The sequence below is a fragment of the Rheinheimera sediminis genome (assembly GCF_004005375.1).
GTDB lineage: Bacteria > Pseudomonadota > Gammaproteobacteria > Enterobacterales > Alteromonadaceae > Pararheinheimera.
In genome coordinates, this window is sequence record NZ_RZUF01000011.1 from 57,672 (window position 1) to 115,342 (window position 57,671).

Genomic DNA, 57,671 nt, shown 5'->3' on the forward strand with positions numbered 1-57,671 from the left:
AACAGCCCGCTGGAAAACGGCATTATGCGGCTGAAGTTTCCAGCTGATGCGCCAAGTCGCAGTACCTTAAAGCTGGAAGAGGCTTTTATTCAGTTTATTCCGAAGGACGAATGGGATACCCGTTTAACTTCAGGCATGAGAGCAGTGGATTTAGGCGCTTGTCCTGGCGGCTGGACTTATCAGCTGGTGAAACGCAGCATGATGGTCACAGCTATAGACAACGGCATGATGGCGCAGTCTTTAATGGATACAGGCCAGGTGAAACACTTTCAGGTCGACGGTTTTAAATTCAGCCCGGACAAACGTAATGTGTATTGGCTGGTCTGTGACATGATTGAAAAACCACAACGTGTTGGCAAGCTGGTCTGTGACTGGCTGATCAACGACTGGTGTCAGGAAAGTATTTTTAACCTGAAACTACCTATGAAAAAACGCTACGAAACTGTGGTTGAAGTGCTGGATATGATGCAGCATCACTTCAACGAAGCAGGGCTGGATGTAGAGTTTCAGGCGAAGCACTTGTACCACGACCGTGAGGAAGTGACAGTGCATGTGAGGAAGTTTTAAAGCTGCTTAAACAAACAGGGCAGGGATAAACTCTGCCCCTTAAATATCACTGATGCCATCAAACATAAGGCTTCACTAAGCCATCGTAATCCATCACTTTTTGTACTGCAGGGCGAGCTAACACCTTTTGTACCCAGAGCGCTATAAAAGTGAAATCTCGGGCTTTTTTCTGGTCGAAATGGCGAGTCCAGCGGCATAACATCATGGCGTAAATATCGATTAGTGAGAACTCTTCGCCTAAAAACCATGGGCTGCAGTGGCTGGCTAAATGTTTATCCAGTTGCTCCAGCAAGCTTTGGGCTTTTAGTTCTGCATGACGTTTTACATCAGCTGCGTTTTGCTCTGAACTTACCCAACGCTCAGGATAAAAATACACCACTAAAGTGCTTTGTAGGGTGGCAGATAACCAAATCAGCCATTTGTAAGCTTCGGCGCGTTGAAGAGTGCCGGGGGCTGGGAATAAGTTTTTTTCCGGGTGGCTGTCCACTAAGTGCAGACAAATGGCGGCAGTTTCAAAAATAACATGGCCCTGGTCGACTAAGGTTGGAATAGTGCCATTAGGGTTTAACGCCAGATAGTCAGCTTTTTTATGTGAGCCGATGGCTGTGTCTGTTAAAACCAGCTCGTAAGGTACAGAGAGCTCTTCCAGCAGAATATGCGGCGCCATACTGGCGGTGCTTGGTGAATAATACAGTTGGTACATAGATACTCTCCCTGAAGTTAAAACTTATCAGAGCATAGTAGTGTGAAGCGCAGATGATGGCAAAACTATATTGGGAGTGGGCTGGCGTATAAGGTGGGGAAAAATAAATGGGTCAGAGCCGAGGCTCTGACCCAAAGTATCAGAGACGTTCCAGCATAGCTGCTGTGAAATCTGTAGTGCCGTGGCTGCCACCTAAGTCGCGGGTGGTGCGGTCGCCTGATGCAATCACATCAGTTAAAGCAGCCAGAATTTTTTCTGCTTTGTCTTTCATGCCCAAATATTCCAGCATCTGAATAGAAGCTAAAATCACTGAGCTTGGGTTGGCCAGGTTTTTGCCTGCAATATCCGGCGCGCTGCCGTGTACTGCTTCAAAAATGGCGCAGTCTTTGCCGATATTGGCGCCTGGAGCCATACCTAAACCACCGACTAAACCGGCACATAAGTCAGATAAAATATCGCCAAACAGGTTGGTAGTGACTATCACATCAAACTGCTGTGGATTCATCACCAACTGCATACAAGCGTTATCAACGATCATCTCGCTGGCTTGAATATCAGGGTAACGTAAAGCCACTTCACGGGCAGTTTTTAAGAACAGGCCAGAAGTAGATTTCAGGATGTTGGCTTTGTGAACAATAGTGACTTTTTTACGGTTTTCGCGACGAGCCAGTTCAAAGGCGAACTCAACAATACGTTCAGAGCCTTCGCGGGTGACGATGCTCATGGCTTCCGCCAGCTCGCCTTCGTTTTTCACGACCTGGCCAGCACCAGAGTACATACCTTCAGTGTTTTCACGTACTGTAATGATGTCGATATTTTCGTAACGGGCTTTAGTGCCTTTAAACGATATTACCGGGCGTACGTTAGAGTACAGGTTGAATTTTTTACGTAAGGTCACGTTAATAGAGGTGAAACCTTCTCCCACTGGGGTGGTTAATGGGCCTTTTAAAGTGATCTTATTGCGAGCAATAGCATCAAGCGTGGTTTGTGGTAATAATTCACCAGTAGCTTCTAACGCAGTCAAGCCAGCTTCAACATATTCGTAGTTAAAGTTACAGCCTACTTTATCCAGCACCTGGATAGCTGCTTCTACTATGCTTGGACCTATGCCATCACCTTTGATGACTGTAATAGTTTGTGAACTCATAACTTTCCTTTAATAACTTAATCTGATGTGGACTGTTGTATTCGACACAAAGCTGGATTTATACATTGTTTTTATATCAGCTATTGTATTAATGGTTGTAAAAAACGCCGAAAATATACCAGTTTTGGTGTTTATTTTCCAGTTTATGCCGACATCTGCGACAAATCTGTGACTTCTTGCGGCATAACTTTGAAAAATGGAGAAATAAAACTACAGCTGGCTAAAAGTTGGGTAACAGGTTGAGTGCTCTCTACCACTAAGTCCTGCCACTCTGAAGCTGTCTGTGCTGTCAGTGAATGGATTGAGAAGTAGGGCTCTACAAATCTATAACTCTGCTCAAGCCTGCGCTTATCGTCGTCTGCCGAAAAGACGGAATCCGTCAATTCAAAAGCAAAGGCTAAAACAAAAGCCATAGGATAAGTCTTGCTTGCATTTGGTAAAGTTCTATATTGCATACAGGCGTCTTGCCAGCTTTGATTAAACTGAAAGTGCTTCAGCGTTTTTAACGTGAGTTGCTGGTACTGCTCACTTTGCCATAGCTGCTGCTTCAACCATGGGCTGATCAGGCAGAGGGCTTGCCCGGGATGTGACAACGCTAAAAAACGCAAGTCAGATTGTTGCCACAAAGGCCAGCATAAACACCAGGCCAAGAGTTCTGCCTGCTGCAAAGTTAACGAATAAAACTTGACCTGCTGTGTCAATAAATACAAAGCTCTGGCCAAGACTCGCCTAAACTCCAGCAACCACTGATGATGAGGTTGATGTTGCTGCTGACAATGTTGTTCCAACCAGGCCTGTTTTAATAAAGGTAGCAATTGTTCTTGGCCCAGCATGGCAATAGCATGTTGAGTTGAATGAATTTTTTGCTGTTGTCTGCTCAGAGCTGAGGCTTTTTCCTGAAGTTGATGCATTAGCCAAGGGTGCTGTTCAATTAAAGCAGCTTGCTGGCTAACTTTGGCCGCCTGTCCAAGTTGTTGCAACCAACTTAATGCAGGAAGCGCTGCGGTTTCCGGCCATTGTGGAAGCAAGTCGTGTTCTTGTTGCCAGCCACACATCCATTCATCCTGACTGTATTGTCTTGGGTTTAACAGTTGCCAATCAGAAGCATTGACTATCAGTGGTTGCAACAAGTCTTTGCTTCTTTTTTCATAAGGTTGCACCAACAGCACTATTTGCTCTGCGGTTTGAGCTTCACAAAGCAGCAGAGCCAGATTGGCATCAGAGTCCCGCACAAAACGTCCTGTGCTGTAGCTGCTGCTATTTAGACAAGATAGTGCCTGCCAAAACTGCTGCTCTGTTGAATTAGCTTGTGGCAGCAGCATAGCGGAAATTTTTTCCAGTGTTACTAGCCTGCCAGCGCCGGGTAACATCAGTCGTGTTAGTTGCCAGCAAAAACTAATCAATTGACTGAAATAGGGGCTTTGCCAAGTGGCTAAACCTTTATTTTTTCCATAGCACTGGCGCAACAGGTTGAATACGCCAGTTTTTTCTGCCAACTCTTTATGTTGCTTAATAGTCACAACAGCTGGAAACTTCAGCTGTTGTTGTTCTAAAGCGCTTAGATCTTCAGCTTTGGCCGACTTTTCCAATACAGCAGTGACAGACAAGTGCTGCAGCAGGCAGCCTTTTAACAGCTGTACAAATAATTCTTCGGGCCAGCGACCGGCCATAGCTATAGCTGTTAACAAAGCTGCTTCTTTGATAAAGATTTTGCTTGAAATACAAGCATTAGCTGGAGTCAGTGAGAGTTGTGACAACAACAGAAAAGGTGATTGATAGGCCAGTTGTGTTAAAAGCTTGCAGATCCGTTGCAGCAATTCAAGTTGCTGCTGTGCAGTCAGCTCGTGCTTTCCCGCATAAAATTTAGTGCAGTTTTGATAAAGCTCTGTTAAAGGTCCCAAAGTTGCCATTTTAATCCAACTGGTTAAATTGCTCGACTGCGGTTTCGCCTATCGCAATCAATTGCTGATTTTTAAATAAAATAGCAGTGCATTCATCTTTGGTGGTGATGCCATCAGTTTTTGTTCTGTGAGTGCGGTAATACAGTACCTGAAAAACCTGCTGCTGGTGCTTTTTGGCTTCAGTAATATCAGGGCCGCCGAGAAAATTTATCACCTGATTTCTGCTGATGGCTTTGGTTAAATCCAGTTTATAAATATATTTAGTGTTAAATGCTTCTCTGTCCTGCCAGTTCATCTGATCAGGATCATCTTTATAAAACATCAGGGTAATACTGGTTAAACCGGCATACAGCACTAATCCTGCAAGTAACAAGGCTATGGTTTTTAGTTTCATTTTTTGCCTCAGCATGCTGTAAAACGTACTTGCTGTAAGTTAAGCCCCAACTGTAAATCAGTTCTGAGACTTAAAATCTGCATAAATAACTGCAGTTCAGCACGGGACGCCATAATCTTCTCTTTTAGTTTGGCCGGACAATCCGGATGAGCCAGAGCCGTTCTAATATCTGGCCCCAGTTTTAACAGTTCTGTAGCCGTTTTGGGCCCTATTCCTGTCAGACCACTAATGTTATTCGTTTTATCGCCAACCAGACTCCAATATCGGACTAACTGCTCTGGTAACACGCCAAACTTCTGCTGCACTGTCTCAGCGTTATGTTGCTGGCGATTAAAATGGTCGTACACAGCCACACCTTCAGCTAATAAAGGTAAATAGCCCTTGTCTGTTGATACTATAGTAACTTGCTGCTGATGTTTACGCATCGTCATAGCAAGGCTGGCTATCACATCATCAGCTTCCTGATCTGGCATTTGCAGGCTTTCGATGCCTATATCTGCCAGTTTTTGCTTCAGTGCAGGCAAAGCCGTTTGTAAATGCTCCGGCATCGGCAAACGATCCGCTTTGTAAGCAGGGTACAGCTGAGTGCGCCAGTTCAGATGTGTCACTTCGAACACTGCCAGTGCATGGCTGGGCTTAAATTGCCGCGTTAGCTTGACTACGATTTGTTGCAGCTGCTCTGCGGTATTGTGCAGCAGTTGCTGGCCAGTAGCTTCACTGTACGGAGCAGGGGAGTTATGAAAAGGACGTTCCTGTGCGGCGTATAAACGACGGACTAAATTTAGCCCGTCGAGCAATAACAAATGCGCCATATCAGTTCAGAATTTGATAACAAGGCTCATAGGTCGAGCCTGGTAGCTTCATCCTGCCCTGAACGACAAAAGCCTGCAGCAGCTTATCCATCAGGTTCATCAATGCAGGTTCACCTGATAGCTGAAAAGGCCCGTTTTGTTTGATGGCTCTTATACCTTCATCTTTGACATTACCAGCTACTATGCCAGAGAAAGCCCGGCGCAAGTGGGCGGCTAATTTAGCTTTGTCCTGCTCCAGATGCAGGTCTAAAGACGCCATATTCTGGTGAGTGGGAGCAAAAGGATGCTGGAAGTCAGGCGCTATATGTAAGGTCCAGTTGAAGTGATAGGCGTCACCACAACTTTTACGGTATTGCCTTACTTCAGCGCAGCCTTGTTTCAGGCGTTGCGCGACCAAAGCTGGGTCATCTATGATGATTTCAATCAGGTTCAGAGCCTCTTTTCCCAAAGTTTGCTCTATGAAACTAGCCAGTTCAGTAAAATAAGCAGCGCTTTGCTGTGGTCCTGTCAGGATCACCGGAAGTTTTTGCTCTTTGTTTTTTTCGTGCAACATAATACCCAGTAAATACAGCAATTCTTCCGCTGTTCCTGCTCCACCCGGAAAAATGATAATGCCGTGAGCCACCCGGATAAATGCTTCCAGACGTTTTTCAATATCAGGCAGTATTACCAGCTCGTTAACTATAGGGTTTGGTGGTTCTGCTGCAATAATACTTGGTTCTGTTAAACCTAAATAACGGCCTTTGGTATTGCGCTGCTTGGCATGACCAATAGTAGCGCCTTTCATTGGGCCTTTCATAGCGCCAGGGCCACAACCAGTACAGATATCCAGGCCACGTAAACCTAACTGATAGCCCACTTCTTTAGTGTATTTGTATTCAGCTTCGTTAATAGAGTGGCCCCCCCAACAAACAATCATATTGGGTTCTACAGCAGTATCTATCACACGGGCATTACGCAAAATATCGTACACCGTATGCGTAATATGATCGCTGTTTTGTAAATCCAGTCGATTAGCATGAGTCAGTTGGGTGTGAAAAAACAGAATATCGCGCAATACAGCAAATAAATGCTCATGGATACCACGGATGATCTGTCCATCCACAAAAGCGCTTTTCGGTGGATTAAATAATTCAATTTTGATGCCGCGCTCACGGGCCAATAAATTTACTTCAAAGTCTTTATATTGATCGTAAATTTCGCTGGAGCTGTCGGTGTGGCTACCTACGTTCAGTACGGCAAGGCAGCAATTTCGAAACAAATTAAAGGCGTCAGAGCTGGTGTTGTTTTTCAGGCGGTCAACTTCAAGTTGAGATAAAAGCGCCATAGCGCCCAAAGGATTCAGTTGTACATGCATAGATTACTTCCTTATGACACGGCTTTATTTAACTTGATAAATCAGATAGATAAACCAACTTATTGACTCAGCCTAAGTCTTTGCTTGTCCCATTTTCAGGTGATTCAACTTTTCAGTACGACCAGATCTCTGCCTGCGCGTTTAGCTTCGTATAAAGCCTCATCTGCACGGTCAAATGCTGCTCTGTTGCTATCAGTGCTTTTGAATTCAGTCGCACCAAAAGAAATAGAAATGGGCACGTTTTTGTCTTTGAATTTAAAAGGGATTTTTTTGATCCTGTCTTTCAGATTATTCAGAGGCAGTTTAAGTTCAGACAAATGTGTTTCCGGGAACAAAATAATAAACTCTTCACCACCATAACGAGCTATAAAGTCTGTTTCACGCAAGCTTTGTTTTAACGCCTGAGCTATGACTTTTAAGGTTTTGTCACCAGCGCTGTGGCCATAGTTGTCATTGATTTGTTTGAAGTGATCGACGTCAGCCAAGGCTATAGCTAAAGGTTTGCCATAGCGCTGAGCCCTGCGGATTTCCAGCTCAAAACGCTCATCAAAAGCAGCTCTGTTTGGCAGCTCTGTTAATGCATCCTGCAAGCTTCTGAATTTTTGTTCAGAGAGGCGTTTTTTAAATTGGCTAGCTTCTTTTTCTAATTCAGTCAGACGGGATTCCATATGGCGTAATGTAGTTAACATCAGCTCCCGGTCGTCTTTTTCCAACTGCTCTTTCTCGCGCAGTGAATTAGTAATAGCGCCTAGTTTTGTACTGACCAGAGATTGCAACTGCTCCAGTGTGGTTGCTGACTTAGTATCTGCTGTTAAATGATTGATTTGCTGTTCTATTTGCCGGTTCAGCAGCAGCATTTTTTCTTTGACGCTGGTGGAGTTATTCAGCGAAGAAACAACAGCTTGTTGCACCCCAGTCAGGGCATCATTTAGTTTCAGCAAGAAATGTTGAGCAGATTGGCGCTCGTCTGTGACTGACGCAATAATGATTTCAATAGTGCGCAGGCAGGATTGCAGCAAAGACTCAATGTTAATATCAGACAGCAAAGCCAGGCGAATTCGCTCAATATCCTGACCATACTTACCTTCAAAGGCCAGTTCGCTTAGCAGGTTAGTTAGTTCAATAGAAATCTGTCGACAAATGGCTTGATGTTTAGTGTCATCCGCAGCTGTACCGCTTTGTTCGCTTTGTTGTTTAGTTGCCAAAGCAGCTTGATATAACGCTGTTAAATCAGTCAGGTGAGGCAAAAACGCCTGAACAGTAGAAGATGGTTCTTCTACTTTCGTTAATAAATCACGCAGGTCCCTTCTTAATTGGTCAGGTAAACCTCGTTGTTTTTGCAACTGCTTTCCAGCATCCGTAAGCGTATTTTGAGCTTTTTTTAATTCTTGCTGCTGACGAGATTCGAGGTTTTTTAAGGCTTCTACCGCACTTTCTATTAGAGGCAGGATTTTTTCCAGATCAGTGCCTTTGGCAAACTCCTGACGCAAACGTGCCAACTTATTGTCTAATTCAATATCTATGCCTTTACATGCCAAAGATAGCCTGGAGACAAATTGAGACAATATTTGAAATTGACTTTCGTAGGTATCTTCCAACTGCTTACGTGCTTTGACTGCATTTGCCAGCTGTTGTTTTACGTCACTTTGCTGCTCGGCCACCAGAATCATTCCCTAGGTATAAAACCCGCTCGGTTTACGCTAAGTATATCTGCAATAATGATAAAAGCGACATCATAATCTAGCGGGAAATGAAAAAAGCGGACTAAAAGTCCGCTTAAAATCAGCAATGATGTAGGGTATTTTTTTGTGGCTACTTTTTGGTTAAATAGTAGGGTAACCAGCTTTGTTCTTCAGCAGAGGTCAGATAGTTCATCTTGTTCACTTTTAGTCTGAAGTTAATAGGATTGTCCCTGTCAGGACGCTGTGCATTAAAACAGAATTTGATCTGAAAGTAAAAGCTAAAGTGTAATAGTACGAGGTGGGTTACATAGTTTTGAGCGCTTTTATCTGGCTTTTGGTAGTGTTTTATTCGCTATTTATTTGAATTTATGGTTGTTTTTAAATTTTGGTTTTGGAGGTTGCAGCGTGAATTTTCTGAAAGTTATTTTTGTACTGATCATAATGTGCAGTTCTGCATACAGTAGGGCACAAGTGGATTATCAAATCAGTATTACTGAACCAGAGCATCATTTAGCAAAAGTCAGGATGGAGCTGAGAGTAACAGAGGCCAAGGCTCTGACATTAATGTTGCCGTCCTGGCGCAGTGGTAAATATAAAATTTTAGATTTAGCCAATGGCATCAGTGGCTTCAGCGCTGTAGACGCGCAAGGCAAGACCATCAGTTGGCAAAAAACTGAGAAAAGCAGCTGGACTTTAGAGCCAACAGCAGCGGGTAAAGTTGTAGTGGAATACGCTGTCTATGCCAATCAACTGGTGGAACGCACCCGCCATATTGATGAAACTCATGCCTATATCAATGCCAGTGCTTATCTACTGTTTAGCCAGCCACACAAAGCTGAAGCTGTATCAGTGCAGTTAGAAGTGCCAAAAGGCTGGCGTTCTTTCTCTGGTATGGATAAGAAGGATAACGAACACAAATTTGTTGCCGCTAATTACGATGTACTGGCCGATTCACCTATAGAAACCGGCATCAATCAGCACCACAATTTTCAGGTCGATGGCCGTGATTACGATCTGGTGATTTGGGGCGAAGGTAACTACAACGAGACCCAGATGCAAAAAGACTTAGCTAAGCTGGTGCAGCACACTGACTCTATCTGGCAAGGTTATCCTTACAGCCGTTATTTATTTATTGTGCATGCCACAGACGGTGTTCGTGGCGCCACTGAGCATTTAAATTCAACTGTGATCCAAAGAGACAGATTCACCTTTGGCAAAAGAGAAGATTATCTGGAGTTTTTAAGCACAGCGTCACACGAAGTTGTGCATACCTGGAATGTCAAAGCCTACAGGCCTGCTGGCTTAGTACCTTATGACTACATCAACCCTAACTACAGCAGTTTGTTATGGATTTCAGAAGGCTCTACCAGTTATTTCCAAAACCAGTTGTTACTGCGCGCCGGTTTAATGACAAAAGCAGAGTTCTATCAGGATCTGACCAAACGCCTGTACAGATTTATACATACACCAGGGCGTTTAGTTCAGTCGGTAGCCGAAGGCAGTTTTGACAGTTGGATAAGCTCTGGCGGAGACCACGGCGCTAATTTTAATGTCAGTATTTATTCAGAAGGTTATATCGCCAGTTGGCTGCTGGATGAATTAATTTTGCGGCAGTCCGGCCGCAAAGCCAGCTATCGTGAATTGCATAACCAGCTGTATCAGCGTTTCGCTAAAACCACAGCTTTTACCGCCCAAGACGTGATTCAGATTGCTTCTGAGCTGACAGGTGAAGATCAAAACTTATGGTGGCAACAACAAATAGAGCAGCCAATGAAATTCGAGCCTGAACAGCTGTTAGCCAGTTTTGGTTTGCAATGGCAAAGAGGTAAAGAACGTGAAACCTTTGCAGGTATTATGTCTGAAGACAAAAGCGGTTTTGCGCTGGTGCAAAGGGTTGAACGTGATAGTCCGGCCTGGAAAGCGGGTTTTACCTCTGAAGATTTAATTGTTGCTATCAATGCTTTGCAGTTAAAAGGCGATTTGGGTCAACGTTTGCAGGATTTTAAAGCTGGCGACAAAGTACAAGTCAGTTATTTCCGTCAAGGCAGATTACAGCATCAACCACTGGTGTTGGGTGATAAACCGAAAGGGATGGGGAAAATCGAGCCTGTGGCTAAGCCAAGCCGTCAGCAAAAGGCGATGCATAAGGCATGGTTGGGTGTGGATTTATAGAAATTGTTGGGGCAGGGTTTATCCTTGCCCGTTTTGGGTTTGAGGCGTTTAAACAACCCTCTGGCTACGCAGTGCTAATGCTTAGGTTTAAGATACGTAGGTTGTACTCGCCGCGTAGCGGCAGTGCAACAAATAAGCTGGTAGCCGTCAGTAATTTAAGGATTCTTAATCCAAAGCTAGAAAGTGCAGGAAGCACTTTCTAAAAGCCGAAGGCTGGCCCTTAGGGTGACGAACGCAGTGAGTATAAAGCAGCGTTCTAATGGGGGAATTGGTGTCAGTAGTTGATTACGCTCTTTTTGATGAATTGCAAAGAGCGAAATGAGGCATCGGGGCACATCGCAAGACCTGACCCTTAGCGTTTCTTTCCCAATGTCACATAAATGTCGCACTAATGACGCTACCACGACGTTTTCAAAGGCTTAAAAAGCCTCAAAATGATATCTTTAGCAACTTGTGACGGTAGCGGTTTATGTACATGCAAATAAACAGTAAAATTTTAATAGAGCTGAGAAAAAAGCGCGCTTGGAGTCAGAGTGAGTTGGCTGAAGTGACGGGGTTAAGCTTGCGAACTGTGCAGCGAATCGAAAAAAGTGGCACAGCATCGTTGGAGTCAGTAAAGGCATTTGCGGCAGTGTTTGAATTAGCGCCAGAATCTTTGCAGTTAGCTGCAGTTACAGATGAAGAGACCGCGAATTCAAACGAAACCTGCGTTATCCTCACCCAAACCCGCCCCTCTTTTACGTTAAGCGACCAGGCACTTCAGCTCTCTTTAGCGCTGTTTTTACCAGTTTCAATGATCATGCTGTTTATGTTGTTTACTAAAATCCCGAATGTAGACTGGATCCATACCATAAGGCTGACGATATTTAATGAAGTTTTGCCGCAATGGTTAAACTTAATTATTAATCTAACCATAGCTTTGCTGCCTGTTTTTATTTTTTCCACAATAGCCGGAGTTTGTTGGGATTTATATAAACGACAAGGGGTTTCGGACTTTATCAGACCAATGATCAAGAGACCTTTTCCTCTCAGGGCACTGTTAAGCAGACTTTATACAAACTCGCGTCGAGCTGCCTTTTTGGTTAAGAAACCCGCTCAGGTCTCTGTGCTGCTATTAGTCCTGACGGTTAGTGTTATAGGTTTGACTATGGAGCCTTATCAGAAAGCTAATCTTAAACATTTCATGGCCCAAATTTTATATGGCAGCGACTCCTAAGTCTTAGTGCCATAACTTGGCTGCATATAAAAAACAATCCAGACATAAAAGTCATATTTGTGCAGTCAGCTTTGACTTTGCTCTGGCACTTTAGGGGGCAATACAACTTACCCCCAACTTATCACTGCCGTGTTAACCGCAAATTTGGCTGAGCACAAGGCTCGCTGCTGCGTAGTGGGTTGATATCCAGGCCGCCTCTTCTGGTGTAGCGAGCGTAGACCATTAAAAACTCTGGCTGGCACAGCTTCCACAAGTCCAGATAAATCCGCTCTACACATTGCTCGTGAAATTCATTGTGGCTTCTGAAACTAATCAGATACTTCAACAAAGACGCATGATCTATAGCTTTGCCTTTGTAATGAATATAAACACTGGCCCAGTCGGGTTGAGAGGTAATTAAGCAGTTGGATTTCAGCAAATGCGAATGCAGCTTTTCGTCTACCAAAGCGCCTGTTGGGTTTAATTGCAGCAGCTCTGGTTTGTAGTCGTAATGCTCCACTTCAATATCTAAATCGTCGATGCAGCGACCTGGCAACCAGGTCGGTTGAAAGGCGGTCAGCTCGTTGACGTTATGCAAAGTCACTTGCACAGGGCCACCGGCGCAGGCCGATAAATCGGTTTTCATGGTGCGGTATAACTGACTGATATCGGCAAATTTGCTTTGATTTAGGCTGTTTAAATACAATTTGAAGGATTTGGATTCAATCAGGTTCGGCGTATTAAAAGGCACGACAAAAGTGGCTAATGCCACCATAGGTTTACCTTTAGGGGTCAGCCATGACAACTCGTAGCCATGCCAGGTATCCTGACCAACAAAAGGTAATTCTTCGCCTAAACCTATAGCCTGACGGCCTAAAGTGCGCGGCACAGCCTGCAATAATTCAGGACTGTAGTGATCGATATAAGCAGTGGCCTGGCCAAGTGTTAAGCCGGCCAATTGCTCTGTCTGTATTTTTGTCATAGAGCCTTCTCACGGGAAGCAATAGCGAATTTGATTGCATCTTGTTACACCAATGGCTTGGGAATACAATCGCAACCAAGTTAGAATGGCGGCAATTTTAGCACAGAAGCGAATTACCATGCCGGGCCAATTCAATCAGCAATTCACAGAATTTGTAGAGTCTTATTACGAAAAACAGCCAAAACTGATCAGTTGGCTTGACCCAGAACTTGATTCGCCTTGTCAGTATGGCGATGCAGTAGACGGCGAGGTGCATTGGCGTCCGGTTAAGGCTGAACCTGCTTTGGATTTATCTAAAACCCTGCAGGCATTAGAGCTGCAGTTTCCTGAACAGCTGACAGAGTTTTACAGCAGCTATTTTGGTGGGGGTTTAAAGGTTCAGCACGAAAGAGGAGAGCTGCAGCTGCTGATGAGCTGGCACCAGGCCGATTTTGAGAGGCTGCAGCAAAATATCATCGCGCATATTCTGATGAAAAGACGCTTAAAGCAGCGTGAGACTGTATTTATTGCTGCCACAGACCATGATGATTATTTGATTTCAGTGTTAGTGGCAACAGGTGAGGTTTATCTGGAGAAAGTAGGAATGGAAGTAAAAGATTTACTGGCACCGGACCTGGCAGCTTTTTTAAAGCAGCTTAGTTTTTAAGCTGCCTCAAGGCTGGCAATCAAAAGCTGTATTCGACAACAACTGGCAAGGTTCACAGCAAAAATCAAACAAACCATGCCAGCTTTCCGTTAGCTTCCAGTCAGAACCACAACAAGGACATTTTTTCTCTGCTTCAGCTGCACAGTCGGTACTGCTACCACTGTACAGATAATAATAAACCGGCTTGTTCAGCTCTTTACTTAGCGATTTAGCCTGCTTATAACCTTGTTGGTTTAAGCCACTGTAAAAACCCTGCACACTTTGTTCTGCGCTTTTAAGCAGTACTCTTGCTTCCTGCATCTGAATTTCATCCAGCGCCTGATACTGCAATTGCCAGCGTACTAAATGCTCAAAATCCTCATCTGATATTCGGCCCACTTTGTACAAAGGCACAGGCGCAAAATGTTCAGCGCAGTACAGCACTGAGTTGGTGGCTGAAAAGCTACAAAATAAAATCAAAGCAGAGTGATTGGGGCAAGGGTCGGTATGATTTGACATCAAATCATCGCCAAGCACCGTCAGCTTGGGATAACTTAAACCCACTTGCTGTAATTGTTCTAAGGCATCCAAGCCTGCTGCGCTGTGTGATTTTTTGTTCAACGCATCAGCTTGAGGTAACACTACACGACTAAAAAAACTGTCGTGGGCCTGATAAGTCGGGAATTCTCTACCTAAAATCTGGCCCTGAAAAATCAGTTTTTCCAGATAATGGCGAATACCTTTTTCCGCTTCGTCAAAGCTGGTGTCGGCAATAATTTTAAATTCCAGCTCTGCAACTAACATCAGATCCCCAGCTTTTTGATGATCAGATCAAGTTTGGCCTCAATTCGCGCCAAGTCAGACTTTAAATCAGAGTCTGGTTCACTCGCAACTTGAAGTACTTGCTCGGAAGTGTTTTGTACAATCACAGCGCCATTACGCCACGCCTGATACGCCTGTAATAAAGCCGGGCTCATAGTAGCCGTACCTAAGCGAGCTTTAACCAGCGCCAGGCTGGGTTCTTTCCCTTCTTGCTGCAGCTGAGCCGCAATTTTTGCAATTTGTTGGCTAAGTGGTTCCATAAGCTTCAATAGTTTCACTAAATTTTAGTGAAATTTACCACCTAAATTACTCGTATCACCAGCTTGATTTTTTAAGTTGTTGTTATTAAACAACTTAAAAAGTTGGCCCCGGTTTTGCTTTTGACTACCAACACATTAAAACCAACAAGTTAAAACTCTAAGGGAACAGCAATGAATTATTTAAAGGTATTAACAGTAGCAACAGCCATGATGGCGTTATCTGGTTGTGTGGTAGCTATAGGTGGTAAGGATGAGAATGACAACAACAACTCATCATGGAAAAAAACGCAAAAATTAAATAATCAGGTGATTAGCCAGTTAAATCTGGGCACTGAACTAGCTTCGGTGCGTGGCCAGTTAGGCACCCCAGATTTCAGTGAGTCATTCCGTGACGCTGACGATGAAACTGTCGTCCTGTTTTACCGTACTCACCATGAACACAGTGACGGTGAAACCACCAAAGACGAATGCACTCCGTTGGTATTTAAAAACGGTGTGTTAACTGGCTGGGGTGAAAAAGCCTACCGTCAGTTATAACAATTCCTGGACCAGGGAGGTGTTGCCAGTACGACAGCACTTCCCTTTATTCAGACCTCAATGCCGCAATAGTACATTTAACTGATCTATCACTTCGCACCAATCTGCATCCTGCTTCCAGTTCTCTCTAAGAAAACTTGCCTGAGCATTTGTCCAAAAAGAAGCTTCAGCTAGGGATAACTGTGCAGCAAGCTTATGACTGGCGATAAAAGCCTCGATAGAAGATGGACTATTGTCCAAACCAAGCTGAGCAAATAAAGTTGCCATATCGTGAGTGGTCATATCCATAATGAAATCCCTCTGTTGTGTTCTGTTTACTATAGTTGTTTGATAGAGCCAGCGCATTGGCAATCCGTCTCTTCGCTGCTATGTTGATAGTCAAACTAGAATAAATAACAGGGACATATGATGCCAAACCAACCTGCTCTAGATCTGAACCAGCTTAAAGCACAGTTGTTAACCCCCGATGAACTGAAATTAGCCGCTTCGCTGCTATACCAGTCTTACCATGACGATCCGGTCTTTATGGAGATCTTCCAGTCGGAAAAAACCGACTATGAACAACGCTTAAGAGCGGCCATCCGTGAAGAGCTGAATGTATTCTGGCAGGAAGAGCAGCCTATTATAGGGATTTTTATTGAGCAGCAGTTATTAGGTGTGGCTTGTGTTACAGAACCAGGTTCTAAATTAAGTGGCGACAGATTTTGGCATTGGCGACTAAAAATGTTACTGACAGCAGGTTTTGTCTCAACTAAGCAATTGTTGGAAAAAGAACAACGAATTCATGCTGCTATGCCAGTACAGCATTATCATATGCTGGCTTTTATCGCTATTTCTCCCAAGTATCAGCATCTTGGATTGGGTCATTACTTAATGCACGCTGTTGATTCCGTTGTAGAAAAAAATCCTGCATCTTTGGGGATAGGGGTTTTTGTAACACTGGACAAAAACAAAGCCTTTTTTAATTCGGATCATTATCAGCAGGTGACAGAGTTGAATTTCAGTAAAGTCAAAGGTACGTTAATGTTTCGGGCAAGGCAAAGTAGCCCTTTAACGCTAGTGGAGTAAGTAGCAGATGTCCGACTTTCGTAGTTTTTCTGAGTTTTATCCCTATTATTTATCAGAACATAAAGACCCTGTCTGTCGCCGCTTGCATTACATAGGCTCTGCGTTAGTACTGGCGATTTTGATCACTTTGGCTGTGACAGGTTCGTGGGGATACTGGTGGCTGATGTTGCTGGCAGGTTATGGTTTTGCATGGTTAGGGCACTTTAAGTTTGAACACAACAAACCCGCCACCTTTAAATATCCATTGTATAGTCTGGCGGCGGATTGGGTGATGTTCAAAGATTTTCTGACCGGAAAGTTGGAGCAGAAATTACAGCAGTTGCCTTAAACTCTGTAGGGTGGTAATTGAAAACTCAGGTAACGCAGGCCGGATAAACGCAATTCAGCCTGATATCTGCTTTCGCCATCGCCGCTAAAATCGACCTGATAGCTGGTAAACCAGCGCCATCTGTTATCTACTTTGGAAAACTGATGTTTGCCTCTGGCACATTCCAGAAACTGCAATTGCTGTTGTTTACACAGATGTTTGGCCAGCTTAATGGCGGTTTCATCTTGCTTACGTTGCAGCAAAAACGCATAGACAAAAGCCATACCTAACAATAATAACCAGACAAAATCCATTACGACTCCTTTGTTATGAGCAAGCATAATGGCGACGGGCTAGTGGTTTTGCAAGACTGCTCCGCCTCTTGCTGTGATAAAATCGGTCAGAGTTTTAGATGAATGAGCAGAATCATGTATATGCAAGTCACTGTGTTGTTAAACCAGATTGAGTCAGAACTTAAGGCTTCTGAGCTTTGGGCTTGTGTTGCACCAGATGAGCAAGCTATGCAAAGCACAGCGCCTTTTTTTTGCGATACTATGCCGCTGGAAAATTGGCTGCAATTTGTATTTTTGCCGCGTATGCGGGCTTTAGTTGCGGGCCGTTTGCCTTTGCCGCGACAAATAGCGGTATGTCCTATAGCTGAAGAAGCTTTTAAACCTCTAAACAGGCAAAAATTGCTGTTGATTAATAGTATCGCGGATTTGGATGAATTATTAAGTGGGAAACGTGAGCAAACAACAAGCAGAGCCTGAGTTAATCGCTGTTCCTGTACTGACTATTTTATATCAGGATGACTATCTGGTGGCTATAGATAAGCCAGCCGGCATGCTGGTACATCGGTCGTTTTTAGACAGACACGAAACAGTCTTTGTGATGCAAACCCTGCGTAATCAGCTAGGGCAGCATGTATTTCCGGTACACCGGCTCGACAGACCTACCTCTGGTGTGTTGTTATTTGCTTTGTCTTCTGATGTAGCACGTTTACTGACAGAACAACTCACAGAGCAGCACTGGCGTAAGTTTTATCTGGCGGTTTGCCGAGGTTTTGTCAAACAAGCAGGTATTCTGGATTATCCGCTCAAAGAGCAACTGGATAAAATCGCTGATAAATTAGCGGATCAGGATAAAGACAAGCAGCAGGCTGTAACGGCTTTATGGCCTTTGGCCCAAATAGAATTGGCTATAGCTATAGGTAAATATCCGGTTGCACGTTACTCCTTGGTAGCTTTACAGCCTTTAACGGGGCGGAAGCATCAGCTGCGCCGGCATTTATCGCATTTACGCCACCCTATAGTGGGCGATACCACCCATGGCGAAGGCAAACATAACCGCTTATTTGCTGAGCATTTCAATAGCCACAGATTGTTGCTGATTGCCAAACGACTGGAATTAAAACATCCGGTGACAGGTATCGATTTAGTGATCGAAGCACCACTGGGTGAAGTAAAACAATTATTTACAGAATTCGGTTGGCCCGCAGAAGATAGCTGGTACAGCATTTTTTTTGATCAGGCAGAGTTAAGTGGCTTGGCACCGCTTTAACTTACCAAATATAAAGCGACAGTTATAAAACAGAGGATTTATGAAAAAAGTAGCTCTCATCGTAGGTACAGTGTACGGCGGTGCTCAGTTTGTTGCCGAAGAAGCAGAGCAGATTTTGCAGCGTAAAGGCTACCTGACGCAGCTGAATCTGGAACCTAAACTAAATGATGTGTTAGCTTTTGCAGCTGATATCTGGTTGGTGATCACTTCGACCACAGGGCAGGGCGATATTCCTGATAATTTGCTGCCATTTTTTGTCGACGTAAAAGACAGATTTCCGCTGTTAACAGGCAAACACTACGCTGTAATTTGTTTAGGTGACAGTGGTTATGGCGATACTTTTTGTGGCGCGGGTAAACAGTTTTCCGAGTTATTGGCAGAATTACAAGGCACAGCTTTAGCCCCGGCCTTAGAGATTGATGCAGGCGAAACTCTGCAAGCAGAAGATTTGGCCTTACCCTGGATAGAACAGCAGTTTTAATTAATTGGGGCTGTAGTGAGAACAACCTAGGGGCGGGTCTTGTGCCCGGCTGTCTTATGATACCGCGGTGTAATATAGACAAAACACCGCGGAACCCATTGACGGGCCGGGACAAGCCGCGGCCCCTACATGCCCGTTTCGAATTGCAAACGTCAACGCAGCTGCAGCTTCAAGTATTAAGGCTTTTAGTCGATACTGCGCAGCAAAGCGTTAATACCTACTTTAGCCCGGGTCTGGGCATCTACTTTTTTGACGATAATAGCGGCGTACAGGCTATGTGTGCCATCTTTCGACGGAATAGAACCTGGCACTACCACAGCGCCTGCAGGAACGCGGCCATAAGTAATTTCACCGGTTTCACGGTCGTAAATGCGGGTCGATTGGCTAATATAAACACCCATAGAAAGTACTGCACCTTCTTCGACTATCACGCCTTCCACTACTTCAGAGCGGGCGCCGATAAAGCAGTTGTCTTCGATAATGGTTGGGTTGGCTTGCAGAGGCTCTAATACACCACCTATGCCTACGCCACCGGATAAGTGTACGTTTTTACCAATCTGAGCACAGGAGCCTACAGTGGCCCAGGTATCGACCATAGTGCCTTCACCGACATAAGCGCCGATATTGACATATGAAGGCATCAGCACCACGTTTTTATCGATAAAGCTGCCTTTACGCACAGCGGCTGGAGGCACAACACGCACACCTTCGGCGACAAAACGCTCGTGCGTGTAGTCAGCAAATTTCATCGGCACTTTATCGAAGAAGCGGTTTTCAGCACCGTCCATCACCTGATTGTCATTGATACGGAACGACAATAACACGGCTTTTTTCAGCCATTGGTGAGTCACCCATTCGCCTGCGATTTTTTCGGCAACACGTGCCTTACCGCTGTCCAAGAGTTCAATGGCTGCAGTCACTGCAGCTTTGACTTCAGCAGTTACTGTGGCTGGAGTAATGGACGCTCGATCTTCAAACGCGGTTTCGATTATGGATTTTAAATCTGACAAAACTTTATCCCTCTGTCACATGAGTTAATTGTTCGACAAGAACACGGCGCAGCTGTGCTTGTTGATCGGCATCAAGCGCCTGATCTTGTCTCGTAGAAATCATAAAAAAATCTTCGGCTTTTTCGCCTATGGTGGTGATTTTAGCTGCGTGAATACTGATCTCGCAGCGCTGGAATACTGAGCCTATATCCGCCAATAAACCCGGCATATCCAAAGCAGTAATTTCCACCATAGTGCGGTGTTTATTGGCACCTGGAATAAAGACCACTTTGGGCGCTATATTAAAGGGCCGCATCTGCCGTGATAAACGGGGTTTACCGCGTGACAGGTCCGGTTTGCCGCTAATATAAGTTTCGAGAGCACGTTTGAGGCTCTGTAAACGGGATGGTGAGGTTACAGGTTCACCATTTTGTTCCAGCACGACAAAGGTATCCATGGCATAACCATCTTTATTGGTCATGATCTGGGCATCAAAAATATTGACCTTTTTGCTGTCGAGCGCAGCCACTAAATGGGCGAATAAGTTGTCCTGATCCGGGGTGTATACAAAGACCTGAGTACTGCCACGAAACGGCGTTTTATCTATTAATACCAAAGGCTCATGTGGATCTTTGTGGCGCAATATATGTTCACAGTGCCAGACAATTTGTTTAGGGTTATAGCGGGCGAAATAATCTGCTTTGATCCGACCCCATAACTGTAATACTTCATGTTCAGTAAAGGCCTGTTTTTGCAGCAACTTCATCGCTTCTGCTTGATTTTCACGAATTAAATCGCGTAAATCCATCGGCTTCTCGAGGCCGCGGCGGAAGGCTTTTTGTGTGCCTAAATAAAGTTCGCGTAGCAGCGAGCCTTTCCAGTCATTCCATAAGTTGTCATTCGTAGCCCGAATATCGGCCAGCGTCAGGCAATACAAATAGTTAAGACGGGTTTCGTCCCGCACTTTATCGGCAAATTCAGCGATCACTGCCGGGTCGTGAATATCGCGGCGCTGCGCTGTCACTGACATCAATAAATGGCTTTCAACCAACCAGGCCAGCAGCTTGCTGTCAAAGTCGCTTAATTTATGCAGCTTGCCAAATTCACGTGCGTCCAGGGAACCCAGTTCTGAGTGGTCGCCACCTCTGCCTTTGGCAATGTCGTGGAAAACACCAGCCAGATACAAAATCTCTGGTTTTTCCATACGTTTGACTATGTCAGTGCAGAGTGGAAACTCGTTTTCAAAGCCTGCTTGTGAATAGCGATACAAGTTTTTCAGCACACGGTGAGTATGTTCATCCACTGTATAGGCATGGAATAAATCGAACTGCATCTGGCCGACTATATTACGCCAGGCTGGCAGGTAAGACGCCAGAATACCGTGCCTATGCATCAATGTGATGGCTCTGTCCATGCCACGCGGATGACGAATGATGCTCATAAACAGCTGACGGCAGGCTTCATAATCCTGCAAATCGCCCATCAGACGACGCCGGACTAAACGTAATAAACGAATAGTGTCGGAGTGAATGCCGGTGATATTGGAGTTATTGGCTATATGCCAGAACAAGCGCAGAATATTTTCACGACGGGCAAAAACTGCATTGTCTGTGGCGCGGATTAAATGACCTGTCAGTTCAAAAAAGTCATCCAGTTTTTGCTGTTTCAGTTTGCTTTGGCTATTAAGAATACTGCCGTCAAAATGCTGCAGCAGCATATCGTTCAGCTCTGCGACACGTTGCACTGTCTGGAAAAACCTCTTCATCATGCGTTCAACAGAGGCTTTACCATCATCACCAAAACCTAAACGTTTGGCGACAGCAGGTTGATAGTCAAATAAAATACGGTTTTCGTTGCGGCCAGATTCAACATGCAATGCAAAACGCATCTGCCATAAATAGGCTTCACATTCCATCAGCTCCTGATACTCATCTTCTGTCAGGTACTGGTAGGCCACCAGTTCACGCATGGTTCTGGTATTAAAGTGTTTTTTTGCTACCCAGCCTATGGTTTGGATATCGCGCAGACCACCAGGGTTGGCTTTTAAATTCGGTTCTAAGTTGTAGGCTGTGCCGTGATACTGGGCGTGACGCTGCTGCTGCTCGTCCCTTTTGGCCTGAAAAAATGCCTGAGAAGACCAAAAATTATCTTTGCAGACCAGGACCTGCAGCTCATCAAACAGCTCTTTGCTGCCGGTCAGCAAGCGCATTTCCATCAGGTTGGTGGCAATAGTGATGTCTTCTTTGCCGAGCGACACTGACTCTTTCACGCTACGGACACTGTGGCCGACTTCTAAACGCAAGTCCCACAGCAGGGTAATAAACTGGCTGATTTGTTCTTTTTGCTGAGCGTCGAGTTTGCTGTCGGTCAGCAGCAACAAATCGATGTCAGAGCAGGGGTGTAATTCACCTCTGCCGTAACCACCTACTGCTATCAGACTGATTTTTTTATGTTTATGCAGGTCGAAGTGCTGCCATAAAGACACCAGCACCTCGTCGATAAAACGGGCGCGGGCTTTGACTAAACTGCCAACGGTTTGATGCTCAAAGGCATGTTTCAGCCAGTCGTTGAACTCGGCAAAATGTTTTTTATAACTGTCCAGAGTACATAAACCCGGTAAAGACTTATTAAACGCCAGCGCCATGTTCATTTGCTTTACCTCAGGTCTTAAGCGGCCGCCGCTGGTGCGGTATCAATTTATTCGGCCGTGACTATTCGTTCTATGGTGTCGTCTGCTCTCAGAGTTAAAATTTCGCAGCCAGTCTCTGTGACGACAATAGTGTGTTCAAACTGCGCTGATAAACTACGATCTTTAGTCACAACCGTCCAGCCGTCTTTTAACAATTTACTATGACGCTCACCCGCATTGATCATAGGTTCTATCGTCAAACACATACCGGTTTTTAAGGTGTCACCTGTACCGGGGCGGCCATAATGCAGCACTTGTGGGTCTTCGTGGAATACCTGGCCTATGCCATGACCACAGTATTCACGCACTACTGAGTAGCTGTGTTTTTCGGCATGCTGCTGAATCACAAAACCTATATCACCTAAACGGGCACCGTTTTTCACTTTACGAATGCCCATATACAAGCATTCCTGAGTCACACGAATTAGCCGGTCAGCCATAATGCTTGGCTTACCTATTACAAACATTTTTGAGGTATCACCGTGATAACCGTCTTTAATCACAGTGATATCGATGTTGATGATGTCACCTTCTTTGAGTTTTTTCTCATCAGACGGAATACCATGACAAATCACCTGATTGACCGAAGTACAGATCGATTTTGGAAAGCCGTGGTAATTCAGTGGGGCAGGGATAGCCTGCTGCACATCGACAATATAATTGTGGCAAATGGTATTGAGCTCTTCGGTGGTGACACCGGCTTTGACGTATGGCTCAATCATCTCTAATACTTCGGCAGCTAATTTACCTGCCACACGCATTTTTTCGATCTGATCTGCTGTTTTAATAATCGCGGCCATGCCATCTCTCTCTGCTGTAAAAATACACATTTCATTGTGTTTCAAGGGTGCTTATGGTATAAAGCGCGCCGCGATTTGGCAAATCAGATTCTGCTAAAAACGCAAAACGCAGATTAAAACTGCAATTAACTAAACAACACACATACATCGACACATAATCCGGGGTGCTGCAACTCATTGAGTTACGGTCGGTTTTATGGGATGTATGGAGGCCCAACCCCATTACTAAGGAATATTTATAATGGCAAAAGTTTCTATGCGCGATATGCTCCAGGCGGGCGTACATTTCGGTCACCAAACACGTTACTGGAACCCAAAAATGAAGCCATTCATTTTCGGCGCTCGTAACCGTGTTCATATCATCAACCTGGAACAAACTGTTCCAATGATGAACGATGCTTTAGCTTTCATTCAGTCTGTTGCTGCTAAAAAAGGCAAAATCCTGTTTGTTGGTACTAAGCGCGCTGCCTCTGAAGCGATCAAAGAAGCTGCTTCTCAAGTTGACCAGTACTATGTAAACCACCGTTGGTTAGGTGGCATGCTGACTAACTGGAAAACTGTTCGCCAGTCTATCAAGCGTTTAAAAGACCTGGAATCTCAAAGCCAGGACGGTACTTTCGACAAGCTGACTAAAAAAGAAGCTTTAGACCGTACCCGTGAAATGGACAAGCTGGAAAAAAGCTTAGGCGGTATCAAAGACATGGGCGGCTTGCCTGATGTTCTGTTTGTGATCGATGCTGACCACGAACACATTGCAATTAAAGAAGCCAACAACCTGGGTATCCCAGTTGTATCTATCGTTGATACTAACTCAGATCCTAAAGGTGTTGACTTTGTGATCCCTGGTAACGATGACGCTATCCGCGCTATCCAGTTATACCTGGGCGCAGTCAATCAGGCCATCACTGAAGGCCGCAGCAAAAACATCGAAGTTCAGGCTGAATCTGAAAACTTCGTAGCTGCTGAGTAATTGCATTGTCTCTGTAGCCTTGTCATCAGGGCTACATCTAGGACAGGTATAAAGCAGGTTTAAACATACAGGGGCATTTGCCCCTGTTTGTCCACGAAAAAATTTTGCGAGGAACTCCCCATGGCTGTAACTGCCGGTATGGTAAAAGAATTACGCGAGCGCACTGGCGCTGGCATGATGGACTGCAAAAAAGCTTTAGAAGAAACTGCAGGTGACATCGAAGGCGCAATCGAATTAATGCGTAAAAATGGTCAGGCTAAAGCTGCCAAGAAAGCTGGCCGTATCGCCGCTGAAGGTACTGTGATCACTCGCGTTGGTAACGGTTATGCTGTTGCAATCGAATTTAACTGTGAAACAGATTTCGTAGGTCGTGACGCGAGCTTCCTGGCTTTCGCTAACGCTGCTGCTGATCTGGCTCACGCCAACAAACTGTTCACTGTAGAAGAGCTGTCTGCAGCTCAACTGGGCGACAGCACTGTTGAAGAAGCTCGCGCTACACTGGTGACTAAAATCGGTGAAAACATCAACATCCGTCGTATCTCTGTAGCTCAGGGTGACGTGATTGGTCAGTACACTCACTCAGGCCGTATCGGCGTGTTAGTGGTACTGGAAGGCGGTAACGAAGATATCGCTAAAGACGTTGCTATGCACGTTGCTGCGAACAACCCTTCATTCCTGACTCCAGAGTCAGTGCCAGCTGAAGTTGTTGCTAAAGAGCAGGAAATCCAGATCGAAATCGCTATCAACAGCGGCAAGCCAAAAGAAATCGCTGAGAAGATGGTTGCTGGTCGTATGACTAAGTTCACTGGCGAAGTTTCTTTAACTGGTCAGATGTTCGTAAAAGATCCGTCAATCACTACTGGTGATTTCCTGAAGCAAAACGGTGCTAAAGCTGTAAGCTACATCCGTTTAGAAGTTGGTGAAGGCATCGAAAAAGCCGAAACTGATTTCGCTGCTGAAGTTGCTGCGCAAATCGCTGCTGCTAAGAAGTAATTTACGCTTTAGCAATGCTTTGAAACCAGCTAGAATAACCGCGACCTGACCTTCGTCTGTCGCGGTTTTTTTTGTGTACAGTTTAGGCAATACGGCTGATTGTGTTAACCCAACACGCTGTATAACCTGACAATATGCAAGTAATCGACAGTAAAGGTTATACCTTCCAGATAAATGAGGACCTCATGAGCAATCCAAAACTCGCCTATAGAAGAATTTTATTGAAACTCAGTGGTGAAGCCCTGATGGGTGAAGAAGGCTTTGGTATTGATCCTAAAGTGTTGGATCGGATGGCTCAGGAAATCAAAGAGCTGGTTGAGTTAGGTATTCAAGTCGCCATTGTTATAGGTGGCGGTAATATTTTTCGTGGTGAAGGCCTTGCCAAAGCAGGTATGAACCGTGTGGTCGGCGACCATATGGGCATGTTAGCTACAGTGATGAACGGTCTGGCGATGCGTGATGCGCTGCACCGTGCTTTTGTCAACGCTCGTTTGATGTCTGCCATCCCATTAAATGGTGTCTGTGACAATTACAGCTGGGCAGAAGCCATCAGTCTGTTAAAGTCTGGCCGCGTGGTCATTTTCTCTGCCGGTACTGGTAACCCGTTTTTCACTACAGATTCAGCAGCCTGTTTACGGGGTATTGAAATCGAAGCCGATGCGGTTTTAAAAGCCACTAAAGTCGATGGTGTCTATTCCGCAGACCCGGTGAAAGATCCTACAGCGACCCTGTACAGCAAATTAAGCTACACAGAAGTATTGGAAAAAGAATTAAAAGTGATGGATTTAGCGGCCTTTACCTTGGCCCGTGACCACAATATGCAAATTCGTGTCTTCAATATGAACACGCCTGGCGCACTGAAACGTGTTGTGTTGGGTGAAGAAGAAGGCACAGTGATCGACCACGCTGAAAAATTACAGTAAACTAACTGCCACTTTTTTGGTGTAGCAAAAAAAGGATAGCCAAAGTGATTAACGATATTCTGAAAGACAGCAAAACCCGGATGGAAAAAAGCGTTGATGCGCTGAAAAACCAATTGTCCAAGATCCGTACCGGTCGTGCTCACCCAAGTTTATTAGACGGCATTCAGGTGTCTTATTACGGTGCGAACACACCATTACGTCAGGTGGCTAACGTGTCTGTAGAAGACGCCCGCACTCTGAGCATCAGTGTGTTTGATAAAACACTGGTTCAGCCTGTTGAAAAAGCCATTATGCAGTCTGATTTAGGTTTAAACCCTATGAGTGCTGGCACTACTATTCGGGTACCTTTGCCTCCATTGACCGAAGAGCGTCGTCGCGATTTAGTCAAAGTAGTGCGTAACGAAGCTGAAGGTGCTCGTGTTGCTGTACGTAATATTCGTCGTGACGCTAATGCTGACTTGAAATCTTTATTAAAAGATAAAGAAATTGGTGAAGACGATGAGCGTAAAGCTGTAGACGAAGTGCAGAAACTAACAGATGCTTTTGTGAAGAAAGTGGATGAAGTTTTAGCAGACAAAGAAAAAGAGTTGATGGAAGTTTAATCAACTCCGCCTGATTAGGGAAATAGCGCCGTGTAGGGTATACTTCGCGGCGTTTTTTATTATTGTGACAAGGTCAGATTCAGATGACAGAAGTGCAAACCGCGTTACATAACGCGTTGCCACAACATGTCGCCATTATCATGGACGGCAACGGACGCTGGGCTGAACGGCAGGGTAGGCCTCGGGTATGGGGTCATAAAAAAGGCGTTGACGCAGTGCGTCGTGCAGTGAGCTTTTGCCGTAAATTAGGTATCCAGTCTCTTACCTTATTTGCTTTTAGCAGCGAAAACTGGCGTCGTCCTGAAGACGAAGTCAGTGGTCTGATGCAATTGTTTTTGTTGGTTTTACAGCAGGAAGTTAAAACTCTGCACAAGAATAATGTACGGCTAAATATTATTGGAGATTTGTCTCCTTTTAGCGACAAACTCAAACAACATATTAAAGAGGCGCAACAGCTTACAGCTCAGAATACAGCTTTGACTCTTAATGTTGCAGCCAACTATGGCGGACGTTGGGATATAGTGCAGGCAGCGCAGCGTTTGGCTCAGAAAGTAGCTGATGGTCAGATGACGGCTGCACAAATTGACGAACAAGAGTTATCTGGATACATGCAAATGCACGATCAACCGGAATTGGATCTGATGATTCGTACCGGTGGCGATGTACGCATCAGTAACTTTTTGTTGTGGCAAGCTGCTTATGCTGAGTTCTGGTTTACCGAAACTTTATGGCCTGATTTTGATGAGCAGGTATTTTCGGAAGCTTTGGCAACTTACGCCAGTAGAGAACGGCGTTTTGGTTGTACCGGAGCACAGATCCGTGAGCTGGCAATGCGTCCGACACAAGGATAACCAATTTGTTTAAGCAACGAGTTATTACAGCCCTAATCATGGCGCCGCTTGCGTTAGCCGCAGTCTTTTTTCTTCCTTTGCATTATTTTGCGATCTTTATTGCCTCAGCTTTTTTAATTGGCGCCTGGGAGTGGAGCTTGTTTTGTGGCTACAGCACTAAGTTGAGTCAATACAGCTTTGTCTCTGTGATTGCTGCGAGTATGATGCTGATTTATGGACAATTGCCTGATACGGCCTACTGGCCAGTGCAGCAAGATATGCTAAGCAATAGCCTTTTAGCTATAGGCGTTGGTTGGTGGCTGATTGCTGTGCTTCTGGTATTAAGTTATCCACGAAGCAGTCAAAGCTGGTCTAAGGGGCATATACGCCGTGCGGTGATGGGTTGGTTAACTTTAGTTCCGGCCTGGACAGCCTTATTGTTAATACGTTCTGTGGATTTTCATCAATCCAGTTACACCGGCGCCTGGTTGATTTGCTTGTTACTTGGAATCGTCTGGGCTGCTGATATCGGCGGTTATTTTATTGGCAAACCTTTTGGCAAACGTAAACTGTTGCCCGCTGTCAGTCCGGGAAAAACCCTGGAGGGTATGTTAGGTGGTGTTGGTTTTGTCATGCTGCTGGTCACTGCTGTAGCTTATTACCATGGTTTTCCAGAAGAGGTTGCCACCTGGTATTTGGCGGCATTAGTACTGACGGTGTTATCTGTGTTTGGCGATTTAAGCGAAAGCATGTTTAAACGAGTGGCTGGGTTAAAAGACAGCGGCTCTATTATTCCCGGTCATGGTGGAATTTTAGACCGTATTGATAGTCTGACGGCCACAGCACCCTTATACGCAGTTTTAGTTGCGCTGCTTGGAGGTTTCGCGTAATGCGGACGCTGGTGATCCTCGGGGCAACAGGCTCAATTGGTTGCAATACTTTGGATGTAGTGGCTATGTATCCTGATGATTATCAGGTACTGGGTCTGACCGGAGCCACCCAGGTCGATAAACTATTTGCTCAAATTCAGCGCTTTAAACCCCGATATGCAGTGATGACAGACGTGCAGGCTGCGAATGCATTAAAGCAGTTGGTCAAAGAGGCCGGGATTGATACTGAAGTTTGGGCAGGGGCTCAAGCACTTTGTGATTTGGCTGCTGATCCTGATGCTGACATAGTGATGGCCGCTATTGTCGGAGCTGCAGGTTTATTGCCCACACTGGCTGCCGTTGAACAAGGCAAAACCGTATTGCTGGCGAATAAAGAAGCGCTGGTGATGAGTGGTGAGCTTTTTATCAACAAAGTACAACAGCATGGCGCTACTTTGTTGCCTATTGATAGCGAACACAATGCTATTTTCCAGTGTCTACCTGCTGCTTTACAGCAAAATACCGCAACGCAAACCTTATCTGACTACGGTATCAGTAAACTACTACTGACTGGCAGTGGCGGTCCTTTTTTACGTAAGTCGCTGAGCGAATTCTCAAGCATCACCCCTGCTCAGGCGGTAGCGCATCCAAACTGGGTAATGGGACAGAAAATATCAGTCGACAGTGCCACTATGATGAATAAAGGCTTGGAGTTTATTGAAGCCCGCTGGTTGTTTAACTGCGCTGCTGACGATATTCAGGTGGTGATCCATCCGCAAAGTATTATTCATTCGATGGTGCAATACACAGACGGTTCTGTTTTGGCGCAATTGGGCCAGCCGGATATGCGAACTCCCATAGCCCATGCGCTTGCTTTCCCCGGACGGATCCAGACCAATGTGAAGCCTCTGAACTTTTTTGAACTCGCGGACTTTAGTTTCTCGAAACCAGAGCCTGGCCGTTACCCTAATTTATATCTGGCAATAGCGGCTTGTGGCTATGGTCAGGGTGCAACAACAGCATTAAACGCAGCCAACGAAATCACAGTAGCGGCTTTCTTAGCGGGACAGATCCGCTTTACCGATATAGCATCTCTGAACGAAAAAGCATTAGAGCGTTTTGCCAGCCTGAAAGCGCCTGATTTACCGAGTATTTTGGCATTGGATCAAGAAGCCAGAATATACATGCAAGACCAACTGAAGAAGGTGGATTAATGTCGGGTTTTGTTTGGAATTCAATCAGTTTTGTTGTCGCTATTGGCCTGTTGGTGACAGTGCACGAATTTGGCCACTTCTGGGTGGCTCGCAAAAACAATGTGTTGGTCAAACGTTTTTCAATAGGTTTTGGTAAAGCACTATTCAGCTGGCGAGATAAACAGGGCACAGAATTTGTGATTGCCATGATCCCATTGGGCGGTTATGTCAGCATGCTGGATGAGCGGATTGATCCTATATTGCCCCAACATAAAAATTTAAGTTTTAATAGCAAAACTGTAGGCCAACGCATGGCTATTATTGCCGCAGGCCCAGTAGCTAACTTTTTGTTCGCTATCCTGCTTTTGTGGGGCATGTATCTGATAGGTGTGCCAAATATCAAACCTATGATAGGACAGGTTACGGCAGAATCCATTGCTGCTAAAGCCGGTGTCCCGGCCAATGTTCAGATCACAGCTATTGACGGCGAAGCTGTAGAAGATTGGCGTGCTATTAGTTTATTGTTGGTTGAACATGTAGGTCGCTCTGCAGTTGATATTACTGTGCAGCAACTGGAAGGTAGTGATCAAAGTTATCAGTTGGATTTGACCGACTGGGTTTTTGATCCTGATACACAGAGTATATTTGGCAGCTTGGGTCTAGAGCCACTGCGGCCGCAAGTGTTGAACGAGATCAGTCACATTCAGGCTGGCTCAGCAGCTGAAACTGCGGGTTTACAGTTAGGAGATACCTTGCTTTCAGTCGATGGCAAACTGGTAGAGGACTGGAACTCAGTGGTGACCTTAGTGCAGAACAGCCCAGAACAACAGCTGCTGTTTGGTATTGAGCGCGCTGGAAGGCCAATGGATATTCTGGTAACACCACAAAGCCGTGAAACTGCAGATGGTTTTCATCAGGGATACCTGGGAGTCAGTCCAAAAGTATTACCCTGGCCTGAACATTTATTGTTCACTCAGCAATATGGCCCTGTACAGGCGGCCTGGGTTGGGGTAGAAAAGACCTGGCAATTGGTGCGATTAAGCTTCTCGATGATTGGAAAATTCATTTTTGGTGATATTTCTGTCAAACATTTAAGCGGTCCAATTTCAATAGCACAAGGCGCTGGAAGCAGCGCAGATATTGGCTTGATTGCCTTTATTTCCTTTTTAGCACTGATTAGCGTCAACCTTGGGGTGATAAATTTACTGCCTCTGCCTATTTTGGATGGTGGCCATTTAATGTATCTTGTGCTGGAACTAATACGCGGCAAACCTGTCTCTGAGAAGGCGCAGGAGCTGGGTTTCCGGATCGGAGCTCTGTTGCTGCTGACATTAATGGGAATTGCGCTGCTCAACGATATTTCTCGTTTGTAATAAACTAATCAAAAGTAGTCCAAAACAATGACAATTAAACGATTAGTAGCTGCGATGTTACTTGCTGGTTTAAGTAACTCGGTGCTCGCTGAACAATCATTTACAGTGCAAGACATTCAGGTTGAAGGCTTGCAACGTGTTGCGCTTGGTGCAGCATTAAATAATCTGCCATTCAATATAGGCGATACCATCACAGATGCGACCTTATCACGCAGTATTAAAAGTCTGTATGCGGCAGGTCACTTCGACGATATTCAAGTATTTCGTGACGGTAATGCTGTCATTTATCGCTTAAAAGAGCGTCCAACCATTAATAATATTGAGTTTGATGGCAATAAAGACATCAAAGAAGACCAATTAAACGAAAGTTTAATGGGGCAAAAAATTATTGTGGGTGAGCCCTTAGATAAAACGGTAATCAAAGAAGTAGAAAACGGTCTCACTGAGTTCTACCACGGCGTAGGTAAATACAACGCTGAAGTCGAAATGAAGGTTACTTATTTGCCTCGCAATAGGGTCAATCTGAAAATCGAGTTTGAAGAAGGTGATGCGGCCTCAGTTCGTCAGATTAACATTGTAGGTAACGAAGTATTCAGTGACGATGAGCTGCTGAAGAATATCGAGTCTATGTATGACCTGCCCTGGTGGCGATTTTTGTCTTCAGACCGTTACCAGAAGCAAACCTTGCAAGGTGACTTTGAGAAAATTCGCAGTTACTACCTGGACCGAGGTTATCTCCGTTTTAACATAGATGCGAATCAAGTATCGGTCAGTACAGATAAAACGTCCGTTTATGTTACTTTGAACGTGACTGAAGGCGAACAATACACTATTACTGGCGTTGACTTTGTTGGTGATTTAATAGGCCAAGACGCTTTTATCAAGGCTTTGTTGCCCTTAAAAGCCGGACAGCTTTACAACGGCGCTTTAGTTACTTACACCGAAGAAAGTATCGCCAAGTTGCTAGCTCGTTTTGGCTATGCCAACTCTAAAGTCCGCACTATTCCAAATATAGATGACGACACCAAAGAAGTGGCTTTAACCATTAGCGTAGATCCTGGCAAACGTGTTTATGTGCGGCGTCTGGAAGTGGCAGGTAATGCTTCCACCAAAGACGAAGTGATACGTCGTGAAGTCAGACAAATGGAAGGTGCCTGGTTATCCAATGATGCATTGGAGTTATCAAAAGATCGTATTCAACGTTTGCCTTATATTGAGAAAGTTGAGTTTGAAACCAAAGAAGTTGCTGGTGTAGATGATAAAGTGGACGTCAGCTACAAAATCAAAGAGCAGCCATCTGGCAATTTCAACGCTGGTATCTCTTATGGGGATTTCCAGGGCTTATCTTTCCAAATTGGTGTAGAACAGCAGAACTTCTTTGGTACAGGTAATTCTGCCGGCATCAGCTTAAGCACGAACAAATACAACAAGCAGATTTCGCTGTCTGTCACAGATCCTTATTTCACATTAGATGCGATAAGTCTGGGTGGTCAGGTGTTCTACTCAGATACCGACTATTCCAGTTTGTCATCTAACTTAGAAGCCTATAAGCAGAAACGCTATGGTTTTGGTGCTTCTGTTGGTTATCCAATCAATGAATACAACAGATTAAATTTCGGTACCAATTTTGCTGTGAACGAAATCAGCTCTTTATCTGAGTATGATCAGTTGCGTCATTTCAGAGCTGTGCTGACAGATAAAAATAATCCGGACGGTGGTTATAAGTTCACTAACTATGAGTTGGTTGCCAGCTGGATCCAAAGCACATTAAACCGTGGTTTGTTCCCGACAGCGGGTCACGAATTGGTGTTAAGTGGTCGCGTGACTACACCAAATTCTGACTTGCAGTACTACAAAACAACCTTTGAAGCTCGTAACTATATACCATTGAGTAACGACCATCGCTGGTCTTTCTTAAGCAAGCTGGAATTAGGTTATGGTAATGGTTATGGTGATAAAGATGGTTACGACTACACCTTGCCTTTTACTGACAATTTCTATGCGGGCGGACAGAACTTGCGTGGCTTTGAATCTCGTATTGTAGGCCCACACGCTGTCTACCGTCAGGTCACTACAGTGCCTGGTTTGCCAAATCCAACAGGTGGCAGTAGTGGCAGCTTTCCGACAGATCCAAGTTTCGACACTTATTTAGTGTCTCCACGCTCAACGGGTGGTAATGCAATGGCTATTGCTACCCTTGAACTAATCACTCCAACACCTTTTGTTGGTGAGGATTATGTGAACCAGATACGCACCAGTATATTTATGGATGCGGGCAATGTTTGGGACACAGAGTTTGATCTCAGCCGTTACAATAATTTAAGTCAGGCTCCGAGCCAGGGATTCAGAAGCCCTCCGCTGCTGGATTACTCTGATGCTGGCTTAATACGGGTTTCGGCGGGTCTGTCAGTTCAATGGATTTCACCTATGGGTCCTTTGACATTTAGCCTGGCAAAAATCATCCGCAAAGAAGAGGGTGATGAGCAAGAAAACTTTAGTTTCAATATTGGTACTACATTCTAATTTATGGGAAAGGGAAACACATGTTCAAGCAAAGCTTAGCAAAAACTGCTCTGGTATTATTGGCTGGCCTGTTGATGGCTGGCACTGCTGCAGCAAAAGAAATGAAAATTGGTTTAGTGGATGTGCAAGCTATTGTTGCTCAGTTACCTCAGACCACCACTATTCAAAATACATTAAAAGCTGAGTTCGAAGGCCGTATCGCTGCAGTACAAAAACTGGAGAAAGATATTGCTTTTAATCAGGAAAAGTTAAAGCGTGACGGCGCAACCATGAACGACCAGCAGAAAAAAGATCTGCAAGCGGAAATGGAAAAACAAATGCGCAATTATGAGCAGTTGGCTCGTCCTTTGGATGAAGACTACCGTAATCGTCAGGCAGAAGAGCGTAACAAACTGATGGCCCTGGTGAAAACAGCTATCGATGCATTAGCGAAAAAAGACAACTATGACCTGATCTTAAGTGCTCAGGCAGGTGTGTTTGTTAAGCCTGAATATGACATCTCTAACGCTGTTGTAGCTCAGGTGAGCAAAACTAAATAATGGTAAAGCTAAGTCTTGCTTTTATAGCTGAGCAGTTAAATGCTCAGCTAATCGGAGACGCCACGGCACTTATTAGTGCCGTTGGTACTTTGGAAGATGCTACCAGTCATCAGCTCAGCTTTTTATCCAACAGCAAGTATCGTAAGTTCTTGCAAAGCACCCAAGCCGGCGCTGTGCTAATCAAAGCAGATGACCAGAGTTATTGTCCTGTGAATGCGCTGGTGGTAAAAGACCCTTATGTGGCTTTTGCTAAAATCGCTCAATTATTAGATTCCACACCTGCTGCCGCTTATGGCCGGGGGCAGAATATCGTAATAGACCCAACAGCCTCTGTCGCCGACTCAGCCGTTATAGGGCCCAACGTGGTGATCTCCGCTGGTGTTTTGATAGGTGAGAATGTACAGATAGGTGCAGGTTGTTTTATTGGCGAAAAGGCTCACATAGCCGCGGGTTGTAAACTATGGCCCAACGTGACTGTGTATCACGCTGTAAGACTAGGTAACAATTGCCTTATCCACAGCGGAGCTGTAATAGGAGCTGATGGTTTTGGTTTTGCCAACGAACGCGGTAATTGGCTGAAAATACCTCAGGTTGGTACCGTTCTTATAGGTGATGATACTGAAGTGGGGGCCAATACCACTATAGACCGTGGCGCTTTAGGTGACACTGTGATTGGTAAAAACGTTATTCTGGACAATCAGGTACAAATTGCCCACAACGTGCAGATCGGCGACCACACTGCTATCGCTGGCTGTACTGTAGTTGCCGGCAGCACTAAAATTGGCAAGTATTGTATTATCGGCGGTGCTTGCGCTATCAATGGCCATATGGAAATTTGCGACGGCGTACAGATCACCGGCATGTCGATGATTATTAAATCTATTACTGAAAAAGGTGTCTATTCATCTGGTACTCCGGCCAGTACTAATCTGGAATGGCGGAAAAATAGCGTCCGGTTTCGTCAACTGGACCAGATGTATCAAAAGTTAAGGGAACTTGAGCAGCAAATGGCCGCTTTGTCCCTGCCGCCTTCAAAAGACGAATAAAACAAAAGAGGTTCATTTTGGCTAACCAATTAAACATCCTTGAAATACAGGAAATCATGGCCCTGTTGCCACATCGCTATCCATTTTTAATGATTGACAGAGTACTTGATTACACTCCAGGTGAATCCTTAACTGCTATTAAAAATGTCACTATCAATGAACCTATCTTTACTGGTCACTTTCCTAATATGCCAATTTTTCCGGGAGTGTTGATTTTAGAAGCTATGGCACAAGCCACAGGTATTTTAGGTTTTAAAACAGTAGCGGAGCGCTCGGAAAATGAACTGTATTTGTTCGCTGCTATAGACGAAGCCCGGTTTAAAAAACCTGTAGTACCAGGCGATCAACTGGTATTGGAAGTGAAGTTTTTAAAAGAACGCCGCAATTTGTGGAAGTTTTATGGTGAAGCCAAAGTGGATGGCCAGGTTGTTTGTACTGCTGAACTGATGTGCGCCAGAAGAGAGCTTTAATATGATTCATCCTAGTGCTGTGATAGAAACAGGTGCTGTTTTAGGCCAAAACGTTAAAGTCGGCCCCTTTTGTTATATCGCTTCTCATGTGGTGATAGGAGACAATACGGTACTTGAGTCTCATGTTGTTATAAAAGGTCCTACTACGATAGGCAAAGGCAATCATTTTTACCAGTTCACCAGCATAGGTGAAGACTGCCAGGATAAAAAATACAAAGGTGAGCCGACAGAACTTATTATTGGTGACAATAATGTGTTTCGTGAAAACTGCACAGTACATCGAGGCACTATTCAGGATCAGGGCGTGACCCGCATTGGTTCTAATAATCTTTTTATGAACAATACCCATGTCGCACATGATTGTGTGATAGGCGACAACGTGATTTTTGCCAGTGGTGCGCAATCTGCTGGCCATGTCCATATAGGTGACTGGGCCATTTTAGGCGGTATGAGTGGTATTCATCAATTCTGCCATATAGGCGCTCATGCCTTTATCGGTGGTGGTTCTATAGTGGTGAAAGACGTACCTCCTTATCTGATGGCTCACGGCTCTCATGCCGTACCAGCAGGTTTAAATGTAGAGGGTTTAAAGCGTCGGGGTTTTAGCAGCGATGCAATTCTTGAAGTGAAGCGTGCCTATAAAGAAGTGTACCGCAAAGGTTTAACAGTGCAGGAAGCTTTGGATGCTTTGACAGACAAAGCGGCTGAATTTCCTGAAGTAAAAGCCTTCACTGATTTTATTGCTAACTCCAGCCGTGGCATTATCCGCTGATGAGTGAGTTGCAATCCAAGGTGGATCCTTCTGTCATGAAAATCGCCTTAGTCGCCGGGGAACACTCCGGCGATATTTTAGGTGCAGATTTAATCCGAGCTCTGAAACAGCTGTATCCGAATGCACAGTTTTACGGCATAGGTGGCGAGCGCATGAAGGCCCAAGGCTTTCAAGCTCTGTTTGATATGGAAGAGCTGGCTGTGATGGGCATAGTGGAAGTATTAGGCCGCTTGCCTCGTTTGCTGCAGGTGCGCAAAGAATTACTTGCTCACCTCACAGCCACAGGGCCTGATGTGTTTATTGGCATCGACGCGCCGGATTTTAATATTCCGGTGGAGCTTAAACTCAAAGCTGCTGGTATTAAAACTGTGCATTATGTCAGCCCTTCTGTCTGGGCCTGGCGGCAAAAACGTATTTTTAAAATAGCCAAAGCGACCAATATGGTGCTGGCGTTACTGCCTTTCGAAAAAGCTTTTTACGACAAATTTGACGTGCCTTGCAGTTTTGTCGGCCATACCTTGGCCGACCAAATGCCGCTGCAACCTGATAAAACTGCGGCGAAGATTGAACTGGGTTTAAAGCCAGAAGCGCCGGTACTTGCCATAATGCCTGGCAGCAGAACCAATGAAATCAAATTGTTAGCTGCAGATTATTTGCTTGCAGCACAGGAACTACAACGCCAGCAACCAGATTTACAGCTGATTTGTAATATGGTGACAGAACAAAAAGCGCAAGTTTTTAACCAGATTAAACGGCAGGTTGCACCTGATTTAGCAGTGCAGTTGGAAATCGGCAAAGCCCGCAGCACTTTAACAGCAGCGGATGCTGTGTTTATTGCATCAGGCACCGCCACTTTAGAAGCCATGCTGGCTAAAACTGCTATGGTGGTAGGCTATAAGATGAATTGGCTGACGCATCAAATTGCTAAACGTTTAGTCAAACTAAAGTATTTCAGTCTGCCAAATTTATTGGCTGACCAGGCTTTAGTAACAGAGTTGCTGCAGGATCAGGTCACAGTAGATCATTTAGTCAAAGCCATGGCGCCTTTGTTGCAGGACCAGGACGCCCAGCGTTGTTGTGTTAGCTCTTTTACACAATTGCACCAGTTAATTCGGTGTAATGCCAGTGAGCAAGCCGCTGCTGCAGTAGCCAAAGTAATACAGGGTTAGTGATGACAAAAGCGTTGAATGCTGAAACTTATCAAAGACCGCAAGTTCAGCTGATTTGTGGTGTGGACGAAGTAGGGCGGGGACCGCTGGTGGGCGCTGTAGTCACAGCCGCTGTGATACTGGACCCGAATAATCCTATTGTTGGTTTAAACGATTCTAAAAAACTGTCAGAAAAAAAACGTCTGCAGCTAGCTGAAGAAATTAAAGCCAAAGCCTTAAGCTGGAGCTTAGGCCGGGCTGAAGTGCATGAAATTGACAGTTTAAATATTTTGCACGCTACTATGCTGGCGATGACCCGCGCTGTGCAAGGATTACATATTAAACCGGAATGGGCCTTAATAGACGGCAACCGTGTGCCTAAAGATATAGGTGTTCAGGCCAGTGCTGTGGTTAAAGGCGATGCTTTAGTGCCGGAAATCAGCGCAGCCTCTATTCTTGCTAAAGTGGCGCGGGATGAAGAAATGCAGCAGCTGGATGCCGCTTATCCGCACTATGGTTTTGCCGGTCATAAAGGCTATCCAACGGCAGAGCACTTAGCCGCTATTAAAACTCATGGTGTGATTAACCAGCACAGGCGAAGTTTTAAACCTGTCAGGGATGTTTTGGAGTCTGTTGTAGGGGCAGCTCATGGCTGATCCGGCTTTTATTCATTTAAGGGTGCACAGCGATTTTTCGATGATCGATGGCATCAAAAAAATAAAGCCTATAGTCAAAGCGGCGAAAGAGCTGAATATGCCTGCGCTTGCTTTAACAGATCAGATGAATATGTGTGGTCTGGTACGTTTTTACAGTACAGCACACGAAGCTGGTATTAAGCCGATAGTAGGGGCTGATTTGTGGGTGCAGCATCCGCTGTTTCCTGGTGATGCCTGTCGTTTATTGATTTTGGCGGCCGACAATGTGGGTTACCAGAACCTGACGATGTTGCTCTCTAAGGCCTATTTACGTGGCCATGTGCATCACAAGCCCCAGATCGATCACGACTGGCTGGTGGAATATAAAAAAGGCCTGATTGTCTTGTCAGGTGCTAAAGACGGCCCTCTCGGTAAAGCCCTAATTAAAGGCAATGCGCCTAGTGCTTTGGCGTTAGTGCAATTTTATCGTGAACATTTCCCAGACCGGTTTTTTATTGAACTGACCCGCACCGGTCGTGCTGATGAAGAAACTTATATTCAGGCTGCAGTAGAGCTGGCAGAACGTGAACAGTTGCCAGTGGTAGCCACTAACGAAGTGGTGATGTTAAGTCCTGACGATTTTTCCGCTCATGAAATCCGGGTTGCCATTCATGATGGTTACACCTTAGAAGACAAAAGACGACCAAAAAACTACAGCGAGCAGCAGTATCTGCGATCTGCAGAAGAAATGCTGGAGTTGTTCTCCGATATTCCGGAAGCGCTACAAAACTCAGTTGAAATCGCCAAACGCTGTAATGTCACTATACGTTTAGGTGAATACTTCCTGCCGGCTTTCCCGACCGGTGGTTTGTCTGACGCCGACTTCTTAGTCTTAAAATCTCAGGAAGGTCTGGAAAAACGCTTGCTGCAGTTATTCCCGGACCCGGAAGTACGCAAAGTAAAACGGGTTGAATACGACGAGCGTTTAGACATTGAACTTGGTGTAATCAACCAGATGGGTTTCCCCGGTTACTTCCTGGTCGTAATGGAATTTATCCAGTGGAGTAAAGACAACGATATTCCGGTCGGCCCTGGCCGGGGTTCGGGTGCCGGTTCTTTGGTGGCTTATGCGCTGAGTATTACCGACCTTGACCCGTTAGAGTTTGATTTACTGTTCGAACGTTTCTTAAACCCTGAGCGGGTGTCTATGCCCGACTTTGACGTCGACTTCTGTATGGACAGGCGCGACGAGGTGATAGAACACGTTTCCGACATGTATGGCCGCGAAGCTGTATCGCAAATTATCACCTTCGGTACTATGGCAGCTAAAGCTGTGATCCGCGACGTAGGCAGGGTGCTGGGTCATCCTTATGGTTTTGTTGACCGTATCTCCAAACTGATCCCGCCCACTCCTGGTATGACGCTGGAACAAGCCTTTAAAGAAGAACCACGTTTACCAGAATTGTATGCCGCCGATCAGGAAGTAAAAGACTTGATCGACATGGCGCGTCAGCTGGAAGGTGTAACCCGAAACGCCGGTAAACACGCCGGTGGTGTGGTGATAGCGCCGACTAAAATTACCGACTTTGCACCAGTGTACTGTGACGAAGAGGGGAATAACCCCGTCACTCAGTTTGATAAAAACGATGTCGAATACGCGGGTCTGGTCAAATTCGACTTCCTGGGTTTACGCACACTGACCATCTTGCAGTGGGCTGTGAATATGACCAACGAGCGTCTGACGCGCGAAGGCAAGCCGCTGGTCGATATCAATACTATTCCGCTGACAGACCGCAAGAGCTTTGATCTGTTGATGAAGGCGGATACCACAGCTGTATTCCAGCTGGAAAGTCGTGGTATGAAGGACTTAATCCGCCGTCTGCAGCCCGACTGCTTCGAAGATATGATAGCGCTAGTGGCACTGTTCCGTCCTGGTCCTTTGCAGTCAGGCATGGTAGATAACTTTATCGACCGTAAACGTGGTCGTGAAGAAATCTCTTATCCGGATTCCACCTGGCAACATGACTCGCTGATCCCTATCCTGGAGCCGACCTACGGCATTATCCTGTATCAGGAACAGGTGATGCAAATCGCTCAGGTCTTGTCTGGTTATTCACTGGGCGGCGCCGACTTATTGCGCCGCGCTATGGGTAAAAAGAAACCTGAAGAGATGGCCAAACAGCGCGATACCTTCCGTGATGGTGCTGTGGCCAATGGCGTTGATGCCGAGCTGTCGATGAAAATCTTCGACTTAGTAGAGAAGTTCGCAGGCTACGGTTTTAACAAATCTCACTCCGCAGCTTATGCGCTGGTGTCTTACCAGACCTTGTGGATGAAGGCGCATTATCCGGCTGAGTTTATGGCCGCGGTTATGTCTGCCGATATGGATAACACCGACAAAATAGTGATTCTGGTGGATGAATGTGAGCATATGAAGCTCAAACTCATTCCGCCTGATGTCAATTCTGGTGAATATAAATTTACGGTGAATCGTCAGGGCCATATCGTTTATGGCATAGGTGCTATTAAAGGCGTAGGTGAAGGTCCGGTGGAAGCTATTTTAGCAGCGCGGGCTAAACACGGAACATTCACCGATTTGTTCGACTTCTGTAATAAAGTTGATTTAAAACAGCTGAACCGCCGTGTGATTGAAAAGCTGATTTTATCCGGTGCTATGGACCAGTTAGGCCCACATCGCGCTGCTATGATGGCGACTTTAGAAGAAGCGATGAAAGGCGCAGAGCAGCAGGCCAAAGCCGAAGCTATGGGCCAGTCTGATTTATTTGGTTTAATGGCACCAGAGCCGGAAAATGCCGCCAGTGCTTTTAAACAAGTGCCGATTTGGCCGGACGAAGTCTGGCTGGAAGGTGAACGTGAAACCTTAGGTTTGTACCTGACAGGTCACCCTATAAATCGTTACCTGGTGGAGTTGCCGCATTACAGCTCTGGCCGTTTAGTCGATATGCAGCCTGGCCGCCGCGATCAGCTGGTGCATGCAGCAGGTTTAGTCTTATCTGTTCGTACCATGATTAATAAAAAAGGTAAACGCTGGGCTATTGTCACTTTAGACGATAAGTCAGCCCGCTTAGATGTACGTTTTTTCCCCGAACAGTTGGAAAACTTCGAGCATTTGCTGCAAAAAGACAAAATATTGGTGGTGTCGGGACAGGTCAGCTTTGATGATTTCAGTGGTGGCCTTACAATGTCCGGCCGTGAAGTAGTGGACATCATAGCTGCGCGGGAAAAATGCTTAAAATCCTTGACCTTAACTGTACATCAACAGCAAATGGGGCTGGATTATCTGCAAAAACTGCAGCAAGCTATGCACGAATTTAAATTAGGCACAGTGCCGGTGAAGCTGGTGTACCAGCGCGACGAAGGTCAAATCACAGTGGCATTGGGCACAGAATGGTGGGTGACCCCAACAGACGCTTTGTTGCATCAACTGCGACAATTAGCAACAATACAACTGGATTTTCATTAATTAGGTAGTGACAGTCGATGATGCTGAATTATTTAGAGTTTGAGCAACCGATTGCGGAACTTGAAGCCAAAATAGAAGAACTTCGCAAAGTAAGCCGCAATGGCGAGTTTGATCTCGGCCTTGAAGAAGAAGTAAACAAGCTGAAGGAAAAAAGCTTAACTCTGACAAAAAAGATCTTCTCAGAATTAGGTGCCTGGCAGGTTGCTCAGTTAGCCCGTCATCCGCTGCGTCCTTACACGCTGGATTACATTAAGCATATTTTCACTGACTTCGACGAGTTTGCCGGTGATCGTACTTTTGCCAACGATCCTGCTATTGTCTGTGGCACAGCTCGCTTGGGTGACAAAACCGTGATGGTGATTGGTCATCAAAAAGGTCGTGACACCTCAGAGAAAATCAAACGTAACTTTGGTATGCCAAAACCTGAAGGCTACCGCAAAGCTTTACGTATGATGGAAATGGCTGAACGTTTTAATTTGCCAATCATCACTTTTATCGACACCCCAGGTGCATACCCAGGCGTAGGCGCTGAAGAGCGTGGTCAAAGTGAAGCTATTGCCCGGAACCTCAAAGTGATGGCTGGTCTGAAAGTTCCTGTGCTTTGTACTGTGATAGGCGAGGGCGGTTCTGGTGGTGCTTTAGCCATAGGCGTAGGCGATCAGGTCAATATGCTGCAATACAGTACTTATTCGGTGATTTCACCTGAAGGTTGTGCTTCGATTTTGTGGAAAAGTGCGGATAAAGCCCCTATTGCTGCCGATGCCATGGGTATTACTGCACCACGTTTAAAAGAGCTGAACCTGATTGATGATATCGTCAGCGAGCCTTTAGGTGGCGCCCACCGTAATCATGAACAAATGGCGCAAAGCTTAAAGCAGGCTTTGTTACGTGACTTAGCCAAGTTGGAAAAGTTGAGCATTGCAGACTTGTTGGACAGACGCTACAAACGCCTGATGTCCTTTGGTTATTGTTAAAAGAAAAATCCTATGTAAAGCTGTATCAAATCAGCGTGCATATTAGGTAACGGGCGGGGATAAACCCCGTCCCTGCAAGCCGCCGCAAGGCGGCTTTTATGTGCATGGACGGACGGTATGTCGCAACTGTCGGGAACGTTGTTGCGACGAATATTAGGGTCTTGTGTTAATGAGTACAGAGTTAACTGTCTCACTGCGTCAGCATATCCAACAGTTGGGTTTAAACCAGCTAGTGCTCGGCTTGTCTGGTGGCTTGGATTCTATGGTGTTGCTGGAGCTTTGCCATCAACTAATGCTGGATACAGACATTAAACTCAAGGCTGTGTATATCCATCATGGTTTAAGTGCTAATGCCGATCAATGGGCTGATTTTTGTCTGCAGCAATGTGGTCAGCGTCACATTCCTTTTGAAGTTCAAAAAGTACAGCTAAACCCAACTGCCAATATTGAAGCTCAGGCCCGCGCTGCGCGTTATTCTGCTTTATCTACTTTTGTAAACTCAGCCCAGACTGCTTTGTTAACCGCTCATCATGCGGATGATCAACTAGAGACTTTGTTGTTGGCATTAAAACGTGGCGCAGGCCCAGCGGGTTTATCTGGTATAGCTGTTGTGCAGTCTTTTGCTTCAGGCTGGTTAGTGCGGCCTTTGTTAGATTTTAGCCGTGGACAGCTAGAGGTGTTTGCACAAGAGCAGCAACTGGTGTGGATTGAAGACGAAAGTAATAACGACAGCAGATTCGACAGGAACTTTCTTCGGCTTGAGGTGATCCCTTTATTGCAGCAGCGCTGGCCAGCATTCCGGCACAATGCACTCCGCTCTGTGGAGCATATTCAGCAGCAGCAGTACTTTGTCGAAAAACAGCTTGAACAGTTGTTACCTACTGTAATGCTCGGTGCTGAATTAAATTTAAAATTGTTGGCAATGCAAGACTTCACTACACAAAAGCTGTTGGTACGCCATTGGCTGGCTTTAACAGGGCTTAATCCATCAACCGATTGGCTGGAGCGATTCTTTTCGGAGCTCATGGGGGCTAAAGCCGATGCTCAGCCGTTGCTGGAGCTCGATACCTATCAAATCCGTCGTTTCAGTAACAAAGCTTATATCACGCAAGTTATAGAGATTCCGCAGGCTGGAGTTTTGTCCGAATTAAAACCCGGTCAGCAGCTGAATACTGTTGTAGGGCAGTTTATCCTTAGCAGAGAAGGCAAGGGCACGGCCTTGTTATTAACTGACGATCCTTTGTATCTGGTATTTGGATTATTTAGTTTGCCTTTTAAACCTGCAGGTGAGCGTCAGAGAAAACCGCTAAAACAATGGCTTAAGCTATGGGCTGTACCTCCATGGCAGCGCTTGCAGTTGCCTGTGCTGGTTCAGAACGGGCAGGTAGTCGCTGTACTGGGCTTAGCATCTAACGCAAATGCAGAGCAGGCCAATGCCTATATTGATTGGCAAAAAAGTTAAAATTTATCTGTTAAGCCTGATTCAATAGTGCAACCTTGACCGCATTTTTCCCTGCTTGTTTGGCTTGAGATAGCGCTTCATCAGCACGGTTAAATAACAAGGCTGATGTTTGATGCGGAGCAAGCTGAGCCAAACCAGCACTTGCAGTCACTGCAAAACGGCTACAAATATGGTGCTGATTAATAGCTTTCACCAAGCGATGAGCAACAAGCTCAGCAGCCAGAGCATCTTCTGATGTCAGCACTACCGCAAACTCATCACCGCCGAAACGAAACAGGCAGTCGCTCACTCTCAAGGTCTGACGCATAGCTTCAGCCACAGCAATTAATACATCATCTCCTGCTGGATGACCAAAGTTATCATTGGTGTGTTTGAAATTATCTAAATCCAATAAGATCAGAGCACAGGCTTGCTTGCGTCTATTGGCAAGCTGCACAGCCCTCTCAAACTGATCGTCAAAATTCCGCCTGTTACCCAGACCTGTCAAGCTGTCTTTTAACGCCAGTTGCTGTAAACGAACCACCACTAAGGTATTACGAAGAGGATATAACCATTGCCGCTCCAGCTGCCAGAGTTGGTGTTGGATCATGGGGGTGAAGGCGTGTTCAGATTGATAATGTAGCTCAGCCAAGCATTGGTCATTCAGCATCAATACACTACGATGCTCAACACTTCCGTGCTCAGAACCGGGCGCCAGGTACTTACCTACAGCAGTTTGCAACTGAATAGAGCGCAGCGGCAAAACTTTGCCTGCGGCCATAGAAAAAATTTGCAGTTGGTCTGCCAAATCTAAGCTGGTTTGTAATAGCTCTGGCAAAGTTGCTGGTTCTGAAGACAAACCAGACCAGTGTGGCTGACTGGTGATGCCAGCATAACTGGTTCCACTTAATGTCATATCTTGTAAGCCAAATAATTCCACTGCCGATACCCCGGAGCATGTCTAAGATAGCTTAAACAAGCAGGTATTGTGCCACTTCAGTAAGTTTTTGATATTGTTGGTTTTTTAACTTTTCTGGTTTTGTCTGACGCTTTTTTGACAGCACTAAGGGGCTAAAAATTGCCCCTATGCTTTCAGGAAGTTCAATAGTTCGGGCATTTGCTGCATCGCATCATCATAGCCTATGTCTATCAAGCGTTTGGTATAGGATTTTTCAAATAATAGATAGCTGGTTAAGCTTGATTCTGAATGTTGGGTGATACCTGTCAGGCGTAACAAGCTACGAACCGCTATGGGCAGTTGCAGAAAATGTTGACTGGCGATTTGATTAAAATTGACGCTGGGATTAATAAGATAGCTGTCTACTTTCTTCAGATCTGTAGGGATATTATTGGCGTTTAGTGTATCAATAGTTCTATTTATCCGGGTCATTCGTTCTAAATCCGCATTTAAGGTGTCGGAAAAAATAGTATCCAGCAAATGGCCAGCCACAGTGGCGAGACCGGGATGATGAGGCATAGTATGGCTTAAATCATCAACGCGCGGCTGTTCTAAACCTATGATCAGTATCTTATCTGCACCTAAGTGGATGGGGGCACTCAGTGGCGACAATTGATTAACTGAACCATCGCCATAATAATGCTGATGGATGCGTACAGAAGGAAAGACCAAAGGGATTGAAGCTGATGCCAATAAATGATGAATACCTAAAAGGGTTTTTTGACCACAACGTTTTGCTCTTCGCCATTCTTTGGCATCATTGCCCTGGAAAAAGGTGATGGAATCGCCTGTGTTATAGCTTGAGGCTGTGACTGATACGCTGGACAGGTAACCGCCCTGAATGTTGCGGTCTATCCGTTGTAAATCAAGAATGTTGTGCAGTAGTAAACGCAGAGGTTTATTGTCCAGCAAGCTGACAGGCTTTTTATTGGCATAGTCTGCCTGAAAGGCACTTAAAAAACCGCGCAATAAATGCCAGCCTAAACGCAAATAATCTGAATAATACACATGATGGGTGTGAAAGTTACGCCAGACCCATTCGATTTTTTTCACTCCCAAGTGAAAGCAGGAGGCATAACAGGCAATGCCTGTCGCATTGATAGCGCCAGCAGAAGTACCGCATACAATTTCGAACGGAATTTTACTGTTGCGCGGATAATGTTGGGTCAGAGCTTTTAGCACACCAACCTGATAGGCGGCTCTTGCGCCACCACCGGTCAGCAGCAGCGCAACTTTTTTATCGGGGGTTTCAACTTTTTTATGCTCAGTCACTGAAACTTCTTAACTCATTAGAGACTCTCTGTTTATATATTGCTGAAAAGCAAAATAAATGCAACGCTATAACCAGTTTTTCAACGGCTTACTACCAGTCATCCGACTACCTAAAAGGAAATAACAAAAATGACCGAGAAGGCTTCTGGCACAGGCCAGCAACAATATTACATAGGTTTAGCTGTAGTAGCTGTCACCCTACTCGCTATTGTCTGGTTTTTTTTCCGATCTGATGAAGCCATAGTACCGGACGCCGAGCCAACCCCTGTGCCTGTATTGCAGCAACCAGCTCCGGCTGATGTGTTGACAGCTGAACAAGAGCCTGTCGATAGTTTGACAGTGCAAGCACAGGACGAAACGCCCTTGCAGGAAACTCCACTTGACGATGCCGTAGCCGTTGAACCGACAGTAAAATTACCCAGTCTGGATAACTCAGATGCCGAAGTGAAGAGTGGTTTGTTGGGCTTACGCTGGAAAGCTGGTTTGGCGTCACTTTTTGTCACTGAAGATATGATCCGCCGTTTTGTGGTAAATGTGGATAACATTGCCCAGGGGACTTTGCCAAAAAATCAGGCGCTGCTTCAGCCTATGACAGTCAAGTTTGCCACTTTGCCCTCAGATGCTGGTGGCGTGCAGCTGGACCCGGCTAATTTCCAACGTTACGAGCCTTACCTGCAATTACTGGAGAGCGTTTCTGTGACCGAAGTCAAACGTTTGTTTGAATACTACTATCCCTTGATGCAACAAGCTTATGCAGAATTAGGTTATCCGGATGCTCAATTTCGTGTCCGGTTGCAGGAGGCTATCAAAGTATTGTTGGCTGCGCCTGAAATTGCTCCTCCCATGGAATTAGCCCGTCCAAATGTGTATTACACTTACGCTGATGCTGAAACCGAAGCTTTGCCTTTGGCACAACGTCAGATGATCAGGTTAGGGCCAGATAATCAAAAACGTCTGAAAAGGGTTTTAGAAGCTCACCAATTGGTATTGGCACAACCTTAATGTCTGGTTTGCCTGCAATTCCTGCTACTTTGCCCCGACGTCATAGCCGCCTGAGTCAGAAACTCGGGCTTTTCTTACTGAAGTCGCTTGGCGGCTGGACTATTACAGGTTCGGTACCCGACTACAAAAAGATGGTCATAGTCGTTGCTCCTCATACCTCAAATCAAGATTTTTTTGTTGGGATAGCGGCAGCTCTTGCTTTAGATTTGAAGATAAGGTTTTTAGGTAAACACAGTATTTTTGTTTGGCCTGTCAAAGGACTGTTAACCTCTTTGGGTGGCATAGCAGTAGATCGCAGCCATCCCCATGGTGTAGTGGGGCAGGTCGTCGCTGAATTTCAGCAGTCAGATAGCTTATGGCTCGGACTGTCGCCCGAAGGCAGTCGTAAAAAGGTAGAAAACTGGCGTTCGGGTTTTTGGTTTATTGCTAAACAAGCCAATATACCAGTCTGCCTGGTGGGGCTTGACTATCAACACAAACAACTGGTGTTTGGTCCCTGCGTCACGGTTGGTGAAAATTTCGCCGACGATTTGCAGCGGATGCGTAGTTTTTTTCAGCAAATGACCGCAAAGTATCCAGAAAACGCTTAAGTTCTTGCACAGCCAAAAGCTTTTCAGCATAATGCGCGCACCAGTTTCACTGGTATCTTCAATGGTGGCCTCATCGGTCCTCCCGCAATACTAATTCGTTCACCTGGTCAGGTCCGGAAGGAAGCAGCCAAAGCGGATAACGTATGTGCCGGGATGTCGGCTGGTGAGGTCGCCACCCAAATATCTCCTAAGCTTTTCGTTTTCCAACTTGTGTACTGTCATCACTTTAAGTAAATTGATGTAGCTAACCAATTCTATGTAAAGGATTATGTATGAAGTTCTCTCTGGCTCTGGCCATATTGCTCAGTGCCACCTTGCCTATGCTCAGTCTGGCGGCTGAAACAACCAAAGCGGAACCCCTCCCTCTTGAGACCTTTTATCGGGGCGAACGTATAGAGCAGCTCAGCTTATCTCCGAATGGCAAGCGGCTGATAGCACTGAAAAATCTAAAAGAGTTTACCGCTATTCAACTGATCGATCTCGAATCAGGGCAAACTGTTTATCTAGCCAAAACGGATAACAAAAAATACAGATTTGCTTGGGTGCGTTGGGCCAATAACAGCCATTTACTGGTGAGTTTTCGGTTTGGTGCCGTACGTAGTGTTGGTCTTGGCCGTGCTGCAAAAACACATGAAACCAGACTTTTCGCCATGGAAGCCAAGGCTGGTGCTGAATTTATGCCTATGGTCAAACCGGCCACTGCAGATGAATACCAAAGTCAATTTCAGGATGATGTTGTCAAATTTCGGTTTCCGGATGACGACCATTTCCTGCTTGGCTTAGATCGACAGATGGCCGGTCATGACAGCCTGTATAAAATCAATGTAAAAACAGGTAACGCCAGTCTGGTAAAAAAATACCGCATTAATGTTAAATCTTGGGTAGTGGACAGACAAGGTGAGCCAAGAGCTAGTGTGGGCTATGATGATAAATCGACTGAAACCAGTATTAGAGTCTTACCTCCTGGCACTGAGTCCTGGCAGGAACTGGCCCGTTGGCCTGCCTTTTCTGATAAAGCTATTTCTATTCTGGGTTTTGGCAAAGATCCAAAAGATTTGTATATCACAGCTGTGCATCAAGGCCGTGATGCCGTGTTTAAAGTGGATATCAGTAAAGCGGATTTTCCAAGGCAGCTGATCCTAAGTCATCCGAAGTATGATATCGCAGGCGATTTGATCTACTCATCTGCTCGTCAGGAGCCTGTAGGTATCTATTTTAATGACGAATCATCCGACAGTCTGTATTGGGACCAGGAGTTTAAAAACTTTCAGGCAGGCTTAGATGCAGTATTACCAGATACGGTCAATTACATCACTCAGTTAAGTGCTGATGAACGTAGCTATCTGGTGTATGCATCCAATGCCACCACACCTGGTTTATATTTGTTAGGTAACAGAGATGATAAATCTTTAACCTTATTGTCTGAAACTTACCCAGGCTTGAATGAAGACAATCTGGTGCCGAAACAGCGTATTAGCTACAAAGCCAGAGACGGTCTTGAAATTGAAGGCTTTTTGTCGACACCTAAAGATACAGAAGGGCCGTCAGCCTTAATCGTCTTGCCTCATGGTGGACCTTTTACTCAGGATTCCAACAGTTTTGATATTTTCTCCGCCTATCTGGTCAACAAAGGCTACAGGGTATTCCAACCTAATTTCCGCGGCTCTACAGGCTATGGCCACGAGTTCTTAAGTCAGGCGGTAGGGAAATATGGTATGGCGATGCAGGATGATATTACCGATGGCGTACAGCACCTGATCCAAAAAGGCATAGCTGATCCAAAACGGATTTGTATTATGGGTGCCAGTTATGGCGGTTATGCTGCCTTGTTAGGCGCTGCGCGCACACCGGATTTATACCAATGCTCCATTAGTTTTGCTGGCGTGACTGATCTGGAAGAGCAGCGCAACAGCTACCGTAATTTTACCAGCTATAATCTGGCCAAAAAACAGATGGGTGAAGATGAGGACCAATTGGAGGAAAACTCTCCGGTGAATATGGTCGACAAAATCAAAATTCCGGTACTGCTGCTTCATGGCACTGAAGACCGCAGTGTACCCGTGCGTCAGGCTCGTCTGATGGCTTCAGAACTGGCGGATCAGAAAAAAGTCTTTCAGTACATCGAAATCGAAGAAGGGACTCACCATCTGGACTATTTACCTCATCGGAAGCAGACCTTTGAAGCCATTGATCAGTTCTTAAATAAATACCTGCCACTCTAAGCGTGCAGCCTTTAATTTCGAGCGAAAAGAGGTTCTTCGCACTAATGCCAGTCAGTTAAACTGACTGGCCTCATTGTTTGGTAGCAGAATAGCTGTATCCTCAACAGCACGAATGGACTTTCTTCGGACTGAGGCTGAAAAAACAGACCATCCAAAGCGAGGAAAGGCAAAGCACTAAGCAGCCGCTGTGAGGCAAGGAGCCGAACAGAAGCCTCGAAGGGTGGGTTTAGGGCGTGGCAGTCTGGGCTTTGCTTTTCCCACTGCGTCCGCACCAACTATTGAATAGATAGGCGGTTTTTGAATAAAAACTACTTAATCTGCATATGGTCTTCTCCCATTTTTGATTGTTTGCAATTCAATGATGGTATATCGATGCCGAGGTGGGAGGAGATCATCACATCAGGTCACTTATCTGACTGGCATTGGTGTCTTCGCTGCTCCTTTTTATTTACTGTTAATCATCGTCTACGACGGAGTTTTTACCTGAATGCTGGATACGGTCTATGACTATCACTGCAGCCAGCAGTTGGGCTGTTAATTTAGGTTCGTGAATATCCACACCATAAGTGTCCGACCAGCTAAACCAAGACTTTGAAACTTCGGCCAACACTTTGCCGTTTTGGCTGATTTTGTATTCGTGTTGCCATAAATTGCCGTGCATTTCCAGCTCACCAGCAGGGCCTGTCAGGGTAAAACGACTTGTCCAGAAGGGCCAAAAGCACTTGCGGATCAGCCATTCACTGCCATCCGCACACAACAGGCGGCAGGCCGGCATAATGCTGAGGTACTTACGTTTGATTTTTAAAATCTCAGCACCACGGCTGTCAAACAGGGTCTGACTGCTGGAGATACTGAAAAACTTGCCTTTGGCACTAAAGGCTTCGTTACCATGCTCATCTTCAATGCGAAAGCTGTCCGTCAGGCTGAATAGTTTCTGTTTTATTTTATATTTCATCAGTGCAGCTCCATTCCCGCTTTTGGCTCATATCTACAATTTTTCTTATGCTGCCTGAGTTTTACTTTTTTTTGAAGGATTTACATATTGAGTTACAAAATTATCCAGAGGTAAATTTTCAATTATTCTGATTAAAAAATGACAGTTGCCCAAAAGGCCGATGCGGCTATCTTAGTGCAGAGGCCAACCAAATTTGCTGAGTATGGTCTGATGCTCGGCATTGCCATAGACCTTAGCCCAGCTTTGCCTTAAATGATCTCTTTGTTGCTGGTTCATACTGTTGATGCTCGCGGCAAAGTAAGCTGGATTACTATGAACCAGCAAATGCTCCTTATAGATTTTATCGGCTTCAGGCTGATATTTCAGCCAAGCCCTGTATTGTGCTCTGTCTTCGATAATACCAGCCACTCGGCCATGGGTGAGTAAATCGAGTTTTTGTTGCAAGGTGCTGACAAAAAGTAACCGTGATTCCAGACCTTCGGTGCGCAGTTGTTCGAAGGCTTCGCCAAAATAACCAAAACGCATCACACCAATTTGATCCTCCAGCGCTATGAGATGCTGTAACTGTTTCACTTTAAAAATCAGATCACGCCTAAGCACCAGTATGGCTTCTTCGTTGTAGTGAATACCAATAAAATCAGCATAGCGTTGCCGGTCTTGATTTTTTGACACTGTGAGCAATAGATCCAGCTCGCCACTTTGTAGTTGCTGCAGTGCTCTGGACCAGGGCAGAAAAACAAAATTCAGACTGCAGCCGCTGCTTCTGGCCAGTAACAAATACAACTCCTGATGTAACTCTTGCCAGCTTGCAATATCGGTGTGGTGGTCATGGTCAGTTTGATTGCTTTGTTCATTCAGGCCAGCACTAAAATGGCAGGGCGGATCAGCCCGCACTGACAGGCTGGTCAGCAGGATACAGGTCAGACAAAGGACTAGGCCAGCAGGCTTGAGAAAGTTGAAGACTATCATCATAAGCAGCATAGTAGAGCTGTAGAAAAAGCACAGAAAACAGCCACAAAAAAACACAGATGTTTTAGATCTGTGTTTTTAAATTAGTGTTGGACCTTGTGCTGTTATTTGGTGTGGCGCTGGCGCAAAACCTCCAGTACATCATGCAAAGCCAAATCCTGGCTTTTTAGCAGCACCAACAGGTGATAAATCAAATCTGCAGCTTCGTTTTTCAGCTCTTCACGATCGCCCACTGTGGCGGCTAGCGCAGTTTCTACCCCTTCTTCACCGACTTTTTGCGCTATACGTTTGACGCCCTTGGCAAATAATGAAGCTGTGTAGCTGGAGCTGGGGTCAGCGCCGTATCTACTGTGGATCACTTGTTCTAACTGGTCTAAAAAGGCCAAGTCGGGTTGGTTGGCGTCTTCGGCGTGCCAGCAACTTTCGGTGCCAACATGACAGGTTGGGCCAATAGGTAGAGCCAAGGCCAGAATACTGTCCTGGTCGCAATCTGCCGCCATGCTTTGTAATTTCAGCGTATGGCCTGAACTTTCGCCTTTGGTCCATAAGCGGTTTTTACTGCGGCTAAAAAAAGTCACATCGCCGCTTTCCAGGCTTTTTTGCAGCGCTTCTTTGTTGGCAAAACCCTGCATCAGCACTTTACCGGAGCGGGCATGCTGCACTATGACCGGCAACAAGCCATCGCCTTTGCTGAAATCCAGCTGGTCCAGGTTGGTTAAATTCAGTTTCATGGCCTGATCTCCAGCTTACGTTCTAATAAAAAGGCTTTTAGCTCTGGTATTGGAATAATGCCTTTGTGAAACACCGAAGCGGCTAAAGCGCCGTCTACATCGGCTTGTTCAAACACATCAGCAAAATGCTGCATAGCCCCTGCGCCACCACTGGCAATCAGTGGCACTTTACACGCATTTCGCATCAGTTGCAGTTGTGTGAGGTCATAGCCCTGGCGCACGCCATCCTGATTCATACAGTTCAGCACTATTTCACCTGCACCAAGCTCTTGCACCCGCTTTAACCAGTCCAGCGTTTGCCAGCGGGTTTTTTGGGTGCGACTTTCATCGCCTGTGAACTGATAGACCTGATACTGGCCTGTTTCTTTATCAAAAAAGCTGTCGATGCCTATCACCACACATTGCTGACCAAAGCTGTGCTCCAGTTCACTAATCAGTTCAGGCCTTGCCAGAGCAGGGCTATTGACAGAGATTTTATCTGCGCCCATTTCCAGTATTAAGCCAGCATCAGCGACAGATTTTATACCACCGGCGACACAAAACGGAATGTCGATGACTTCTGCTATGCGGCGCACCCAGCTTTTATCGACCACTCGGCCATCGCTGGAGGCAGTGATATCGTAAAACACCAGCTCGTCTGCGCCTTGTTCGGCATAAGCTTTGGCCAGCGGTACTATATCGCCAATGATTTCGTGGTTACGAAACTGCACGCCTTTGACCACTTTGCCATCGCGCACATCTAAACAAGGAATTATGCGTCTTGCCAGCATTGGATTGCCTCCTCAACTGTGAACTTACCTTCCAGCAAGGCCCGGCCTAAAATCACACCAGCAACGCCAGTGGGTTTTAACGCTTTGATATCAGCCAAAGAGCCCACACCACCAGAGGCTTGCCACTGAATTTGCGGATACTTCTGCACAAGCTCGGCATACAAGGCGACATTAGGCCCCTGCAAGGTGCCGTCCTTACTGATATCAGTGCACAGTACATGTTTAGCGCCAGCAGCAATAAAGCCATCCAGCACCTGCTCAAGCGTAATAGTCGACTCTTCAATCCAGCCGTGACTTGGCAAAGTTTTGTCGCCTTTGGCATTAATGGCTACATCAAGCGCCAGAACAATTTTGTCGCCGCCATAAGTTCTTAACCAGCCTTGCACTGTTGCTGGCTCACGAATAGCCACACTGCCTACCACTACACGGCTGGCACCTGCTGCCAGTAACTGCTCTACATCAGCTGCAGTGCGCACACCACCACCTACTTGCACTGGCAGAGGGGCGTTTTTCATTAAGCTGGTTAACAGCTCAAGTTGGCGGTCCGCAGCGTTTTTTGCCCCTGTTAAATCCACCAGATGCAAAATGCCTGCGCCAGCTTCAGCGTATAAATCGCGCAGCTGCAGTGGAGTTTGTTGATATTCAGTGGTTTTATCGTAGCTGCCCTGATAGAGCCGCACTGTTTTACCTTGTATCAAATCTATAGCTGGAATAATCACGTTCAATCCTGTAACGGCAAGGCCGGATGAGAAAAATTAACCATTAAAAGCCAAAAAATTCTGTAATAAACGAGCACCAACAGCACCTGAACGTTCAGGGTGGAATTGCGCGCCCAGCTTATTGCCTTTGCCAATCACAGCGGCAAAATCACTTCCGTAGTTGCAGCGGGCTAGAGTGGTATCGGATGGCGCTACTGCAAAACTATGGACAAAATACACATAGTCTTTTTCGCCTATGCCCTTAAGTAGCGGGTGATTTTGCGCGCTCTCTTCTACCTGCAAAGTATTCCAGCCCATATGAGGCAGGCGTAAATCACCGACTTGCATGCGTTTGACCTGACCTGGTATTAAACCTAAACAGTCGACATCACCTTCTTCGCTGTGATCGGTAAGGAGCTGCATACCGAGGCAAATGCCTAAAAGTGGCTGCTCTGCCTGTTGTAAGGTGGTGATTAAATCGCGTTCATGCAAGTTCGCCATCGCCTGACGGGCAGCGCCCACACCTGGCACTAATAAACGGCTGGCGTTTTTAATCACTGTTAAATCGCGGCTGACTTTGGCATCTACACCCAAGCGCTGAAAGGCACAATAGACAGAGCTGATATTGGCGCAGCCTGTATCTACAATCACGAGCGACATTAAAGCACTCCTTTACTGCTTGGCAGGGCTTCGCCTGATACTTTAATAGCCTGACCAAAAGCACGGCCAAAGGCTTTAAACAAACCTTCCACCATATGGTGTTTATTGCCAGGACTGACTGATAAGTGCAGCGTCATCAGCATGGCATCACTTAAAGAGCGGAAGAAGTGGTGCACCATCTCCAGGTTCATAGTGCCAACAGCACCCTGGCCCAAATCGGCATCAAACTTCAGTAGCGGACGGCCGGATAAATCCAGCACACATTCAGCGCGGCATTCATCCATAGGCAAGACAAAACCAAAGCGGGTAATGCCTTTTTTATTGCCAAGCGCTTGTTTAAGCGCCTGACCTAAAGCCAGGGCTGTATCTTCTACGCTGTGGTGATCGTCTATGTGCAAGTCGCCTTTGACTTTTAACTGCAGGCTAAAACCACCGTGGGTGGCAATTTGATCCAGCATATGGTCAAAAAAGCCAACGCCGGTTTCAATGACGTTGCCACCTTGCTGATCTAAATCGACATTGACCTGAATATCGGTTTCGCGGGTGACACGATTGACACTGCCTTTACGGCCTTTGCTTAACAGCTGTTTGGTGATTTCTTTCCAGCCTAAAGTGTCGCGGTCGTAACGGAACGAAGGCAGGCTCATATTTTCGGCCAGCTGCACGTCGGTTAAACGGTCGCCGATGACAAAAGAGTTGGTGAAATCTACTTTGCCTTGCTGCAGATAATCTTTCACTAAACCCAGCTTCGGCTTACGACAGCTGCAGTTATCGCTATCAAAGTGCGGGCAAATCAGAATATCGTCAAAACGAATGCCCTGCGAATTGAGCAGCTGCATCATTTTTTCCTGCGGCGCATCAAAAGTATCACGTGGGAAACTGCTGGTGCCCAGGCCATCTTGGTTGGTCACCATCACCAGCGAATAACCAGCGGCCTGCAACTTCAGTAATGAAGGCACCAGATCGGGTTCGTAGGCTAATTTCTCCAGTGAATCCAGTTGTTTATCTACAGGAGGCTCTTCCACCATAGTGCCGTCACGGTCGATAAATAAAATAGCTTTGGCACTCATAAAGACTCCTGTTTTTCTGAATTTGGTGATAAAGAATAAGACGACATAATTTGTTGCAGCTGCGCCATTTCGGTAGCTGAACCAATGGACACACGCACCACCTGACCTAAACCCAGCTGGCTGGATTGGTTACGGATCAGCACACCTTGCTCTGCGACAAAACTAACCAGTGCAGCAGCATCAGGTACAGACAGCAACACATAGTTGGCCTTGGATGGATAAACACGGCTGACATAACTCAGAGTTGTGGCAAAAGCACTGAAGCTGTCGCGTAAGCTATTGATTTGCTCCACAGTGGCGCGCATTTTTTGCTGGCCCTGGCCTGATAAGGCTTGCACTGCAATTTCAGCCACAGGAGCTGGCACAGGGTAGGGCGCTATCATCTGACGAAGGGCTGCAATGACTGAAGGCTCAGCCAAAGTAAAACCACAACGCAGACCTGCTAAAGCAAAAGCTTTAGATAAAGTACGCAGCACCACTAAGTTGCTGTATTGGCTTAATAACCCAGCCACAGAGGCTTCAGGTGCAAACTCAATATAGGCCTCATCAACCACTACTAAAGCTTTGTCTTTATAAAACTCCAGCACCTCGACAATTTGCTCCCGAGGTATTAGATCGCCTGTAGGGTTATTCGGGCTACAAATAAATACCAGTTTTACATTGGCTTTTTGCGCAAATAAAGTTGGCAGATCCAAGGTCAACTCTTGGGTTAAAGGCACGATGTTGACATCCACCAGCTGACTTTCGGCACTGATTTTGTACATGCCATAAGTCGGCGGGCAAATGCTGATGGCATCTTGTCCTGGTTCACAGAAGCTACGAATAAGAAGCTCAATCCCTTCATCAGCACCACGGCTGGTCAGTACCTGATTGGTTTCTACGCCAGCGTAAGATGCATAAGCGCTGATCAGCTCTTTTGGCTGACAATCCGGGTATCTGTTGTACTGACCTGACAATGTATAGTCTGTGGCTAAGGAGTTTTCGTTGGCATTCAGCCACACCGAGCCGCCACTCATGCTTAAGCGGGCTGAAGCATAAGGCACCAGTTGTTGCACTTTTTGCCTGGCTAAAGAACTGATACGGCTCATGAACGATTTTCCTCTGAAATTTTTGCTGAAAGCTCTAACTCTGCTAATCGGAACGACACCGCATTGGCGTGCGCATCTAATCCTTCGGCTTTGGCCAGTTTAACAATAGTGGGGCCTAAATCGCGCATACCATCTGCTGTTAAGCTTTGCACCGTGTAACGACGATAAAAGTCGGCCAAACTTAAACTGCTGTGATTACGGCTGTAGCCATAAGTTGGCAATACATGGTTAGTACCACTGGCATAATCACCTGCTGATTCAGGCGTGTAAGGGCCAACAAAAATACTGGCGGCGTTGGTCAGTTTGCGAAGCAGACCTTGATCGTCAGCAGTTTGAATTATTAAGTGTTCAGGCGCGTATTGATTACTGACCAAAGCCGCTGTCGCTAAATCCGGCGTTAAAATCAGTCTGCTGTTGCTCAGAGCTTTTTTAGCAATTTCTGCGCGTGGTAATAAAGCTGTCTGACGTTTAAGCTCACTGATGGTATTAACCAACAAAGCTTCAGAAGGGCTGACCAACACCACTTGTGAGTCCGGGCCGTGTTCGGCCTGAGACAATAAATCTGCCGCCACAAAGACAGGGTTAGCATTGTCATCGGCAATCACCAGCACTTCAGAAGGGCCGGCTGGCATATCAATAGCAGCGCCTCGGGCATCCTGGCTTACTTGCTGTTTGGCTTCGGTAACAAATCTATTGCCTGGGCCAAAAATTTTATCCACTTTGCCAATGGTTTCAGTGCCATAGGCCAAAGCAGCGACGGCCTGAGCACCACCTAAAGTATAAATCTCGGTAATGCCACAAAGTGATGCGGCATACACAATCTCAGCGGCAATATCGCCCGCTTCAGGCTG

57 protein-coding genes and 1 other RNA gene (2 of these 58 cut by a window edge) are annotated in these 57,671 nt (G+C 45.7%); 32 read left to right on the forward strand and 26 right to left on the reverse strand.

The window, feature by feature from the left end; translation table 11 throughout:
• Positions 1–567, forward strand: partial view of a 23S rRNA (cytidine(2498)-2'-O)-methyltransferase RlmM gene (rlmM, locus tag EMM73_RS08915; protein ID WP_127686092.1) — the 3' portion only. 504 nt of this gene lie to the left of the window's left edge; the window shows 567 of its 1,071 coding nt (coding positions 505–1,071); its start codon lies beyond the left edge, outside the window; it ends in the stop codon at positions 565–567.
• A 58-nt stretch (positions 568–625) separates the two neighbouring features.
• Here the strand turns inward: rlmM and EMM73_RS08920 are convergent, their stop codons facing one another.
• From EMM73_RS08920 to EMM73_RS08950, 7 genes are all read right to left on the reverse strand, one after another.
• Positions 626–1,270, reverse strand: a complete 645-nt coding sequence (locus EMM73_RS08920) for a glutathione S-transferase family protein (RefSeq protein ID WP_127686093.1) — start codon at positions 1,268–1,270, stop codon at positions 626–628.
• A 139-nt stretch (positions 1,271–1,409) separates the two neighbouring features.
• Entirely contained in the window at positions 1,410–2,417 is a 1,008-nt protein-coding gene (locus EMM73_RS08925; RefSeq protein ID WP_127686094.1) for an isocitrate dehydrogenase, read from the reverse strand.
• A gap of 143 nt (positions 2,418–2,560) precedes the next feature.
• Positions 2,561–4,327, reverse strand: coding sequence for a hypothetical protein (locus tag EMM73_RS08930; RefSeq protein WP_127686095.1), 1,767 nt, complete (start codon positions 4,325–4,327; stop codon positions 2,561–2,563).
• 1 nt (position 4,328) lies between these two features.
• Positions 4,329–4,712 (reverse strand): DUF3192 domain-containing protein, encoded by a 384-nt coding sequence (locus EMM73_RS08935; protein ID WP_127686096.1) that lies wholly within the window; start codon positions 4,710–4,712, stop codon positions 4,329–4,331.
• 8 nt (positions 4,713–4,720) lie between these two features.
• On the reverse strand, positions 4,721–5,524 hold the full coding sequence (gene xni / locus EMM73_RS08940; RefSeq protein ID WP_127686097.1) for a flap endonuclease Xni: 804 nt from the start codon (positions 5,522–5,524) through the stop codon (positions 4,721–4,723).
• A gap of 1 nt (position 5,525) precedes the next feature.
• Positions 5,526–6,881 (reverse strand): nucleotide 5'-monophosphate nucleosidase PpnN, encoded by a 1,356-nt coding sequence (gene ppnN / locus EMM73_RS08945; protein ID WP_127686098.1) that lies wholly within the window; start codon positions 6,879–6,881, stop codon positions 5,526–5,528.
• A 104-nt stretch (positions 6,882–6,985) separates the two neighbouring features.
• Entirely contained in the window at positions 6,986–8,551 is a 1,566-nt protein-coding gene (locus tag EMM73_RS08950; protein WP_409994304.1) for a diguanylate cyclase, read from the reverse strand.
• A gap of 483 nt (positions 8,552–9,034) precedes the next feature.
• Here EMM73_RS08950 and EMM73_RS08955 point away from each other — a divergent pair, with 483 nt between their 5' ends.
• Positions 9,035–10,735, forward strand: coding sequence for a M61 family metallopeptidase (locus tag EMM73_RS08955; protein WP_261373368.1), 1,701 nt, complete (start codon positions 9,035–9,037; stop codon positions 10,733–10,735).
• Between the two features lie 469 nt (positions 10,736–11,204).
• Positions 11,205–11,951 carry a helix-turn-helix transcriptional regulator gene (locus EMM73_RS08960; RefSeq protein WP_127686101.1) on the forward strand — a complete coding sequence of 249 codons (747 nt, stop codon included), beginning with the start codon at positions 11,205–11,207 and terminating at the stop codon, positions 11,949–11,951.
• 121 nt (positions 11,952–12,072) lie between these two features.
• Here the strand turns inward: EMM73_RS08960 and queF are convergent, their stop codons facing one another.
• Positions 12,073–12,912, reverse strand: a complete 840-nt coding sequence (queF, locus tag EMM73_RS08965; protein WP_127686102.1) for an NADPH-dependent 7-cyano-7-deazaguanine reductase QueF — start codon at positions 12,910–12,912, stop codon at positions 12,073–12,075.
• Between the two features lie 118 nt (positions 12,913–13,030).
• Here queF and syd point away from each other — a divergent pair, with 118 nt between their 5' ends.
• Positions 13,031–13,558, forward strand: a complete 528-nt coding sequence (gene syd / locus EMM73_RS08970; protein WP_127686103.1) for a SecY-interacting protein — start codon at positions 13,031–13,033, stop codon at positions 13,556–13,558.
• Between the two features lie 6 nt (positions 13,559–13,564).
• Here syd and EMM73_RS08975 read toward each other — a convergent pair whose 3' ends face one another.
• Both EMM73_RS08975 and EMM73_RS08980 read right to left on the reverse strand, forming a co-directional pair.
• Positions 13,565–14,341: a Zn-ribbon-containing protein gene (locus EMM73_RS08975; protein ID WP_127686104.1), complete on the reverse strand. Its 777-nt coding sequence runs from the start codon at positions 14,339–14,341 to the stop codon at positions 13,565–13,567.
• The gene (locus tag EMM73_RS08980) at positions 14,341–14,619 is read right to left on the reverse strand and encodes a hypothetical protein (protein ID WP_127686105.1); all 279 of its coding nucleotides are present in this window, start codon (positions 14,617–14,619) and stop codon (positions 14,341–14,343) included. The genes EMM73_RS08975 and EMM73_RS08980 overlap by 1 nt, the downstream gene beginning before the upstream one ends.
• Positions 14,620–14,790: 171 nt before the next feature.
• Here EMM73_RS08980 and EMM73_RS08985 point away from each other — a divergent pair, with 171 nt between their 5' ends.
• Entirely contained in the window at positions 14,791–15,156 is a 366-nt protein-coding gene (locus tag EMM73_RS08985) for a DUF3192 domain-containing protein (protein WP_127686106.1), read from the forward strand.
• 57 nt (positions 15,157–15,213) lie between these two features.
• Here EMM73_RS08985 and EMM73_RS08990 read toward each other — a convergent pair whose 3' ends face one another.
• Positions 15,214–15,444, reverse strand: a complete 231-nt coding sequence (locus EMM73_RS08990; RefSeq protein WP_127686107.1) for a DUF2789 domain-containing protein — start codon at positions 15,442–15,444, stop codon at positions 15,214–15,216.
• Between the two features lie 120 nt (positions 15,445–15,564).
• Here EMM73_RS08990 and EMM73_RS08995 point away from each other — a divergent pair, with 120 nt between their 5' ends.
• Together EMM73_RS08995 and EMM73_RS09000 are read left to right on the forward strand one after the other, a co-directional pair.
• Positions 15,565–16,224 (forward strand): GNAT family N-acetyltransferase, encoded by a 660-nt coding sequence (locus EMM73_RS08995; protein ID WP_261373369.1) that lies wholly within the window; start codon positions 15,565–15,567, stop codon positions 16,222–16,224.
• A 7-nt stretch (positions 16,225–16,231) separates the two neighbouring features.
• On the forward strand, positions 16,232–16,552 hold the full coding sequence (locus EMM73_RS09000; protein WP_127686109.1) for a DUF962 domain-containing protein: 321 nt from the start codon (positions 16,232–16,234) through the stop codon (positions 16,550–16,552).
• Here the strand turns inward: EMM73_RS09000 and EMM73_RS09005 are convergent.
• On the reverse strand, positions 16,549–16,845 hold the full coding sequence (locus tag EMM73_RS09005; RefSeq protein ID WP_127686110.1) for a DUF3301 domain-containing protein: 297 nt from the start codon (positions 16,843–16,845) through the stop codon (positions 16,549–16,551). The genes EMM73_RS09000 and EMM73_RS09005 overlap by 4 nt on opposite strands.
• A gap of 114 nt (positions 16,846–16,959) precedes the next feature.
• Here EMM73_RS09005 and EMM73_RS09010 point away from each other — a divergent pair, with 114 nt between their 5' ends.
• Genes EMM73_RS09010 through EMM73_RS09020 form a run of 3 tightly spaced genes read left to right on the forward strand, consistent with a single transcriptional unit; the run spans position 16,960 to position 18,572 of the window.
• On the forward strand, positions 16,960–17,301 hold the full coding sequence (locus tag EMM73_RS09010; RefSeq protein WP_127686111.1) for a YqcC family protein: 342 nt from the start codon (positions 16,960–16,962) through the stop codon (positions 17,299–17,301).
• A complete protein-coding gene (gene truC / locus EMM73_RS09015) occupies positions 17,276–18,091 on the forward strand; it encodes a tRNA pseudouridine(65) synthase TruC (RefSeq protein ID WP_315851039.1) in 816 nt (271 codons plus the stop codon). The genes EMM73_RS09010 and truC overlap by 26 nt, the downstream gene beginning before the upstream one ends.
• A gap of 40 nt (positions 18,092–18,131) precedes the next feature.
• Positions 18,132–18,572 (forward strand): flavodoxin, encoded by a 441-nt coding sequence (locus EMM73_RS09020; protein ID WP_127686113.1) that lies wholly within the window; start codon positions 18,132–18,134, stop codon positions 18,570–18,572.
• A gap of 185 nt (positions 18,573–18,757) precedes the next feature.
• Here EMM73_RS09020 and dapD read toward each other — a convergent pair whose 3' ends face one another.
• The 3 genes from dapD to map are packed head-to-tail and all read right to left on the reverse strand — an operon-like array spanning position 18,758 to position 23,050.
• Entirely contained in the window at positions 18,758–19,582 is an 825-nt protein-coding gene (gene dapD, locus EMM73_RS09025) for a 2,3,4,5-tetrahydropyridine-2,6-dicarboxylate N-succinyltransferase (protein ID WP_127686114.1), read from the reverse strand.
• A gap of 4 nt (positions 19,583–19,586) precedes the next feature.
• Positions 19,587–22,211: a [protein-PII] uridylyltransferase gene (gene glnD, locus EMM73_RS09030; protein ID WP_127686115.1), complete on the reverse strand. Its 2,625-nt coding sequence runs from the start codon at positions 22,209–22,211 to the stop codon at positions 19,587–19,589.
• Between the two features lie 47 nt (positions 22,212–22,258).
• Complete coding sequence (gene map / locus EMM73_RS09035; RefSeq protein WP_127686116.1) at positions 22,259–23,050, reverse strand: type I methionyl aminopeptidase; 792 nt, start codon at positions 23,048–23,050, stop codon at positions 22,259–22,261.
• Positions 23,051–23,291: 241 nt separating this feature from the next.
• Between map and rpsB the strand changes: the two genes are divergently transcribed.
• From rpsB to tilS, 18 genes are all read left to right on the forward strand, one after another.
• Positions 23,292–24,020, forward strand: a complete 729-nt coding sequence (rpsB, locus tag EMM73_RS09040; protein WP_127686117.1) for a 30S ribosomal protein S2 — start codon at positions 23,292–23,294, stop codon at positions 24,018–24,020.
• A gap of 120 nt (positions 24,021–24,140) precedes the next feature.
• Positions 24,141–25,013, forward strand: a complete 873-nt coding sequence (gene tsf / locus EMM73_RS09045) for a translation elongation factor Ts (RefSeq protein ID WP_127686118.1) — start codon at positions 24,141–24,143, stop codon at positions 25,011–25,013.
• Between the two features lie 185 nt (positions 25,014–25,198).
• Entirely contained in the window at positions 25,199–25,936 is a 738-nt protein-coding gene (gene pyrH, locus EMM73_RS09050; RefSeq protein ID WP_008900629.1) for a UMP kinase, read from the forward strand.
• Positions 25,937–25,980: 44 nt separating this feature from the next.
• On the forward strand, positions 25,981–26,538 hold the full coding sequence (gene frr, locus EMM73_RS09055; protein ID WP_127686120.1) for a ribosome recycling factor: 558 nt from the start codon (positions 25,981–25,983) through the stop codon (positions 26,536–26,538).
• An 83-nt stretch (positions 26,539–26,621) separates the two neighbouring features.
• Entirely contained in the window at positions 26,622–27,389 is a 768-nt protein-coding gene (locus EMM73_RS09060) for an isoprenyl transferase (RefSeq protein ID WP_127686121.1), read from the forward strand.
• 5 nt (positions 27,390–27,394) lie between these two features.
• Complete coding sequence (locus EMM73_RS09065; protein WP_127686122.1) at positions 27,395–28,258, forward strand: phosphatidate cytidylyltransferase; 864 nt, start codon at positions 27,395–27,397, stop codon at positions 28,256–28,258.
• Positions 28,258–29,451 carry a 1-deoxy-D-xylulose-5-phosphate reductoisomerase gene (gene ispC, locus EMM73_RS09070; RefSeq protein WP_127686123.1) on the forward strand — a complete coding sequence of 398 codons (1,194 nt, stop codon included), beginning with the start codon at positions 28,258–28,260 and terminating at the stop codon, positions 29,449–29,451. Before EMM73_RS09065 ends, ispC begins: the two co-directional genes overlap by 1 nt.
• A complete protein-coding gene (gene rseP, locus EMM73_RS09075; RefSeq protein WP_127686124.1) occupies positions 29,451–30,803 on the forward strand; it encodes a sigma E protease regulator RseP in 1,353 nt (450 codons plus the stop codon). Before ispC ends, rseP begins: the two co-directional genes overlap by 1 nt.
• A 27-nt stretch (positions 30,804–30,830) precedes the next feature.
• Entirely contained in the window at positions 30,831–33,326 is a 2,496-nt protein-coding gene (bamA, locus tag EMM73_RS09080) for an outer membrane protein assembly factor BamA (protein WP_127686125.1), read from the forward strand.
• A 20-nt stretch (positions 33,327–33,346) separates the two neighbouring features.
• Positions 33,347–33,865 (forward strand): OmpH/Skp family outer membrane protein, encoded by a 519-nt coding sequence (locus EMM73_RS09085; RefSeq protein WP_127686126.1) that lies wholly within the window; start codon positions 33,347–33,349, stop codon positions 33,863–33,865.
• Positions 33,865–34,911 carry a UDP-3-O-(3-hydroxymyristoyl)glucosamine N-acyltransferase gene (gene lpxD / locus EMM73_RS09090; protein WP_127686127.1) on the forward strand — a complete coding sequence of 349 codons (1,047 nt, stop codon included), beginning with the start codon at positions 33,865–33,867 and terminating at the stop codon, positions 34,909–34,911. Before EMM73_RS09085 ends, lpxD begins: the two co-directional genes overlap by 1 nt.
• 17 nt (positions 34,912–34,928) lie before the next feature.
• Positions 34,929–35,381 carry a 3-hydroxyacyl-ACP dehydratase FabZ gene (gene fabZ, locus EMM73_RS09095; RefSeq protein WP_127686128.1) on the forward strand — a complete coding sequence of 151 codons (453 nt, stop codon included), beginning with the start codon at positions 34,929–34,931 and terminating at the stop codon, positions 35,379–35,381.
• 1 nt (position 35,382) lies between these two features.
• Entirely contained in the window at positions 35,383–36,153 is a 771-nt protein-coding gene (gene lpxA / locus EMM73_RS09100; RefSeq protein WP_127686129.1) for an acyl-ACP--UDP-N-acetylglucosamine O-acyltransferase, read from the forward strand.
• Positions 36,153–37,322 carry a lipid-A-disaccharide synthase gene (lpxB, locus tag EMM73_RS09105; RefSeq protein ID WP_127686130.1) on the forward strand — a complete coding sequence of 390 codons (1,170 nt, stop codon included), beginning with the start codon at positions 36,153–36,155 and terminating at the stop codon, positions 37,320–37,322. The genes lpxA and lpxB overlap by 1 nt, the downstream gene beginning before the upstream one ends.
• Before the next feature lie 2 nt (positions 37,323–37,324).
• On the forward strand, positions 37,325–37,957 hold the full coding sequence (gene rnhB / locus EMM73_RS09110) for a ribonuclease HII (RefSeq protein WP_127686131.1): 633 nt from the start codon (positions 37,325–37,327) through the stop codon (positions 37,955–37,957).
• Positions 37,950–41,420 carry a DNA polymerase III subunit alpha gene (gene dnaE / locus EMM73_RS09115; RefSeq protein ID WP_127686132.1) on the forward strand — a complete coding sequence of 1,157 codons (3,471 nt, stop codon included), beginning with the start codon at positions 37,950–37,952 and terminating at the stop codon, positions 41,418–41,420. The genes rnhB and dnaE overlap by 8 nt, the downstream gene beginning before the upstream one ends.
• A gap of 17 nt (positions 41,421–41,437) precedes the next feature.
• Positions 41,438–42,394, forward strand: coding sequence for an acetyl-CoA carboxylase carboxyl transferase subunit alpha (gene accA / locus EMM73_RS09120; protein WP_127686133.1), 957 nt, complete (start codon positions 41,438–41,440; stop codon positions 42,392–42,394).
• Positions 42,395–42,563: 169 nt separating this feature from the next.
• Positions 42,564–43,856 (forward strand): tRNA lysidine(34) synthetase TilS, encoded by a 1,293-nt coding sequence (gene tilS, locus EMM73_RS09125; RefSeq protein ID WP_127686134.1) that lies wholly within the window; start codon positions 42,564–42,566, stop codon positions 43,854–43,856.
• Between the two features lie 10 nt (positions 43,857–43,866).
• On the opposite strand, the gene EMM73_RS09130 is transcribed toward tilS, so the two are convergent.
• Together EMM73_RS09130 and EMM73_RS09135 are read right to left on the reverse strand one after the other, a co-directional pair.
• Positions 43,867–44,775, reverse strand: a complete 909-nt coding sequence (locus EMM73_RS09130; protein WP_127686135.1) for a GGDEF domain-containing protein — start codon at positions 44,773–44,775, stop codon at positions 43,867–43,869.
• Positions 44,776–44,919: 144 nt separating this feature from the next.
• Positions 44,920–46,065, reverse strand: coding sequence for a patatin-like phospholipase family protein (locus EMM73_RS09135; protein WP_127686136.1), 1,146 nt, complete (start codon positions 46,063–46,065; stop codon positions 44,920–44,922).
• 129 nt (positions 46,066–46,194) lie between these two features.
• On the opposite strand from EMM73_RS09135, the gene EMM73_RS09140 reads away from it, so the two are divergent.
• From EMM73_RS09140 to EMM73_RS09155, 4 genes are all read left to right on the forward strand, one after another.
• Positions 46,195–47,067, forward strand: coding sequence for a DUF3014 domain-containing protein (locus EMM73_RS09140; protein ID WP_127686137.1), 873 nt, complete (start codon positions 46,195–46,197; stop codon positions 47,065–47,067).
• Positions 47,067–47,657, forward strand: a complete 591-nt coding sequence (locus tag EMM73_RS09145) for a lysophospholipid acyltransferase family protein (RefSeq protein WP_127686138.1) — start codon at positions 47,067–47,069, stop codon at positions 47,655–47,657. Before EMM73_RS09140 ends, EMM73_RS09145 begins: the two co-directional genes overlap by 1 nt.
• 71 nt (positions 47,658–47,728) lie before the next feature.
• Positions 47,729–47,826: signal recognition particle sRNA small type (gene ffs / locus EMM73_RS09150), an RNA gene on the forward strand.
• Positions 47,827–47,929: 103 nt separating this feature from the next.
• Positions 47,930–49,879: an alpha/beta hydrolase family protein gene (locus EMM73_RS09155; protein ID WP_127686139.1), complete on the forward strand. Its 1,950-nt coding sequence runs from the start codon at positions 47,930–47,932 to the stop codon at positions 49,877–49,879.
• A gap of 454 nt (positions 49,880–50,333) precedes the next feature.
• On the opposite strand, the gene EMM73_RS09160 is transcribed toward EMM73_RS09155, so the two are convergent.
• The 9 genes from EMM73_RS09160 to hisD form a co-directional block, all read right to left on the reverse strand.
• Positions 50,334–50,834, reverse strand: coding sequence for an LURP-one-related/scramblase family protein (locus EMM73_RS09160; RefSeq protein WP_127686140.1), 501 nt, complete (start codon positions 50,832–50,834; stop codon positions 50,334–50,336).
• Between the two features lie 171 nt (positions 50,835–51,005).
• Positions 51,006–51,803, reverse strand: a complete 798-nt coding sequence (locus tag EMM73_RS09165) for a substrate-binding periplasmic protein (protein WP_186435172.1) — start codon at positions 51,801–51,803, stop codon at positions 51,006–51,008.
• 104 nt (positions 51,804–51,907) lie between these two features.
• Positions 51,908–52,534 (reverse strand): bifunctional phosphoribosyl-AMP cyclohydrolase/phosphoribosyl-ATP diphosphatase HisIE, encoded by a 627-nt coding sequence (gene hisIE / locus EMM73_RS09170; protein ID WP_127686142.1) that lies wholly within the window; start codon positions 52,532–52,534, stop codon positions 51,908–51,910.
• Positions 52,531–53,304 carry an imidazole glycerol phosphate synthase subunit HisF gene (hisF, locus tag EMM73_RS09175; RefSeq protein ID WP_127686143.1) on the reverse strand — a complete coding sequence of 258 codons (774 nt, stop codon included), beginning with the start codon at positions 53,302–53,304 and terminating at the stop codon, positions 52,531–52,533. Before hisF ends, hisIE begins: the two co-directional genes overlap by 4 nt.
• Entirely contained in the window at positions 53,286–54,023 is a 738-nt protein-coding gene (hisA, locus tag EMM73_RS09180) for a 1-(5-phosphoribosyl)-5-[(5-phosphoribosylamino)methylideneamino]imidazole-4-carboxamide isomerase (protein ID WP_127686144.1), read from the reverse strand. Before hisA ends, hisF begins: the two co-directional genes overlap by 19 nt.
• A gap of 36 nt (positions 54,024–54,059) precedes the next feature.
• Positions 54,060–54,662: an imidazole glycerol phosphate synthase subunit HisH gene (gene hisH / locus EMM73_RS09185; protein WP_127686145.1), complete on the reverse strand. Its 603-nt coding sequence runs from the start codon at positions 54,660–54,662 to the stop codon at positions 54,060–54,062.
• Positions 54,662–55,732, reverse strand: coding sequence for a bifunctional histidinol-phosphatase/imidazoleglycerol-phosphate dehydratase HisB (gene hisB, locus EMM73_RS09190; RefSeq protein WP_127686146.1), 1,071 nt, complete (start codon positions 55,730–55,732; stop codon positions 54,662–54,664). The genes hisH and hisB overlap by 1 nt, the downstream gene beginning before the upstream one ends.
• A complete protein-coding gene (gene hisC, locus EMM73_RS09195; RefSeq protein WP_127686147.1) occupies positions 55,729–56,820 on the reverse strand; it encodes a histidinol-phosphate transaminase in 1,092 nt (363 codons plus the stop codon). Before hisC ends, hisB begins: the two co-directional genes overlap by 4 nt.
• Positions 56,817–57,671: the 3' portion of a histidinol dehydrogenase gene (gene hisD, locus EMM73_RS09200; RefSeq protein ID WP_127686148.1), read on the reverse strand. 489 nt of this gene lie beyond the right edge of the window; only the last 855 of its 1,344 coding nucleotides appear in the window; its start codon lies beyond the right edge, outside the window; the stop codon is at positions 56,817–56,819. The genes hisC and hisD overlap by 4 nt, the downstream gene beginning before the upstream one ends.

Excerpts from the sequence above, each read along its gene's own strand:
- EMM73_RS08920 (WP_127686093.1), bottom strand. The coding sequence starts at position 1,270 with ATGTACCAACTGTATTATTCACCAAGCACCGCCAGTATGGCGCCGCAT.
- EMM73_RS08925 (WP_127686094.1), bottom strand. The coding sequence starts at position 2,417 with ATGAGTTCACAAACTATTACAGTCATCAAAGGTGATGGCATAGGTCCA.
- EMM73_RS08930 (WP_127686095.1), bottom strand. The coding sequence starts at position 4,327 with ATGGCAACTTTGGGACCTTTAACAGAGCTTTATCAAAACTGCACTAAA.
- EMM73_RS08935 (WP_127686096.1), bottom strand. The coding sequence starts at position 4,712 with ATGAAACTAAAAACCATAGCCTTGTTACTTGCAGGATTAGTGCTGTAT.
- xni (WP_127686097.1), bottom strand. The coding sequence starts at position 5,524 with ATGGCGCATTTGTTATTGCTCGACGGGCTAAATTTAGTCCGTCGTTTA.
- ppnN (WP_127686098.1), bottom strand. The coding sequence starts at position 6,881 with ATGCATGTACAACTGAATCCTTTGGGCGCTATGGCGCTTTTATCTCAA.
- EMM73_RS08950 (WP_409994304.1), bottom strand. The coding sequence starts at position 8,551 with ATGATTCTGGTGGCCGAGCAGCAAAGTGACGTAAAACAACAGCTGGCA.
- EMM73_RS08960 (WP_127686101.1), top strand. The coding sequence starts at position 11,205 with ATGTACATGCAAATAAACAGTAAAATTTTAATAGAGCTGAGAAAAAAG.
- queF (WP_127686102.1), bottom strand. The coding sequence starts at position 12,912 with ATGACAAAAATACAGACAGAGCAATTGGCCGGCTTAACACTTGGCCAG.
- syd (WP_127686103.1), top strand. The coding sequence starts at position 13,031 with ATGCCGGGCCAATTCAATCAGCAATTCACAGAATTTGTAGAGTCTTAT.
- EMM73_RS08975 (WP_127686104.1), bottom strand. The coding sequence starts at position 14,341 with ATGTTAGTTGCAGAGCTGGAATTTAAAATTATTGCCGACACCAGCTTT.
- EMM73_RS08980 (WP_127686105.1), bottom strand. The coding sequence starts at position 14,619 with ATGGAACCACTTAGCCAACAAATTGCAAAAATTGCGGCTCAGCTGCAG.
- EMM73_RS08985 (WP_127686106.1), top strand. The coding sequence starts at position 14,791 with ATGAATTATTTAAAGGTATTAACAGTAGCAACAGCCATGATGGCGTTA.
- EMM73_RS08990 (WP_127686107.1), bottom strand. The coding sequence starts at position 15,444 with ATGGATATGACCACTCACGATATGGCAACTTTATTTGCTCAGCTTGGT.
- EMM73_RS08995 (WP_261373369.1), top strand. The coding sequence starts at position 15,565 with ATGCCAAACCAACCTGCTCTAGATCTGAACCAGCTTAAAGCACAGTTG.
- EMM73_RS09000 (WP_127686109.1), top strand. The coding sequence starts at position 16,232 with ATGTCCGACTTTCGTAGTTTTTCTGAGTTTTATCCCTATTATTTATCA.
- EMM73_RS09005 (WP_127686110.1), bottom strand. The coding sequence starts at position 16,845 with ATGGATTTTGTCTGGTTATTATTGTTAGGTATGGCTTTTGTCTATGCG.
- EMM73_RS09010 (WP_127686111.1), top strand. The coding sequence starts at position 16,960 with ATGTATATGCAAGTCACTGTGTTGTTAAACCAGATTGAGTCAGAACTT.
- EMM73_RS09020 (WP_127686113.1), top strand. The coding sequence starts at position 18,132 with ATGAAAAAAGTAGCTCTCATCGTAGGTACAGTGTACGGCGGTGCTCAG.
- glnD (WP_127686115.1), bottom strand. The coding sequence starts at position 22,211 with ATGAACATGGCGCTGGCGTTTAATAAGTCTTTACCGGGTTTATGTACT.
- map (WP_127686116.1), bottom strand. The coding sequence starts at position 23,050 with ATGGCCGCGATTATTAAAACAGCAGATCAGATCGAAAAAATGCGTGTG.
- rpsB (WP_127686117.1), top strand. The coding sequence starts at position 23,292 with ATGGCAAAAGTTTCTATGCGCGATATGCTCCAGGCGGGCGTACATTTC.
- tsf (WP_127686118.1), top strand. The coding sequence starts at position 24,141 with ATGGCTGTAACTGCCGGTATGGTAAAAGAATTACGCGAGCGCACTGGC.
- pyrH (WP_008900629.1), top strand. The coding sequence starts at position 25,199 with ATGAGCAATCCAAAACTCGCCTATAGAAGAATTTTATTGAAACTCAGT.
- EMM73_RS09060 (WP_127686121.1), top strand. The coding sequence starts at position 26,622 with ATGACAGAAGTGCAAACCGCGTTACATAACGCGTTGCCACAACATGTC.
- ispC (WP_127686123.1), top strand. The coding sequence starts at position 28,258 with ATGCGGACGCTGGTGATCCTCGGGGCAACAGGCTCAATTGGTTGCAAT.
- rseP (WP_127686124.1), top strand. The coding sequence starts at position 29,451 with ATGTCGGGTTTTGTTTGGAATTCAATCAGTTTTGTTGTCGCTATTGGC.
- bamA (WP_127686125.1), top strand. The coding sequence starts at position 30,831 with ATGACAATTAAACGATTAGTAGCTGCGATGTTACTTGCTGGTTTAAGT.
- EMM73_RS09085 (WP_127686126.1), top strand. The coding sequence starts at position 33,347 with ATGTTCAAGCAAAGCTTAGCAAAAACTGCTCTGGTATTATTGGCTGGC.
- lpxD (WP_127686127.1), top strand. The coding sequence starts at position 33,865 with ATGGTAAAGCTAAGTCTTGCTTTTATAGCTGAGCAGTTAAATGCTCAG.
- lpxA (WP_127686129.1), top strand. The coding sequence starts at position 35,383 with ATGATTCATCCTAGTGCTGTGATAGAAACAGGTGCTGTTTTAGGCCAA.
- lpxB (WP_127686130.1), top strand. The coding sequence starts at position 36,153 with ATGAGTGAGTTGCAATCCAAGGTGGATCCTTCTGTCATGAAAATCGCC.
- rnhB (WP_127686131.1), top strand. The coding sequence starts at position 37,325 with ATGACAAAAGCGTTGAATGCTGAAACTTATCAAAGACCGCAAGTTCAG.
- dnaE (WP_127686132.1), top strand. The coding sequence starts at position 37,950 with ATGGCTGATCCGGCTTTTATTCATTTAAGGGTGCACAGCGATTTTTCG.
- accA (WP_127686133.1), top strand. The coding sequence starts at position 41,438 with ATGATGCTGAATTATTTAGAGTTTGAGCAACCGATTGCGGAACTTGAA.
- tilS (WP_127686134.1), top strand. The coding sequence starts at position 42,564 with ATGAGTACAGAGTTAACTGTCTCACTGCGTCAGCATATCCAACAGTTG.
- EMM73_RS09140 (WP_127686137.1), top strand. The coding sequence starts at position 46,195 with ATGACCGAGAAGGCTTCTGGCACAGGCCAGCAACAATATTACATAGGT.
- EMM73_RS09145 (WP_127686138.1), top strand. The coding sequence starts at position 47,067 with ATGTCTGGTTTGCCTGCAATTCCTGCTACTTTGCCCCGACGTCATAGC.
- EMM73_RS09155 (WP_127686139.1), top strand. The coding sequence starts at position 47,930 with ATGAAGTTCTCTCTGGCTCTGGCCATATTGCTCAGTGCCACCTTGCCT.
- EMM73_RS09160 (WP_127686140.1), bottom strand. The coding sequence starts at position 50,834 with ATGAAATATAAAATAAAACAGAAACTATTCAGCCTGACGGACAGCTTT.
- EMM73_RS09165 (WP_186435172.1), bottom strand. The coding sequence starts at position 51,803 with ATGATAGTCTTCAACTTTCTCAAGCCTGCTGGCCTAGTCCTTTGTCTG.
- hisIE (WP_127686142.1), bottom strand. The coding sequence starts at position 52,534 with ATGAAACTGAATTTAACCAACCTGGACCAGCTGGATTTCAGCAAAGGC.
- hisF (WP_127686143.1), bottom strand. The coding sequence starts at position 53,304 with ATGCTGGCAAGACGCATAATTCCTTGTTTAGATGTGCGCGATGGCAAA.
- hisH (WP_127686145.1), bottom strand. The coding sequence starts at position 54,662 with ATGTCGCTCGTGATTGTAGATACAGGCTGCGCCAATATCAGCTCTGTC.
- hisB (WP_127686146.1), bottom strand. The coding sequence starts at position 55,732 with ATGAGTGCCAAAGCTATTTTATTTATCGACCGTGACGGCACTATGGTG.
- hisC (WP_127686147.1), bottom strand. The coding sequence starts at position 56,820 with ATGAGCCGTATCAGTTCTTTAGCCAGGCAAAAAGTGCAACAACTGGTG.